This window comes from Agrobacterium albertimagni AOL15 (assembly GCF_000300855.1).
Taxonomy (GTDB): Bacteria; Pseudomonadota; Alphaproteobacteria; order Rhizobiales; family Rhizobiaceae; genus Allorhizobium; species Allorhizobium albertimagni.
This window is the reverse complement of the sequence record NZ_ALJF01000006.1, coordinates 168,511-223,226: the sequence shown is the minus strand read 5'-3', so window position 1 is coordinate 223,226 and position 54,716 is coordinate 168,511. Positions and strand designations below refer to the sequence as shown.

The following is a 54,716-nucleotide window of genomic DNA, read 5'->3' as shown; positions in this document are numbered from 1 at the left end:
GGGCTGCAGCTATTCGGAAATACCCCATTTTTAGCGCTATCAAAGGTTGTCTACAATCTAAGTAAAATATTCATTGTTTACATTCTAGAACGGTTTCATCCCGACCTATCCGGACGATGTCTTGTCCTCACACCTGGCGACCTCCCACGCCCGGTTGGGAATGTATTTTTCCTCCCCTGGAGACCATTCATGTCCAATCTCAAGATCAAAGTGGTGCTGCCGCTGCTTTTCGCAGTTGTACTCACCTTCGGCATCGGCCAGGGCATTCTGGCGATTAACTTCATCGGCGACGTCAAGGAGCAGGTGAACGTCATCGGGCGTGAACGCCTGCCCAGAACACTTGCTGTCGCACGGATGAATGCGACTTTCGCCGAGGTCCGCCGCGACTATGCCATGCTGTTGAATGCGGAACCGGCAGAGCTGGATGCGATCGTATCTGCCACTCAGACCGCTGTGGCGGAACGTGATGCAGCTTTTGCCGCCTACGAGCCGATGATCACCATGCCGGCGACGCGGGCCCGATTCGACAGCATGAAGGCCGCGCTTGCGGAATACGACCGTCTGGCCATGCAGATGGTCGAATTGAAGCGCACGGGCAGTCAGGCTGCGGCCAAGGCCGTATTCAACGGTGCCATGGCGACCAATGCTCGCTCCCTTGTTCAGCTCATGGACGAAATGATCCAGTCCAATGTGCAACTCAGCGACGCCGCAATCGTCAAAGCGGACGACGTCTCCAACACTGCGGTCAACACGACGATCATTGCCGTCCTGATCAGCGCGCTGATTGCCGCCGGTGCCGCCTTCTTCAGCTTTGCGCGGATCGTTCGTCCGATCTCGGCGATCACCGGTTCTATGCGTACCCTTGCTTCCGGCGACACGCAGACCGAGATCCCGTTTGCCGGTCGTCAGGATGAAATCGGCGAGATGGCAGCTGCCGTCAGCGTGTTCCGCGACAATGCCATCGAGCGTGCAGCGCTCGAGCGTCAGGCGGAAGAGAACCGGTCGCTCAGCGAAACCGAGCGTCAGGCCCGCGAAGCCCAGAAGGCACGGGAAGCGGCCGAAGTGCAGTTTGCCGTCGACCAGCTTGCTTCGGGTCTGCAGCGTCTGTCGGATGGCGATCTCGTCGCGCAGATCAGCGAACGCTTCGCCGATCATCTCGATCCGCTGCGCCTCAACTTCAACCAGTCGGTCGCACGCCTGAAGGACGCCATGCGCGCCGTGAGCGAAAATGCCCGGTCGATCGATGCCGGTGCCAACGAGATGCTGGCCGCGGCCGACGACCTGTCGAAGCGGACCGAGCAGCAGGCGGCTTCCGTCGAAGAGACGGCGGCAGCGCTCGAACAGGTGACGACTGCGGTCAAGGACAGCGCCATTCGCGCCGACGAGGCCGGCCAGCTGGTCAGCCGCACGCGGGAAGGGGCCGAGCATTCGGGCGAGGTCGTCCGCCGTGCGGTCGCTGCCATGCAGCAGATCGAGAAATCCTCCTCGGAAATTTCGAACATCATCGGCGTGATCGACGACATCGCATTCCAGACGAACCTTCTGGCGCTCAATGCCGGCGTTGAAGCGGCTCGCGCCGGTGAAGCCGGCAAGGGCTTCGCGGTCGTTGCCCAGGAAGTGCGTGAACTCGCACAGCGTTCGGCCAATGCGGCAAAGGAGATCAAGGCCCTGATCACCACCTCGGGCGAACAGGTCCGTAATGGTGTCAACCTGGTCGACGAAACCGGTCGGGCGCTGGAGACCATCGTGCGCGAGGTGCAGGAGATCAACCAGAATGTTCTGGCGATCGTCACCTCGACCCGCGAGCAGTCGACCGGCCTCCAGGAAATCAATATGGCCGTCAACCAGATGGACCAGGGCACGCAGAAGAACGCGGCCATGGTGGAGCAGTCCACGGCTGCAAGCCATGGTCTGGCCCAGCAGGCCGGTCAGCTGATGCAGCTGATGGCGCAGTTCAAGACGGACGAGAGCAGCTATCAGGCATCGCCACGGGTCGCCCCGGCAACGCCGGCCGCCCAGCCGCAGCCTTCGCCCGCACGGGCACTGGGCCGCAAGATAGCCAATGCCTTCAAGGGTAACACGGCTGTCGCGGCCGAGTGGTCGGAGTTCTAAGCACTGCGTTCCAGAGGATGCGAAGAAGAGGGGCAGAAATGCCTCTCTTTTTTTGTCGATGCTTGCGCACGGGATTGTGGATGAGGCGAGAACTGCCCTTCGGCGCGTAAGGCTTTGTTAGAATTCGGATTGGCATGGAAGTCTGCCGGCATTTTTTTCCGGCCGTCTCATTCCGTTTCAATCCAGGATTTCAGTCGTGAAAAATCTCAAGATCAAACTTCTGCTGCCGCTTCTATTCGGTCTGATGGTGATCGTGTCGCTCGGGCAGGGTGCAATTGCCGTCCGCTCCGTGACCGACATGAGTGGTCAGATGGAAGCACTGGGCGGCCGTCTCGATCGGTCCATGATGATTGCCGAGATCGATTCCGTTCTCGCCGACGTTCGCCGTCTCAACCTGATGATCCTGACGGCTGCCACCTCGGCCGAGAAGAAGACGCTGGTCGAGGATCTCGAGGCCGCGCGTGCGCAACTGGATGCCGCGATCGCCGAGTTTGACGCCTCGATCGTGCTTCCCGATGTCCGCCAGCGTTTCGACAGTTTCAAGGCGACCGTCGTCGAGTTCAACGGCCTTGGCCAGAGCTTCGTCGAACAGGCCATGGCATCAAAGCTTTATCAGGCGAAAGATACGCTCGCCCAGATGGTGCCGCTCGGCAGCGCCGCGGAACAGAGCCTGGGGGACATCAAGGAGATGAACCGGGCTGCCGGCGTGCAGGTTCGTCATGATGCGGACGCCTCTGCGACGCTTGCCATGCGCCTGTCGCTGGCGGCCTTCGTTCTCGCCGCGCTGATGGCGCTCGGTGCTGCGGTCGTATCGATCGTGCGGGTTGCGCGTCCCATCTCCGCGATCACCGGTTCGATGCGGACGCTTGCCGGTGGCGACACCGAAACGGAGGTTCCGTTTGCGAACCGTCGGGACGAGATCGGCGAAATGGCGGCAGCCGTTTCCGTCTTCCGCAACAATGCGATCGAACGGGCGGCGCTGGAGCGTCAGGCCGAAGAGAACCGGTCGCTGAGCGAGACGGAGCGTCTGGCGCGCGAAGCACATAAGGCGCGTGAAGCGGCCGAAGTACAGTTTGCCGTCGACCGTCTGGCCGGTGGTTTGCAGAAGCTTTCCGATGGTGATCTTGCCGTCGAAATCGGCGAACGCTTCGCCGAGCACCTTGATCCGCTGCGTGTCAACTTCAACCACTCCGTCGAGCGGCTGCGTGATGCCATGCGCGCCGTTGGCGAAAATGCGCGCGCCATCGACGCAGGTGCGAGCGAAATGCTCTCTGCAGCCGACGACCTATCCAAGCGCACCGAGCAGCAGGCAGCCTCTGTCGAGGAAACGGCAGCAGCGCTCGAGCAGGTGACGACCGCGGTCAAGGACAGCGCTGTGCGGGCGGAGGAAGCCGGGGCGCTCGTCTCGCGGACCCGGGTCGGTGCAGAACGGTCGGGCGACGTGGTTCGTCGCGCGGTCAATGCCATGCATGCGATCGAAAAGTCGTCGAGCGAAATCTCCAACATCATCGGCGTGATCGATGAGATCGCGTTCCAGACCAATCTTCTGGCGCTGAACGCGGGTGTTGAAGCTGCGCGTGCCGGAGACGCCGGCAAGGGTTTTGCCGTCGTTGCCCAGGAAGTGCGTGAACTCGCCCAGCGTTCGGCCCATGCGGCGAAGGAAATCAAGGGTCTGATCACGGCCTCCGGCGAGCAGGTGAGGAACGGGGTCACTCTGGTCGGTGAGACGGGGCAGGCGCTCGAAGCCATCGTGCGGGAAGTGCAGGAGATCAACCAGAACGTTTCTGCGATCGTCACCTCTGCACGCGAGCAGTCGACGGGCTTGGCCGAGATCAACGCGGCTGTGAACCAGATGGACCAGGGCACGCAGAAGAATGCGTCCATGGTCGAGCAGTCGACTTCCGCCTGCCATGGCCTGGCGCAGCAGGCGACATCGCTGACGCAGTTGCTCGGCCAGTTCCGCCTCGGGGAAGAGGCTCCTCGCATGGCTGCACCGCGGCTTGCCCCGGCGCGGGGCGAAAGCCAGCCGCAAGCGTCGCCGGCGCGTGCTCTCGGCCGCAAGATCGCCAATGCCTTCAATGGCAATGCGGCTGTTGCAGCGGAGTGGTCGGAATTCTGAGATCCGGCATACCGGATCCGGAGAGGACGAAACGGGGCAGGGATGCCCCGTTTCGCGTTTGTGGCGGTCGGTAGCGCCCAGGCATTCACGCGACTGATCGGTTCATTTGCCGAATTGGCTTGTCGGCGGGATGGCGGGGCCGCTATGCGGTGGCCTCAAACAGACGGGGCCGACTTTTACGCGCCCTCGCGTTCCGTTCAGGAGTGACATGCTGAAACATATCGACTGGCTCTGGGCGGTCCTCGCCGGGGCGCTGCTCGCCGTCATGGTGACCATCAATAGCGGGCTTGCCGCTCTGACGACGCCGTTTACCGCATCCTGGGTGGTACATGGCGTCGGTGGCGTCGTCGCCTTTATCCTGCTGGTCGCCAATGGCGCCGTCGCACGACGGGCGGGGCGAATTCCGGCCAAGGGCAAAGCGCCGCTCTGGTCCTATCTCGGGGGTGTGCCTGGGGCCTTTGCGGTGGCCTTGAGTTCGATTGCCGTCAATTCGGAACTGGCGCTGGCCGGTGGCCTGTCGTTGTTGCTTGTCGGTCAGATCCTGTTCGGGCTCCTTTCCGATCAGTTCGGGCTGTTCGGCACACCGCAACGGAGACTGAACCGCTTCGATCTTCTGGCAACGATCTGCGTGATCTCTGGCAGCGCGCTGCTCATCTTCGCAAAGGGGACCTGAATGCTGGGCGCTGTTCTCATCGCACTCGCCGGTGGTGCTGCCGTCGGCATGAGCCGGTCGATCAACGGCCGGCTGACCATGGACCGCGGAGCGTTTACGGCGTCGGCCTGGAACCACTGGATCGGTTTCCTGCTGTTAACTGTCTATGTGCTTCTCTTCCACCGCGTCGGCATGCCGATGATCGCGGACGTCCCGGTCTTCTACCTGACGGGCGGTGTGATCGGGGCCTGTTTCGTGGTGATCAGCTCTTACGTCTTTCCGCGCATCGGGGCCGCCCGCTCGGGGCTGCTGATCATCGGCGGGCAGATGATCACCGGCCTGATCATAGATTTGGCGCGTGGTACGGCAGAGTTCCACATCGGCCAGCCGGTCGGCGTGGCACTGATCCTTCTCGGCATCTATCTCACCCGCTACACGCGTTAGACGTCAGCCATTCCACAGGCACGTTGGGAGGCCCGGCGCATTTTAGTGTTTGGCGAAAGGATCGGTTTTTGTTTGGCGCGTAGCCTGACGGGATAGGAACACCCATCGGAGGTGCCTCGCATGCCCCCGCCGCCCCATCGCCTCTTGCCCCATTCCAGGGAAGCCGACATTCTTGGCCGCAAGGCTTTCGAATTCCTCAGCAAGAACCATCTCGAGCTCAGCCCTGACAACTTCGAGCTCGTTCACGCGGTGATGACGGGTCGGGACAAGGCGCTTCGCGACGCTTTTCTTGCGCTGCCGAAGCCAGTCGGGCAGGCGGCTCTCTCCATCCTCGCGCAGCGTTTCCTCCCCCGGCGCCCGATGGTCTCAGCGTTCAAAACGACAAGCGAGCAGGCGGTGGGTGCACTGGAGGATCTGCGGAGGTTGCTGGAGAGTGGGGCCGTGACAGTCGCCGGATCGTCGGATGATGGCGAGGACCCGATGGCCGCCCTGGATGCCCAGCTCCAGACCTGTCTCGATGCGCTGCAGGCCGTTTGCAAGCTCGTCACGGCCGAACCGATCGAAGTGGCGGGGCAGGACCATCTGACCGCGCAACTGAGCTTTGGATTACCGGGTTATCCGGCCCTCGTGCAGCGTCTGGACGAGGTCTTCAAGCAGGGCATGCCGGAGGAGGGGCTGAGCCTGATGCTCTGCCGGGTCGGTGGCCTGGAACCCTTGAGCCGTAGCGGCCTTGCCAAGGTCAGCGATTACATGAAGAACACGCTGGCCCGCTTTACCCATCGCCTGATCGACAAAAGCGATGCGGCCTACTGGACGGCACCCGACGAACTGGGTTTGCTGATCGGGGCAAGCAGCGAAGCCTATCTGTCCCAGCTCGGGGCGAAGGTCGCCCGAGTGGTCGCCGATGCCGAGAGCGTCGCGCGCAAGTCCATCAAATCGATGCCGAAGCTTACATGCCGGTTCGGTTGCGCACGCACATACAGGCCGGTTCCGGTCTCTCAGCTCTATGGGGCGGCGCGACAATCCCTTCAGCGTGCCGATCTCACCGAGAGCCTGGTGCCCGTCTTTACCGAGGTCTCTTCGGATGCCTCGACGCTCAGGCGCTATGAGGCGCTTTACGGGCGCCGTCAGCGGAGCTGACGTGACGGCGCGTCGGACGGGGCTTTGGTCTCTGACCAAAATGTAATGGTCGAGATCATGTTTGAGGCTTTGCCCTCCCGGGCAATCGGCCTATATCGGCTCTCATGTTTCAAGCTATCGCCCGCTTCTTCGAAAACTGGCTCGATCCCTTCGCTCGATCGGACAATCTGCGTCCGCCGGAAAAGACCTGGGCCTTCGTCTGGTTCTATGTCAGCCAGGCGAAGATGGCCTTTTTCCTCATGGCGATCTTCGGCGGTGCCGTGGCCATGCTTGAAGCCGGACTTTTCTGGTTCGTCGGCCGTCTCGTGGATCTCCTGGACACAGTCCCGAAGGATGCCGGCTGGGACGGGCTGATCGCAGCGCATGGCGGCGAGTTGCTGGCGATGGCGCTGATCGTATTGATCGGGCGCTTCATCGTCGTGACGGTCGGCGCGTTGGTCGAAGAACAGGTGATCGTCCTCAACTTCTTCAACCTGGTGCGCTGGCAGGCGCATGCGCATGTGGCGCGGCAATCTCTCTCGTTTTTCCAGAATGATTTTGCCGGCCGCATCGTCACCAAGGTCTGGTCCGCCGGGCAATCGACTGGGGATCTCTTAACCTCGCTGCTGCAGGTCGTCTGGTTCATGGTCATCTATACCATTTCGACCATGGCGCTGGTTGCGCAACTCGACTGGCGGCTGGCCGCGATCATCGGCGCCTGGGTGGCGATCTTCCTGGTGTTGGCCCGGTATTTCGTGCCGAAGATCCGCCACCATGCACGCGAAACGGCGGAGGCGTCGTCGATGCTGAATGGTCGTCTGGTCGACAGCTATTCGAACATCCAGACGCTCAAGCTCTTTGCCCGCGAGCGGCAGAACGACCATTATATTCGCGCCGGTTTCGACCGGTTCCAGGACACGCTGCGCCCCTTCGCGCGGCTGTTGACCGGCGTGCGAGCTTCACTCGCCATCCTCTCCGGTTTCATGATCCTGATGGTGGCGCTTCTGTCCGTCGATCTCTGGTTTGCCGGGGCGGTGACCGCGGGTGGCGTCGCCTTCACACTCGGCCTCGTGCTGCGCCTCAACATGCTGCTTGGCCGGATGATGACGCAGCTCAACGGCATCATGCGCAATATCGGCACGATTCAGAATTCTGCCGAACTGGTGGCAAAGCCGATCGGGCTCACCGACAAGCCCGACGCCGCGAAGCTCGAGGTCAAATCACCGGAGATCCGCTTCGAGGATGTGACCTTCCATTACGGACGCAAGAAGGGCGCGATCGATCACCTGACGCTGACCATCGAGCCGGGCGAGAAGGTCGGCATCGTCGGGCGTTCCGGGGCGGGCAAGTCGACGCTCGTCAATCTGCTGCTGCGCTTCTACGATCTCGAAGGCGGCAGGATACTGATCGACGGGCAGGACATTTCCACCGTGACCCAGGAGAGCCTGCGCTCGCAGATCGGCATGGTGACCCAGGATACGGCGCTTCTGCACCGCTCCATCCGCGACAACATCCTCTTCGGTCGCGAGGATGCAAGCGACGAGATGCTGTTGAAGGCCGCCGAACGGGCCGAAGCACTCGACTTTATCCAACGGCTGGAAGACCAGCGGGGTCGCAAGGGCTTCGACGCCCATGTCGGCGAACGCGGAGTGAAGCTTTCCGGCGGCCAGCGACAGCGCATCGCGATTGCGCGCGTGATGCTGAAAGATGCACCGATCCTGGTGCTGGATGAGGCGACATCTGCGCTGGACTCGGAAGTGGAGGCGGCGATCCAGTCCAATCTCGACCGACTGATGCAGGGGAAGACCGTGTTGGCGATCGCCCACCGTCTGTCGACGATCGCGGCGCTCGATCGTCTCGTGGTTATGGACAAGGGGCGGATCATCGAGCAGGGAACGCATCAGGAGCTAGTGGACCTCGGGGGGCTCTATTCCGAGCTCTGGGCACGGCAATCGGGCGGCTTCCTTGATACGCGCGACCAGCTGGTCACGGCTTGATGCCCGCGAGCTCACTTATCTCAGCGTTCAACTCGCTGCATTGCTTGATAAACTGCCTGTCACTCTTGCGTTAAATCAAGCTTTTGGGGATGGTGTCTGCGAAATCCGCGACAACGTGGCTCCTTGTCCGACGAAGACTGGACAGAATAGATTATCGGGCTTAGAACGCGCCAATCTGGCGGGGAATCTGTGGCTGCACAGTGGCTGAATTGTGATTCCCGCTGCGGGGGCAAATGCGGTGTGTCGCAGGATTGCGAGAGGAAAAAGTGACCGTGAGCGAACACGAGACAACGACAGAACATGCGGGCGAGCCTACGCGCCGCGACTTTCTCTACATGGTGACCGGCATGGCCGGCGCGGTTGGTGCGGCTTCGTTCGCCTGGCCCTTCATCGACCAGATGCGTCCGGACGCATCGACGCTCGCGCTCGCTTCGATCGAAGTGGACGTGTCGGCGCTCGAGCCGGGCATGTCGCTGACGGTGAAGTGGCGCGGCAAGCCGGTCTTCATCCGCAACCGTACGGACAAGGAAGTCGAGGAAGCCAACGCTGTTGCGCTTGCTGAGCTGAAGGATCCGGTTGCCCGCAACGAAAACGTTGATGCATCCGCCGAAGCGACCGACCTCGCGCGCTCGGCCGGTGAAGGCAAGGAAAACTGGATCGTCATGATCGGCTCCTGCACCCATCTGGGCTGCGTGCCGCTCGGCCAGGCCGGCGATTTCGGCGGCTGGTTCTGTCCCTGCCACGGCTCGCACTACGATACGGCGGGCCGTATCCGCAAGGGTCCTGCGCCGACGAACCTGCCAGTGCCGACCTTTGCATTCACATCCGACACTGTCATCAAGATCGGCTGAGGGGATAAGACACAATGAGTGGCCATTCGAGTTACCAGCCGTCCACCGGCGTCGAGAAGTGGATTGATGCGCGCCTGCCGCTGCCGCGTCTGATGTATGACAGCTTTGTCGCCTATCCGGTTCCCCGCAACCTGAACTATGCCTATACCTTCGGTGGCATGCTGACGGTCATGCTGATCGTGCAGATCCTGACCGGTGTCGTGCTCGCCATGCACTATGCCGCTGAAACGACCGTCGCCTTCAACTCGGTCGAGAAGATCATGCGCGACGTCAACAACGGTTGGCTGCTGCGCTACATGCATGCCAACGGCGCGTCGTTCTTCTTCATTGCCGTCTATCTGCACATCGCCCGTGGTCTCTACTACGGTTCCTACAAGGCGCCGCGCGAAATCCTCTGGATCCTCGGCGTGGTGATCTTCCTTCTGATGATGGCAACTGCCTTTATGGGCTATGTTCTGCCCTGGGGTCAGATGTCCTTCTGGGGTGCGACCGTCATCACCGGCTTCTTCACCGCCTTCCCGTTTGTCGGTGAAACCATCCAGCAGTTCCTGCTCGGCGGCTTTGCGGTCGACAATCCGACGCTGAACCGCTTCTTCGCGCTGCATTACCTGCTGCCGTTCATGATCGCCGGCGTCGTCATCCTGCACGTCTGGGCGCTGCATGTCACCGGTCAGACCAACCCGACAGGCGTCGAAGTCAAGTCGAAGACCGATACCGTTCCCTTCACGCCCTATGCGACGCTGAAGGATGCGCTCGGCCTCTCGGTCTTCCTGCTGGTCTTCGCCTACTTCATCTTCTACATGCCGAACTATCTCGGTCACCCGGACAACTACATCCCGGCAGACTCGCTGAAGACCCCGGCCCACATCGTTCCGGAATGGTACTTCCTGCCCTTCTACGCGATGCTGCGCGCGATTACCTTCAACGTCGGCCCGATCGACTCGAAGCTCGGCGGCGTTCTGGTGATGTTCGGCGCGATCATCGTCCTGTTCTTCCTGCCCTGGCTGGACACGTCGAAGGTTCGTTCGGCCGTCTACCGTCCGTGGTACAAGCTGTTCTTCTGGATCTTCGCGGCCAATGCCCTGCTGCTCGGTTGGCTCGGCGCCATGCCGGCGGAAGGCATCTACGTCATCCTGTCGCAGGCCGGTACCGCCTACTACTTCGGCTTCTTCCTCGTGATCATGCCGCTGCTCGGACTGTTCGAGACGCCACGGCGCATCCCGAACTCGATCACCGAAGCGGTTCTCGAAAAGAGCGGCAAGTCCGCCGCCGCACAAGCCTGAGCACGTGAGAGGACGATAACAATGAAAAAGCTTGTCACGAGCATCGCTCTGATCGCAGCCATGGCCGGTTTTTCCGGCCAGGCGATTGCGGCAGAAGGCGGCGATCTGGCCGAAATGACCCATCATGCCGCGCAGACGGGTCACTATCCGATCCTGAAGCCCGAGCAGATGGACTGGTCCTTTGCCGGCCCCTTCGGCAAGTATGACAAGGGCCAGCTTCAGCGCGGCCTAAAGGTCTACACCGAAGTCTGCGCCGCCTGTCACTCGATGAGCCTGGTTGCCTTCCGCACGCTGGAAGACCTTGGCTACTCGGAAGCCCAGGTGAAGGCATTTGCGGCGAATTACGAAGTCGAAGACGGTCCGAATGCAGACGGTGATATGTTCACCCGCACGGCGGTCGCCTCCGACCACTTCCCGTCGCCCTTCCCGAACAAGGAAGCGGCTGCGGCTGCAAACGGTGGTGCTGCTCCGCCGGACTTCTCGCTGATCGCGAAGGCGCGCGGCGTGACCCGCGGCTTCCCGACCTTCGTCTTCGACATCTTCACCCAGTATCAGCAGGGTGGCCCTGACTACATCCACGCTCTGCTGACGGGCTACCAGGATCCGCCGGAAGGTGTTGAGGTTGCCGAAGGCACCTACTTCAACCCCTACTTCATCGCCGGCCAGTCGCTTGCGATGGCGCCGCCGATCTCCGACGGCCAGGTGACCTATGACGACGGTGCGCCGGAAACGATGGAGCAGTATTCGCTCGACGTCTCCGCCTTCCTGATGTGGGCCGCCGAGCCGCATCTCGAAGACCGCAAGCGCATGGGCTTCATGGTCATGATCTTCCTCGCGATCTTCACCGCGCTGATCTACCTGACGAAGAAGTCGGTCTACGCGAACAAGGAACATTGATCCTTCCGGGATCACGTTTCACGGAAAAGGCGGTCTTCGGACCGCCTTTTTTATTGGGGGGCAATGCCAATCTTGGTAAGGTCCCGCGCAAATCCCTCCCGTCACTCTCCGGATGCCATATGACCAAGATCGCCCACGAACTCGCCGCAGCCATCCGCTCCATTCCAGACTATCCCAAGCCCGGGATCATCTTCCGCGACATCACCACGCTGCTCGGCGACGCCCGGGCGTTTCGGCGGGCGGTGGACGAGTTGGTGCAGCCTTATGTCGGGCTCAAGGTCGACAAGATTGCCGGCATGGAGGCTCGCGGCTTCATCCTGGGCGGTGCTGTCGCCCACCAGCTCTCGGCCGGCTTCGTGCCGATCCGCAAGAAGGGCAAGCTGCCGCACGAGACGGTGCGCATCGCCTACAGCCTGGAATACGGCGTCGACGAGATGGAAATCCATATGGATGCGGTGAAACCGGGCGAGAAGGTCATCCTGGTGGACGATCTCATCGCGACCGGCGGCACGGCCGTCGGTGCGGTGCAACTGCTGCGCCAGATCGGCGCCGATGTCGTGTCGGCCTGTTTCGTCATCGACCTGCCGGAGCTTGGTGGCCGCAAGAAGCTCGAGGCGCTCGGCGTCGAGGTGCGGACACTAGTAGAATTCGAGGGGCACTGAGCCCATCGCTGGTGCCTCAAGCGGCCAGCGCTTTGGCGATATCGCCGGCAAGCTCCGACGGGGCCGTGCGCGGCGAATAGCGGGCGATCGGCTTGCCGTCACGCCCGACGAGGAATTTGGCGAAGTTCCAGCCGATGTCCTGGCCCTGTTCGGCACCGGGTGTCGCTTCCTTGAGATAGGCGTAAAGCGGGTGGGTGCCCTCGCCATTCACCTCGATCTTTGAGAACAGCGGGAAGGTGACGGCGAACTGGGTTTCGCAGAAGAGGGCGATTTCCTTCTCCGTGCCTGGCTCCTGGCCGGCGAACTGGTTGCAGGGGAAGCCGAGGACCACTAGGTCGGGATGGACCTTGTAGAGGGCTTCCAGGCCCTCGTATTGCGGGGTCAGGCCGCAGGCGCTCGCCGTGTTGACGATCAAGAGCACCTTGCCGGCATAGTCGGCCAGATTTCGCTCGCTGCCGTCGATGGCGGTCATGGTGAAATCGTGGACGGTCATTCGGCTTGCTCCTCATCGGGGAAGAATTCGATCAGATTGCTCTTGAAGCGCAGCACTGTTTCGCCGTGCTGATTGACGCCTTCGGAGAGGGCGGAGTTCAGCATATAGCGGCGCTTGCCGTTGACCGTGCGACTGTCGATCGGCGTCATGAAGAAGGTGATGGTGTCGCCCACATAGACGGGCTTCAACCATTGCAGTTCGGAAAAGCCGGGCGAGGGGCCGATCCTTGGGGGCTCCAGTCCCTCGGCCTTCAGCCGTTTCATCTCGCGGCCGATAAAGCCGATGAAGCTCTTCATCCAGTTGGCGCAGGTGTGCCAGCCGGAGGCGCAGAGCGCGCCGAAGACGTAATCCTTCGCCGCCTCCGGATCGACGTGGAAGGGCTGCGGGTCAAATTTTTGGGCGAAACGGATGATGTCCTCGGCGGTGAAGGTGACCGAGCCGAGTTCGAGCCGGGTGCCGGCGGGATAGAGATCGAACATCTTCATGTGGGGACCTCCGCGCTCTCGCGCCGGCGGACCATGACCGCATTGCGCGCCTTCAACACCAGTTCGCCGCGCTGGTTGTGGAGCTCATGGCCGAAGGTGACGATGCCGAGATGCGGGCGGGAGCGCATGAGCCTTGCTTCCTCCACGACCGATTCCCCCGACAAGGTGTCACCGGCGAGCACGGGCTTGCGCCATTGCATGAACTCGATGCCGGGAGCGCCTTCGGAGGCGGCTTTCAGGACATAGGCATCAATCATCAGGCGCATGAAGAGGCTGGACGTGTGCCAGCCGGAGGCGGAGAGGCCCCCGAGAATGCTTGCCTTGCCGGCTTCTTCCGAGAGATGCATGGGCTGCGGGTCAAATTCGCGGGCGAATTCGATGATCTCCTCAGCGGTCACGAGACGCGGCCCGAGCGCAAAGCTTCGGCCCTCCGTGAAGTCCTCGTAGTGAAGCCTTTCATCCTGCATGCGGTCTGTTCTCCAATGCCTTCCCAGTCGCTATGGTCATATGCGGGAATCGTGAGGTGGTCCATGGCAGGTTGGGCAGATCAGGCCGGCTTTCTGGGTGGCATTGATGCCGAAGCGCGGCGAGAGCTCGAGGCGCTGAAGCCGGTGCATGTGCCCGTTCGCAGCACGCTGTTTCGCCCGGGCGATTCGGCGCAGAGCTTCGTCATCCTCTTGTCCGGCCGGATCGGCGTTTATCTGACGGGTCGCAACGGACGGGAACTGCTGCTCTATTCGGTGACGCCCGGCGAGACCTGCGTGCAGACGACGCTCGGTGTGCTCGGCGGTGCGCCCTATTCGGGCGAGGCGGTGGCCGAGAGCGACCTCGTGGCGGTCATGGTGCCGCCTGCCATCTTCGAGACCCTGATGGCGGAGTCGACCGCTTTTCGCAGTTTTGTCTTCAAGGCCTTTGCCGACCGGCTGGGCGATCTGATGTTCGTACTGGAGCAGGTGGCCTTCGTGAAGGTCGAGCAGCGGCTGGCGCATGCGCTTCTCGCGCGGGCAGACCAGGAGGAGCATGTCGCCCTCACGCACCACGACCTCTCAGTCATCATAGGGACAGCGCGCGAGGTGGTGTCGCGGCGGCTCGAGGCTCTTGCCTCCAAGGGCGTGGTGGCCAATGAGCGCGGGCAGATCCGCATCATCAATCGCGCCGAGCTTGCCCGCATGGCGCGCGCTGCAGAGGGTTAAGACTTTGCAAAGCCCGTGACTAAGTCACCGACGCTGAGGCAATGGCGCGCTAGTCTCATTCCATCGTCAAACCAAACGGAGGGAAAATCATGTTTGCCAAGAATGTCGGCGGTCTCGACCGCATCCTCAGGATCGTTGCCGGTCTCGTGCTGCTCTCGCTCTTCTTCCTCTATCCGGATGCCTCGTGGCGCTACTTCACGCTGATCGGCGTCGTGCCGCTTCTGACGGGCCTCATGTCGAGCTGCCCGCTCTATTCGATCATGGGTCTGTCAACCTGCCCGGTGAAGCGGGCCTGACGCTTCCTACCTCCCTGAAACAACAAAAAAGGCCGCGAGGGGATCGCGGCCTTTCGTTGTTCTGATCGTCGCGCTTCAAGTGTTGAAGCGGAAGTGGATGACGTCGCCGTCCTGGACGACATATTCCTTGCCTTCATCGCGGCCCTTGCCGGCTTCCTTGGCGCCGACTTCGCCCTTGTAGGCGATGTAGTCGTCATAGGAGATGGTGAAAGCGCGGATGAAGCCGCGTTCGAAATCGGTGTGGATGACGCCGGCGGCAGCAGGCGCCTTGGTGCCGCGGACGATGGTCCAGGCACGGCATTCCTTCGGACCGACGGTGAAATAGGTGATGAGATCCAGCAGCTGGTAACCTGCACGGATCAGGCGATCGAGACCCGCTTCGTCGAGGCCAAGCGCCGACAAGAATTCGGTCGCTTCCTCTTCCGGCAGCTGGGCGACTTCGGCTTCGATCGCAGCCGAGATGACGACGCATTCGGCGCCCTGTTCGGCAGCCATCTTGGCAACAGCTTCGGTATGCTTGTTGCCGGTCGCAGCGTCGCCCTCGGTGACGTTGCAAACGTAAAGTACCGGATGCGAAGTGAGGAGGTTGAGGCCCTTGAGGACTTCGATCTCGTCGGCCGGCATTGTTTTCAGGAGGACGCGGGCCGGCTTGCCTTCGTTCAGAAGCTTGATGACGGCTTCCATCACCGGCAGCTGGGCTGCGGCTTCCTTGTCCTTGCCGGTGGCGCGCTTGCGGGCCTGTTCGACGCGGCGCTCGAGGCTTTCGAGGTCGGCGAGCATCAGCTCGGTCTCGATCGTGTCGGCGTCACCCACCGGATCGATCTTGCCTTCGACATGGGTGATGTCGTCGTCTTCGAAGCAGCGCAGCACGTGAACCACGGCGTCGACTTCGCGGATGTTGGCGAGGAACTTGTTGCCGAGGCCTTCGCCCTTCGAGGCGCCGCGCACGAGGCCAGCGATGTCAACGAAGGAGATGCGGGTCGGGATGATTTCCTTGGAGCCGGCGATGTCGGCCAGCTTCTTCATGCGCGGATCGGGAACGGCCACTTCACCGGTATTCGGCTCGATCGTGCAGAAGGGATAATTGGCTGCCTGGGCGGCCGCCGTCTTGGTCAGCGCGTTGAAGAGTGTGGACTTGCCGACATTCGGCAGCCCGACGATACCGCATTTGAAGCCCATGGCTCTATATACCTGCTCGGGATGGATTTTCGTTGCCCACGCCTATGGGGTATAGGAGGGGCATGGTCAAGTGTTGCGGGCCTTTGAGGCCTGAAGTTGCCGGAGGAATGATGGCGAAGGATACGGTACTGACGCCGAAGACGGTGACCAAGCCAAAGGTGGAGAAGCCGAGGCTCTATAAGGTGCTTCTGCACAATGACGACTATACGCCGCGCGAATTCGTGACGATCGTCTTGAAGGTCGTGTTCCGGATGAGCGAGGAGACGGGTTACCGCGTGATGATGACAGCGCACAAGTTCGGGTCGGCAGTCGTCGTGGTCTGCACGCGCGAGATTGCCGAGACGAAGGTGACGGAAGCGATGGACCTTGCCAAGGAGGCGGGCATGCCGCTGTTGTTTACGGCAGAACCGGAGGAGTGAGGCGGATGGCAGATCAGCATCTGAAGGCAACCGACTGGATGATGGTTCGGCAGATGATGAATGCAGCCATCGACTTCTGCGAGAAGGTCGAGGCCTCCGGTTGCCGCGAGAGTGATCGTGCGGCGACGACTATCGCCAATGGCCAGGCCGTCAGCGTTCAGGATGTGCTGACGAGCGCATGGACTTATCCGGAAGCCATGCGCTACGCCATCATTCGCCAGCGTCATGAAAGCGATGACGATCTCGCCTTTGTCCGGGACACCGCCAGAATTCTGACCGCGATGGCAGCGGCCTGCGCAGAACTCTGCGGCTCAAAGGCGGGGACTGCCGAAGCGGCTGGTGTGGCTAAGATGCTCCGTTGGTTTGAGGCGCATGCCGGCGAGACCCTCACTGCCGCGTTGGCAACGCGGTCGCAAAAACAATGAGCAATACGCTGATCAGATTGCCTGTTCCTCAGGGATCCGCGCGATCACCTTGATCTCGAAATCGAAGCCAGCGAGCCAGTTGACGCCGATAGCCGTCCAGTTCGGATAGGGCGGGGCGGGGAAGATCTCGGCCTTGACCGCCATGATCGTCGCGAACTGATTTTCAGGGTCGGTGTGGAAGCTGGTGACGTCAACAAGGTCAGCGAAGCTGCAGCCGGCGGCGGCCAGTATGGCTTCGAGATTGGCGAAGGCGCGGCGCACCTGGGCCTCGAAGTCCGGTTCGGGCGTGCCATCCTCGCGGCTTCCGACCTGGCCGGAGACGAAGAGGAGGTCACCGGAGCGGATGGCAGCGGAATAGCCATGCGCCTCGTAAAGGGCGTGGCGGTTTGCGGGGAAGACGGGTTCTGGCTTGGTCATGGGTATCTTTCGGGCATGCGGCATCGTTCCGCCCGAGAGGTCGGTCGGTGAAATGCCGCTTGGCTGCAGGCTGAAGATTTCATATACGTTGCGTATGTAGGGTTACTCGCATACGAGACGTATGTCAAATTCATATACGCAATGTATGTGAAATCAGGATAGTGGTGTGAAGCGCACACGATCAGAAAGCATGGCGGAAAATCGCGGCAAGTTGATTGCCGCGGCACGCAAGGCCTTTGCCGACAAGGGCTATGCGGATGCCTCCATGGATGCGCTCACCGCAGAGGCCGGGCTGACGCGGGGCGCTCTTTACCACAATTTCGGCGACAAGCGGGGCCTGTTCGCCGCCGTGGTCGATCAGATCGATACGGAAATGGCAGGGAGGGCGAAGCGGCATGCCGCGGCGGCCGGCGAGGGGTGGGATGCGCTGCTCGCTGAGGGGGCCGCCTATATCGAGATGGCGCTTGATCCGGAGGTGCAGCGGATCGTGCTGCTCGATGGGCCGGCCGTGCTCGGAGACCCCTCGCAATGGCCGAGCCAGAATTCCTGTCTGCAGGTGACGCGCGAGGCGATCGAAGCGCTGATGGGGCAGGGTGTATTGAAGCCAGTCGACGCCGAAGCGGCCGCCCGGCTGATCAGCGGCGCAGCACTCAATGCCGCCATGTGGATTGCCGCGAGCGCAGAGCCCGAAAGTGTCTTGCCAAAAGCGCAGGAGGCGTTTCGGGCATTGGTCGAAGGGCTTCTGGCGCGGTGATGGGCAGCGTGAAAGACAGGTGAGGCGGCTACCTTACTTGCCCTTGGGCGACTTTACGCCGAGCGCTTCGGCGCTGATCCAGAATACCGCGTCTTCCTCTTCCGTCGTCTCGACCCAGAGGAAGTCCAGATCCGGAAACTCGGCTTCGAGGATATCCCGGCCACGGCCGATTTCGCAGAGCATGCCACCGCCCGGGTTCAAATGCTTCGGGGCTTCTGTGAGCAGCGTGCGGACGAGGTCGAGGCCGTCTTCGCCGCCGTCATGGGCCATGGCGGGTTCGGCGCGGTATTCGGCCGGGAAGGCGTCCATCGCCTCGTGGTCGACATAGGGCGGGTTGGTGATGATGAGGTCGAACTTGCGGCCTCCGAGCGGCGTGAAGAGGTCGCCCTGGTGCAGCGTCAGTTGGTCCTCGAGGCCATAGGCCTGGCGGTTCTTTTCGGCGACCTCAAGCGCATCGGCAGAGAGGTCGACTGCATCGACTGATGCCAGCGGGAAGAAACGCGTGGCGAGGATCGCCAGGCAGCCGGAGCCGGTGCAGATGTCGACCACGCTTTCGACCGCGAAGGGATCGGGCAGGAAGGTCGAGCCGAATTCACCGCCATATTCGTTGAACAGGATCTCGCCGATATGCGAGCGCGGCACGATTACGCGCTCATCGACGAAAAAGCGCAGGCCCTGGATATAGGAACGGCCGGTGAGATAGGCAGACGGCTTGCGGGTGGTGACACGCGTTTCGATGCGTTCGGCCAGCAGGCGGCGTTCTGCGGGCAGGAGCTTCGCATCGAGGAAGGGGTCGAGCGTGTCGATCGGCAGGTCGAGGCTGTCGAGCACGAGGAAGGCGGCGTCGTCGACGGCTGTGTGCGTGCCGTGGCCGTAGCTGAGTTCTGCGGCGTTGAAGCGGGAGATGGCATAACGCCAGTAGTCGCGCAGGGTGACGAGGTCGGTGGTGATGTCGTGGCTCATGGCGTTATCCGGTCGTTTGCGCGGCTATCGGTTAAGGGCGAGGCGGGGCGCCCGGGATGGTGCGGTCAGTCGCCCTTGGGGCCGAACAGCTTCTTCAGCATCTCGGCCATGGGGCCGCTCTCGGGAAGCTTCTTCGGCTGGTTGAAATTGCGGGCCTGGTGGATGTGGGACTGGGCGGGTTTGGGTGCTTTGGGGGCCTTGGCCGGTTTTTCGTCCTCGGCCTTAGCCCCGGTTGCGAGCGCCAGCTTGTTCATCAGCTGCGAATCTTCGCCACGCACCAGCATCTCGGCATTGTCGGCGAGCGCCTCGAGCAGCGGATCGAGCCATTCGGCGTCCACCTTGGCGAAGTCGCCGAGCACGTGGTTGTGAACCTTGGACTTGTCGCCGGGATGGCCGATTCCGAGACGCAGACGGCGGTAGTTCAGACCGCAATGGGCATCGAGCGACTTGATGCCGTTGTGGCCGCCATGGCCGCCGCCGGTCTTGATGCGGGCCTTGCCGGGCAGGAGGTCGAGCTCGTCATAGATGGCGACAATGTCTTCGGGGCCGAGCTTGTAAAAGCGCATGGCCTCGCCGACGCTTTCGCCCGAGAGGTTCATGAAGGTCTGCGGCTTGATCAGCATGACCTTTTCGCCGGCGAGCGTGCCTTCCGAAATCTCGGCCTTGAACTTCTTCGCCCATGGCGAAAAGCCATGGCGGCGCTGGATCGCGTCAACCGCCATGAAGCCGATATTGTGCCGGTTCTTCTGGTACTGCGCACCGGGATTGCCGAGGCCGGCCAGGATGATCATCGCCGAGGCTCCGTCTTGAATTCCTTTGCCTTTCCCGACAGCGAAACGGCGCGAAAGTCAAGACTGATGTCGGCCGGCTCAGGGTTTGGCGGCGACCTGACCGAAACTCGAATAGCGCAGATCGTAGGTCTCGAAGATCTCCGCCTGGGTACCGTCGGCGATCAACTTGTCGAGTGCGCCCTGCATGCGGGCAAGCAGATCGGCGGGAAAGTTGACGTTGCAGGCGATGGCGAATTTCTGTTCGGAGAAGACGAACTGGGCTTCGAGGTCGATGCCCTTCTCCAGCAATTCGATGTAATGCTGCTCGGAGATTGGCATCAGGTCGATGCGTTTGCTCTCCAGCTTCTTCAGGGTGAGCTTCAGGTCGGTGGCGAGATCGATCTTCGGGAAGCCCTCGTTTTCCAGCAAGGTCTGGGTGTAATCGTTGCGCTGCGTGCCGACGATGTGGCGCTTGGCCTCTTCGATGTCGGCGACCTTGATGCCCGAATTCTTGTGGGAGACCATGAAGTTGCGGCCGACCGCGACCGGCTCCACCCATTTGAAGCGCGTGTCGCGCTCCGGGATATGGGCGGTGGTGAAGACGCAATGCATCGGCTCGCTTTCGGCCAGCGCAATGGCGCGTGCCCAGGGCATCATCTCGATGCTGTACGGATGGTTGATGTCCTTCATCATCAGAAGGACCTGATCGTAACCGGCCCCGCGGATCTCGCTTCCGACCCTGAAATTGTAGGGCGGGTAGTCTTCCGTGGTGAAATGGATGACGTCTGCGGCGGCGACCGGGGCCGCCGCAAGTGAAAGCATGATGGCAAAGACTTTCATTGCGGTTCCCTCTTTCAGTTGATGTCAGCCTGCGGACACCTTCGGCAGATTGGCCGGGGCGGACAGGGCGAGTTCGATCAGCTTCGGCAGCGGCTGCGGACGGGCGAAGTGGTAGCCCTGGCCGTAGTCGACGCCGAACTCTTCCAGGATGCGGCGCTGTTCATCCGTCTCGATGCCTTCTGCGACGACGGTGCATTCCATCTTGTGGGAGATGGCGGTGATGCCTTCGACGAGCATGCGGCTCTTGTGGCGCAGTTCTGGTTCGTCCTCGGTCAGCGATCGGATGAAGGACTGGTCGATCTTCACGATGTCGACGGGGAAGCGGTTGAGATAGCTCAGAGATGAATAGCCGGTGCCGAAATCGTCGAGCGCGAGACGATAGCCGTAGCGGCTGAATTCATCGAGGATGGTGCGGATCTGCGGATTGTCATGCAGCAGCGTCGCTTCGGTGATCTCGATGACGATCCGGCGCGGCGCGATGTCGAAATGGGCGGTGAGGGCTGCCAGCCGTACCGGCAGGGAGGCGTCGAACTGCAGCGGCGAGAAGTTGACGGCGAGATAGGCGTCGTGGTTGCCGGTGGCCGCGCTCAGGCGGGCGAGATTGGAAAGCGCCTTCTCAAGCACATGGCCGCCTAGGCGGCTGATCGCGCCGGTTTCTTCCGCGACGCAGATCATTTCGGCCGGAGGCACGATCCCGCGCTGGGGGTGAACGAGACGCATCAGTGCCTCATAGCCAACTGTCCGGCCACTCTCGACCTCGACGATCGGCTGGAAGAAGGCATCGAACCAGTCTTCCTTCAGACCTTCCTCGATATCGCGCTCGATCTCCGCCCGGCGGCGGGTGTGATCCTGGATCTGCGGGTCGTAGAGCTGTGCGCCGTTCTTGCCGTCGCGTTTCTTGCTGTACATGGCCATGTCGGACTTCTGCAGCAACTCGGCGGCATTGGCCGCATGGCGCGGATAAAGGGCGATGCCGATGCTGGCGCTCAAGCGCACGGTCGAGCCCTCGATCGACATGGGGTCGACAAAGATGTCGCAGAGCGCACGGCTGATCCCGGTCGCCACGTCTTCGATCGCGACACCGCGCAACAGGATGGCAAACTCGTCGCCACCAAGCCTTGCTGCGATCGCACCCTTCGGAAGCTGTTCCTGCATGCGCTCGACGAAGCGGCACAGTACGAGGTCGCCGGCCTGGTGGCCGAGATTGTCGTTGATCCACTTGAAGCGATCGAGATCGACGAAGATGCAGGCGAGCTCTTCGCCCGCAGCGTCGGTGGCCGCGATTTCGCTGTCGAGGGCGGTTTCAAAGCCCTGGCGATTGCGAAGACCGGTCAGATGGTCGGTAATGGCCTGGCGGTGGTTGCGCTCTTCGGACTGCTTGAGCGCGGTGACGTCGGTCATGACCGAAAGGGAGAGGTCTTCCTCGGCGCCCTCGATCTTGCGGTTCGCTTCGGCAATCAGCACGTCCATCACGATGCCGTCGGCGCAGACGAATTGGGTCGTCGCTTCCAGCACGTCGGCGATCGAGCGTGTTTTCTTGCGCTCCAGATAGGCGGCGCGCGCTTCCGGGGGCACCAGTTCGATGAAGCGGCGGCCAACGATCTGCTGGCGCTGGTAGCCGGTGGCGAGTAGCCAGTAGTCGCTGACGCCGGTGATGCGATCTTCTTCATCGAGCGAAAACAGCATGGCCGGAGTGGTGTTGTAGATATCGGTCGCGCGGCGGTGAGCGAGCCGCAACTCGCCTTCTTCCTGCTCGAGCTTGATCTGCATGGCGTTGAAGCTGCGGGCGAGCCGGCCAATCTCGTCATTGGACTGCCAGTCGACATGGTGGCGGGAGCCCAGACGGCGGGTCGCCTCGATGGCGGCGGTGAGCTTGAGAAGCGGCTTCATCACCATCAGACGGTTGCCGATGATGGCCGCGCCGACGACGCCGATGACTGCCAGCATGAAGATGCCGATCAGCATCACCTCTGCCTGGCGCAGCGAGGAGAAGATGTCGATCCGGCTGTAATAGATGGTGATGGTGCCGACCAGCTTGGGACCTTCGACCGCACGGTAGAAGATCTCACGGGTGATCGATTCCAGGCCGTTTTTCGGCCATTTCGGCAGAGCCGGCATGGAGACGGCAATGCCGCCCGAGACGTCCTTGACGTTGACGCGGCTGACGGGGCCGTTCGAGACGATGGTCGCGGTGATCTGTTCGACGCTTTCCTGGTCGAAGTCCCAGAGCGGCTTGGCCAGCGCCTGGGCATTAGCGGCGAGCAGGATGTCGAGGTTCTGCTGCAATTCGTTGGAGGCGCGCTCCGTCGCAAGCGACAGGAACAACGCGAAGAGCGGTACGACGAGGATAAAAATCGTCGTGCCCACGATCGCCAGGAAGCGGCTCTCCACCGAACGGGTCATCAGCGGTCCGCCTCAAGCGGCGCGGGATGATGCGGCATGCTGCTCAATGCTCCCTCACGCAGTAATTGAGAGGGAGCGTTTCACGAAATACTTTAAACTTGCCTAAAGACAAATAGTAGGATTCGAGTCTCTGCTACTGCTGCGCGAAAGCAACAAAAAAGCCCACCCCGCAAAGGGTGGGCTCCATCCATCAAATGGATCTTGAAGATCAGGCTTCAGCCGAACCTTCTTCTTCTTCGGCAACGCCAGCCGCCGGAGCGACGATCGTTGCGATCGTGAAGTCGCGGTCAGCGATGACCGGGGTCACGCCCTTCGGCAGCTTGACGGCCGAAATGTGGATCGCGTCGCCAACCTTCAGGCCGGCGAGGTCAACCGTGATCGCTTCCGGAATGTCGGAAGCCGGGCAGTGCAGTTCAACTTCGTGACGAACGATGTTGAGAACGGCGCCGGTCTTGATGGCGGACTTCTCTTCGTTGACGAAGTGAACCGGAACCTGAACCGAGACCTGGCTGTTTGCCGAGACGCGCAGGAAGTCGACATGCATCGTGAAGTCACGAACGCGGTCGAGCTGGTAGTCCTTCGGCAGAACGCTGATCTTCTTGCCATCGAGTTCGATGGTGGCGACCGTGGTCATGAAACCGCCGGCATGGATGCGCTTGGTGATCTCGTTCGTATTGATCGAGATTGCAATCGGGGCCTGCTTGTCACCATAGATGACAGCGGGGATGAGACCGTTGCGGCGAAGTTCGCGGGAGGACCCCTTACCTACCCGTTCGCGTGCTACGGCCTTGAGCTCGTAAGAAGCGTGGCTCATGGCTTTACCTTTCAAGTTACTGGAGAGCCCTGGCAGCTGTTATGCAATGCCAGAACCGGAGACCGTTGCCGGTCCCATCCACATTGCCTCCAAGGGTGTCTGTGCGGATCGGGCGCCTATAGACCAGATGCGTTGGAATAGCAAGGTTGTGTGCGAGACGCCGCCGCATAACACGCTTGTGATCCGGTTTCTCGCGAACAGCACGAGAAATGGACTTTGGTAACCATGCGCAGTGAGCATTTGGAAATTGACCATTGCTAGGTTTGGCCGTCACATCCAACTGGTCTCAGCCCATGCTCGCCGTTCTATCCTGCATCGCCGTCGATCACGACCCGGTTTCACTGGTTGCTGCCGTCCTGATCTGCGTGCTTGGGTCCCTTCTCACCATGCGGCTGTTCGGTCGTGTTCGCAGCACGCGCGGCGCGGCGCGGGCGAGCTGGATCGCGCTGACCTCCATCATCGGCGGGTCGTCGATCTGGACGACGCATTTCGTCGCGATGATGGGCTATGAGGCAGACGCGCTTGCCGGATACGAGCCAACCGCGACGCTTCTTTCTCTGGTGTTGGCCGTCGTGGTCACGGGGCTCGGGCTCTTCATCGCCGCCGCGACCCAACGCAGCCTTCTGATCGAGGCCGGTGGCGCGATTGTCGGCGCGGGCATCGCTTCGATGCATTATGTCGGCATGTCCGGCTATCAGGTTCAGGCGGATCTGCATTGGAACATGAACTATGTGGGCGCGTCGCTCGTGGCTGCCGGCCTGTTCGGCGCGCTGGCGACGAGCCGGGTCGCGCGTCCGGTCACGAGGTTCTGCCGTTATGGCGGTGGTGTCGCGCTGGTGCTTGCGATCGCGTCGACGCATTTCATCGGCATGACGGCACTGACCGTCGAGCCCAATCTCGGCGCTTCGCTGCCGGTCAACATGCTGCCCGAAAGCGTCATGACCGTGGTCCTGATGTTCGTCACCCTGATGATCCTGTCGATCGGTGCTATGACCTATGTGATCGATCGGCAGTCGAACCGGTCGGCGGTCGAGCGCTATCGGCAACTCTCCCTGCATGATGCGCTGACCGGTCTGCCGAATCGCGCAGCCTTTCTCGAGCGCATGGGGCACCTGATGGATTCCCCCATGGGCCACAACGAGCGCATCTACATGTTCTCCTTCGATCTCGACCGCTTCAAAGAGATCAACGACGTGCACGGGCATGCCGCAGGCGACCACGTGCTGCGGGTCGCGGCCGAGCGGATGACGCGACATCTGCGCCCGGGCGAATTTGTGGCGCGCATCGGTGGCGACGAGTTCCTCGCCGTCAGCACGCGCATGCTCACGGCCGGGGATGCGGAAAACTTCGCCCGGGGGATCGTTTCCGAGCTCAATGCGCCGATGGAGTGGCAGGGGCTGACGCTCTCGGTCGGCACGAGCATCGGTGTGACCGTCTATCCCGATGCTGCGCGTGAGATCGACGATCTTCTGGCGCAGGCCGACATCGCCATGTACAGGGCAAAGTCCGCCGGCTCCAACAACATCTGCTTCTACGACCAGTCCATGGACCAGGCTGCACGGGAGCGGAGTGCGCTCGCAATGGACATGCGAGCCGGTTTTCAGCGCAATGAATTCCAGCTCTATTTCCAGAAGCAGAACGACACGCAGACGGGCGAAGTCGTCGGCTTTGAAGTGCTGTTGCGCTGGGCTCACCCGACACGGGGAATGGTCTCTCCGTCAGAGTTTATTCCGATTGCGGAGCGAACCGGTTTCATCAGCGAACTCGGGGACTGGGTTCTGCTTCAGGCCTGCCTCGAGGCCGTAAAATGGCGCAATCCGCTCAAGATCGCCGTGAATGTCGCGCCAAAGCAGCTGGCCAATTCAGCGCTGCCCGAGCGGGTGCGCGAAATTCTCGATGTATCGGGTCTCGATCCGGCCCGTCTTGAACTGGAGATCACCGAGTCCGGGATCATCGCCGACCAACAACATGCGCTCTTGATCATCCGTCAGCTCAAGGCCGTCGGCGTGAAGATTGCGATGGATGACTACGGCACGGGGTATTCTTCGCTCTCGACGCTGCAGCTCTTCCCGTTCGACAAGATCAAGATCGACCGGGGTTTCATCGACAGTGTCGTGGAGAACCGCCAGTCTGCCGCCATCGTCCGCTCCACGCTCATCCTGGCCCAGAGCCTCGACATCCCCGTGCTGGCAGAAGGCGTCGAGAATGTGGAGCATCTGCGTTTTCTGCAGGAGGAGGGGTGTCAGCAAGTTCAGGGGTTCCTGTATGGCAAGCCGCAGCCGCTTTCGGAACTGCAGGACATCGTCAATCCCCGGATGACGTCGCCGTCGAATGCAGATGCATTGAAATCCGACGGGGCTGCCGATCTGGCGGCCTGAGCGCCGGAAGATAGAGGTGGCGCAAGTGTCGCAGATTTGCGTCATTCCTGACGACGAAATCTTGTGTGGTCATTTGCCGCTTAGATGAGCGATTGCCTCCGGTGTCGGAAAGCGCATACTGCCACCCGTGCTTTGGGAGGAGCCGATGCGTCAGGACACCAGACATTCCGAACTCGTCTACTTGACGGCACAGAAGGCATCGGCCGCTGTGACCTCTCCGGTCGCGGCTTCCTGGAGCCGCTGCCTCAACCTTTATAACCTGCAACCCGAAGAGGCGCGCAAGCCTGTGCAGGTCGACGCGGCGATGTACCGCGAAGCGCGCGAGCGCATGGAGCGGCTGATCGGCAGCTCCACCGACGAGGTGGACCGGCTTTATCAGCTGGTCGGGAAATCCGGTTGTTGCATCATTCTCGCCGACCAAAACGGCATCGTGGTCGACCGGCGTGGTGCGCCCGGTGACGATGTCGAGTTCCGGGCGCTGGGGCTCTGGCAGCAGACGCTGTGGAGCGAGGCAAGCGTCGGCACCAACGGCATCGGCACGGCGCTTGCCGACGAACGTGCCGTCGTCATTCACCGCGACCAGCACTTCATGAGCGCCAATATCGGTTTGTCTTGCGCGACCGCACCCATTCGCGACCATCTGGGTCGGCTGACGGCGGCGCTCGATGTTTCCACCTGCCGCAACGATGTTTCGGACATGACGCTTGCGGTGCTGTCTCAGGCCGTGCGGGATGCGGCAGCCCGAGTCGAAAGCAATCTCTTCCGCCAGGCGTTTGCCGGCGCGCGGATCGTCGTCGTGCCTCAGGCGAATTCCATGTCTGCATTGATCGCGGTCGACGGCGACGACCTGATCCTTGGTGCGACCAAGGCGGCGCGTCTGGCCCTCAAGATCGATGATGGTCTGATTGCTCAGGGCATGCCGGCCGCAGATGCGCTGCGCGAGACGCGCGGCGAGGCGACCAGCGATCTCGACGATGCCGAGCGGGCTGCATTGCGCCGCGTGCTGTCGCGCACCAATGGCAATGTCTCACAAGCCGCCCAGATGCTCGGCATCAGCCGCGCGACACTGCATCGGAAGATGAAGCGCTTCCAGCTGCACTGACCGGGCGTTATGTGTCGCATTCCTGAAACACTGTGCGCTGCAGCACTGTTTCGCGCCACTATCTACTGACCCGGAACGCAGCAATCATCCTGCCATCGGGACCCGAGGAGGGGTCCTTTCACAGGGAGGATGACAGATGAACATTCAGGTCCAGACCATTGCGGCTTCGCCGTTCAAACTGAAATACGGCAATTTCATCGGTGGCGAGTTCCGCGAGCCGGTCAATGGTCGCTACTTCGAGAACACCACGCCGGTGACCGGAGGCAAGCTCTGCGACGTCGCGCGCTCCGACGAGCATGACATCAATCTCGCACTCGATGCGGCCCATGCCGCCAAGGACAAATGGGGCCGGACGTCAACGACGGAGCGTTCCAACATCCTGATGAAGATCGCGCAGCGGATGGAGGACAATCTCGAACTGCTCGCCCGGGCCGAGACCTGGGACAATGGCAAGCCGCTGCGCGAGACCATGGCGGCCGACATTCCGCTCGCGATCGACCATTTCCGCTATTTCGCGTCATGCATCCGCGCTCAGGAAGGCACGATCGGCGAAGTCGATCACGACACGATCGCCTATCACTTCCATGAGCCGCTCGGGGTCGTCGGGCAGATCATTCCCTGGAACTTCCCAATCCTGATGGCGGCCTGGAAGATGGCGCCGGCGCTGGCTGCCGGCAACTGCGTGGTCCTGAAGCCGGCCGAGCAGACTCCAGCTTCGATCCTCGTGTGGATCGAACTCGTCGGCGATCTTCTGCCGCCGGGCGTGCTCAACATCGTCAACGGTTTTGGTCTGGAGGCCGGCAAGCCGCTCGCGACCAGCCCGCGCATTGCCAAGATCGCTTTCACCGGCGAGACCTCGACCGGTCGCCTCATCATGCAATATGCCAGCCAGAACCTGATCCCGGTGACGCTGGAGCTCGGCGGCAAGTCGCCGAACATCTTCTTCGAAGACGTGATGCGCGAGGACGACGACTATCTCGACAAGGCGCTCGAAGGCTTTGCGATGTTCGCACTCAATCAGGGCGAGGTCTGCACATGCCCGAGCCGTGCGCTGGTGCATGAGAAGATCTACGATCGTTTCATGGAAAAGGCACTGAAGCGCGTGGGCGCCATCCGTCAGGGTGACCCGCTCGACATGTCGACGATGATCGGGGCACAGGCGTCCTCCGAGCAGCTGGAAAAGATCCTGTCCTATATGGATATCGGTCGCCAGGAAGGCGCCGAGGTGCTGATCGGCGGCGAGCGCAACACTCTCTCGGGTGAACTTGCCGGCGGTTACTACGTCAAGCCGACGGTGTTCAAGGGCCATAACAAGATGCGCGTCTTCCAAGAGGAGATCTTCGGGCCTGTCGTTTCGGTCACGACCTTCAAGGACGAGGCGGAAGCGCTCGAAATCGCCAACGACACGCTTTATGGCCTCGGTGCCGGCGTATGGAGCCGCGATGCGAATACCTGCTACAACTTCGGCCGTAACATCCAGGCCGGTCGTGTGTGGACCAATTGCTACCATGCCTATCCGGCGCATGCGGCATTCGGCGGCTACAAACAGTCGGGCATCGGTCGCGAGACGCACAAGATGATGCTCGACCACTACCAGCAGACCAAGAACATGCTGGTGAGCTACAGCCCGAAGGCCCTCGGCTTCTTCTAAATCCGCCGATCTTCGTGTCTGGAGGGGCTGCAAACGCTCATGGTCTGCGCTTCCGGTGCTCACGTACTTGAAGTACGCTCCGCTCCGGTTCTCGAACATGACCGTTTTCGCCTCCTCCAGCCAAGAACCTCGACAGATTTAGCGGGCCTGCTGGAGGAATTTTGATGAATACAGACACCGGCCAACTCCGCGTGGTCGCAACCGACGCCGCGCTGGCGTTTCTTGCCGAAATCCAGAGGGATTATCCCGACATCCTCTTTCACCAGTCCGGAGGCTGTTGCGACGGGTCTTCGCCGATGTGTTATCCGGCGAGCGACTACCGGGTGGGCGAAACGGATGTGAAGCTCGGCGAAATCAGCGGCGTGCCATTCTATATCAGCGGCAGCCAGCATGCGGTCTGGGCGCATACCCAACTGATCATCGACGTGGTGCCTGGCAGGGGCGGCATGTTCTCGCTCGACAACGGACGCGAGCGGCGTTTTCTCACGCGCTCGCGGCTGTTTGGGGGTGGCGAAGCCTGCCCGCTGCCGGAGATGACGCGTCCTTCCGGCAGCACTTGATCAGCGCAGGCCGACGGCCTCGCAGGCGGCATCGATGACTGCAAGCTTGACGGCCTGCGTGGCGAGGTATTCCTGCAGGAAGTCGCGGGAAATCCACATGGTCGAGCGACCGCGATTGCCTTCCCAGCCGACACTGCCGATCGCTTCTGCTTCGCGCAGCTTACGCGTCAGATGGGTGCGGGAGAGCCGGAAATTTTCCGCAAGCTCCGGCACGGAGCGCACCTGCGTGGGCACGCGTTCGACTGCCGGATCGACCGGGTCGACCCCGACCATCAGCCAGTCCATGACGATGCCGCCATTGTTCAGCCAGGTGAACAGCGACCAGGTCTTGGGCGGTGTGCGGATTTCCTGCGAGACCATGGCGCGGCGGGTGATCTCGGGATGCAGCCGGGCGAGGATCGTTTCGTCCGCCTCGAAGGCATCCAGCCTGTTGCCGCCGTCCAGCCGGTCGAGGCTGGTCAGATGAATGAAGACCCAGTGGCGGGTCGCCGCGATCGTGATCGGTGCAGGTACGAAGGGGCGGTTGCGGCGGTCGGGCGTCTGGCCGTGCCGGGCGATGCCGTAGACCAGCATCTCCTTGATGAAGGCGTCCGCGGTGTTGACCGAAGATATGCCCAGTGTCTTTACCTGTTCCAGGAAGCGGGCCATCAGAATGACGGGTTCCGGATTGCCGCGGGCGACCTCCTGGAAATAGTGGCTCATCGCCAGATGACCCAGCAGCCAGCGTTGCTGAGTCCCGAACACCGCAGCGAGCCTCGGGCTTTCCTCGTTGACGCGCAGCAAGGCCCTGGACTGGTCCTGGACCGTTTCATGCAGATCTGGATTGGCCAGAAGTCGTTCAACCGAGAGAGCCATCAACTCACGCGCAAAAGCCGGGGGTGCCGGGTCCGAAAGGAAGTATTGCGGGCGAAGCTGTATGCAAAGCAAAGACCGCGTGCAAGTGGCTGTGACACCGCTCACATCGCTTTGTCGGTCTTAATCTTAACTGTTAAGGATCGGTCTCAGTCGAACAGACTGGAGACCGACTCTTCCTGGCTCGTACGGTTGATTGCTTCGCCGAGTAGCGTCGCCGTCGAGAGCACGCGAATGTTGTGCGCCGACTGGACGGCCGTAGTTGGCTGGATCGAGTCGGTGATCACGAGCTCGCGCAGCTTGGAGGAGGCGACACGTGTCACGGCACCACCGGAGAGCACGCCATGGGTGATATAGGCGGTCACGCTGGTCGCGCCGTTCTTCAGAAGCGCTTCGGCCGCATTGCAAAGCGTGCCGCCGGAATCGACGATATCGTCGATCAGGATGCAGTCCTTGCCGGCGACCTCACCAATGACGTTCATCACTTCGGATTCACCCGGACGATCACGGCGCTTGTCGACGATTGCCAGCAGACAGTCGAGGCGCTTGGCAAGCGAACGGGCACGCACCACGCCGCCGACGTCAGGCGAAACGACCATGACGTTGTTGGTGTCGTACTTTTCCTTGATGTCGCGCGCCAGGAGCGGCACGGCATAAAGATTGTCCGTCGGAATGTCGAAGAAGCCCTGGATCTGACCGGCATGCAGGTCGAGCGTCAGAACGCGGTCGGCACCAGCCTCGGTGATCAGGTTTGCGACCAGCTTTGCCGAGATCGGCGTGCGAGGACCGGGTTTTCGGTCCTGGCGGGCATAGCCGAAATAGGGAAGAACGGCCGTGATGCGGCGTGCCGAGGATCGACGGAAGGCGTCGATCATGATCAGCAGTTCCATCAAGTGGTCGTTCGTCGGGAAGGACGTCGATTGAACGACGAACACGTCCTCGCCACGCACGTTTTCCTGGATCTCTACGAAGATTTCCTGGTCTGCGAAACGGCGGACGCTGGCCTTGCCGAGTGGTACGTTGAGATAGGAGCAGATCGTTTCGGCCAGTTGCCGGTTCGAATTACCTGCGAAAACCTTCATCTTGGCCCGCCTGTTACCATGCTGAGATGCGGGCTTTTTAGCGCCCTTCCCCCTGAATGCAAGAGGTTTGGACGGCAAGGCCCATATTTTCGGTTGATGCGCCAAATGGGGCGCATGATTTGCGGTTTTACAGGGCGGATGTCACTTGGGCGTCAACCCGCGCGAGTGTTCCGCCATGATACATATTCGGCCATGCTCTTGGTCGCGATCTGCTGCATGACGGAGGCCGGCACGCCAGCCCAGGGGTCCTGCGCACCCGATGGCACGACCTCCTGGCCCTGGATGCGATGCAGCCGTCCGCCGCTGCCATCGAGGACATCCCAGACATAGGTGACCGTGACATTCCCGCCATCGGAGAAGGCGGAGAAGTAGCCCTTGAGGATGTGCTCGCTCGAAGCGTCGCTGGCACTCTTGATGGTGAGGCCACGGGCACGCGCCTCGGCGCCGAGCTGGCGGGAGAGTGGCGTGACCGCCTGAACCGGTGCGCCGATGATCGGCAGGAAGCGGATGCTGCCCGTCGATTGTGCGGCCGGGGGCAGGGCTGCCTGCTGGGACTGTGTCGCCTGTGGAGCAGGCTGAGCGGGTTGCGTTGCCTGTAGGGTGGTGGCCTGCTGCTGTGGGGCACTGGGGAACGTCTGTTCAGGCGCGCCATCAAGCGGTGCGGAGGCCACGGGATTGCGGCCGCCCTGTGCCAGAGCTGCCGCCTGGGCCTCCAGTGAATTCTGCGGGCCGCGCACTGGCTCGGTATAAACGCCGGGCTGGCCGAGCGGTGCACTTTGAACCGGCTGAGTGCCGCCTGCCGGGGCTGCAAGCTCCTGGGAATAGGTCTGCGGCAGACTGCCATTGCCGACATCGGCCGGGGGCGTCAGCACATCCGTGCTGTTGCAGCCCGAGATCAGCGCCAGCAGGCAGAGGATGCCGGCGAGCTTCGTGGTCATCCTGCGAGAACATCTCACCACGGCGGGTCCTTCCGCTTCGATCCTGTCACAATTAATGTGACTAGCATGGTTAGCCTGTCAATTCCCTGAACAGACAGGCAAAACCGTGCCATCCCCTCGACAAAGGCTTACCGCGAGCTCCGTCAGACGCTGATCAGGTCGAGCGGATGGCGCGAGAGGGCGCGCGGGCCGGCTTCCGTCGTCAGGTAGGTATGCCCGATGGTCATCGCCGCTTCCTTGTCACTGTCCATGATGATCATGTGCACGAAGACGGTCATGTCGGCTGCGATCTCCAGCGGGTTGCCGGCGTGGAACATCTGGTGCTCCATCCAGGACGGCGCGAAACGGGCGCCGACCGAATAGCCGCAGGCATTGAAGCGATGCCGGGTCAGGCCACGGTCGTCCATCACCTTGGCATGGGCGTCGAAGACTTCGCCGAAGGTGTGACCGGGGCGCAGTACCTGTTCGATTGCCCGCATGCCCTCGGTTGCCGCTGTGAACAGTTCGCGGTGCCGCGAAGTGGCTTCGCCGATCAGGACGGTGCGCAGCATCGGGGCATGATAATGGGAGGCGACGCCGGCCCATTCGAGCGTCAACTGGTCGTTGGCGGACAGCTTTCGGCGACCGGATTTGTAGCGGCAGAGAAGCGCATCGGCGGCCGATCCGATGACGAAGGGATTGGCCGGATAATCGCCGCCGCCCGCCAACACCGCCGACTGCATGGCGGCGAGGATCTCCGCTTCGTCGGCACCAGGCCCGATCAGGGGCAGTGCGGCGTCGAAGGCGAGGTCGGCCAGTTCAGCAGCCTCGGTCACCTTGGCGATCTCGGCCGGCGACTTTACCAGGCGGAGATTGCTGACGAGGTAGGAGGCATCCACAGCTTCGCAGAAATTGTTGAGCTGGTTGTCGACGAGCCGTGCGACGCGACCGGTCATCCCATGGGTGTCGTATTCGACGCCGACGCGCATGCCGAGAAGATCGAGATCGCTCAAGAGGTTGCGCAGATCGACGGCAGGGTCGGCATTCATCCGATCGACCCAGACGACGATGTTTTCGATCGTCGAGGTCTGCTTGGCCTGACGCAGGTCGGGGGTCCGGGTGAGCAGCGTCAGGCTGCCGTCTGCCTTGACGACCAAGGTCTGGAAGAAGCAGTAGCCGAAGGTGTCGTAGCCGGTCAGCCAATACATGCTCTCTTGCGCGAAGAGCAGCAGAGCGTCGAGCTTTTCCTCGGCCATACGGGCCATCAGGCGGGTGCGACGAGCGGAGAATTCGCTTTCGGTGAAGTGCAGGGCCATCTTATTTCTCCATGATCGCGATCGCGGATATCTGCCGCCCATAGTCGGGTTCGCCCGCATGGGTCGTCCGGCGATAGGAATAGAACGTCTCAGGCGCCGCATAGGTGCAGTGGCCGGTGCTGTCGGCGATGACGCCAGCTTGGCTTAGGCGCATGATGGTCAGGCCGGGCAGGTCGAACATCGCGTGGCCGGGCTTGGACGAGGGGGTGAAGAAGGCCTCGAATTCCGGATTGGCGGCGAGGAAGCGGTCGACGAATTCCGGACCGACTTCGTAATTGTTCTGGGAGATCGAAGGGCCGAGGGTCGCCCGGATCGCCTCGCGGCGAGCGCCGAGCGCGATCATAGCGTCCACGGTGTTTTCAAGAACCCCAGCCAGTGCGCCCTTCCAGCCTGCATGGGCCGCACCGATCACCCGGTTCTCAGGGTCGGCAAACAGGATCGGGCCGCAATCGGCGGTCAAGACGCCGAGCACCACGCCCGGGCTTGCCGTGACTTGGGCATCAGCCTCTGGCCGGCTGCCGTCATAATTGTCGCCGACCACCACGACGTCGGGCGAATGGACTTGATGGGCGGTGGCAAGCCGTTCAAGCGGCAGGCCGAACCAGGCGCTGACGCGGCGGCGGTTCTCGCGCACCCGGTCAGGGTCGTCATTCGAGCCGATGCCGACATTGAGGCCGCGATAGATGCCTTCCGAAACGCCGCCGTCACGGGTGAAGAAGCCGTGGCGGATGCCGGCTGCAGTCGTGGCGTCGAGGCTTTCTGCGGTGATGGGGCGTGGCTGGTTGGCTGTGCTCATGATCGGTCTCCTGAGCCTTGGCAAATCACGCGTATGCAATGCGGATACTGCGAAACGATTGGATTCAATCGGCTTTCTTCAAAATCAAGCCGTCTGGAACGGGCGCGATCGTGCAGATCGCACCCCGTCCTGTCAATGCTTGGACTTGAATGGCAACAAGTGGACGACAGGCATGGAGACCGCCATGACCTTGAACAGCTCGCCCATGTAGCCGTTGCCGGCGCCGGCGAGGCGATGCACGGCCTCGACGATTTCGGCTTGCATCTTCTCGTCCTTGTCGCGACCGAGCGAGGCTGCGCGCTGCTCGATGCCGAGCCCGACGAGGAAGTCACCCTGATGCATGCAGCCGTTCAGATGCACGCCGGCGGCAAGGGCAGTGCGGGCGAGGTTTTCGAAGTCGACATGGCTGGTGAGATCGGCGAGCCCCGGATGGGCGAGCGGCGGATCGTACTCATGGGCGCGCACCGCCTGGAGTGTGTCGCCGAAATTGGTGACCATGTGGCCATAGTCGATGATCAGCGCGGTGCCGTGACTGTTCTTCAGGCGCTCGCAGATCGTCAGCATCACCGACTGGCGGGCAGGGGCCACCTCGAAGATTTCGCCATCGGCAGCCGCATCGGCACCCTGCGGCAGCATGGACGGGTCGAGCGTCGCGACGCCGAGCGTGAAGCACAGTTCGTCACCGTCGTCGATACCGACCATGCGTTCGCGAAAACCCTCTGCGGTCTTGACGAACTGGCGGATGGGGATCGCATCGAAGAGTTCGTTGGCTGCGAGCAGGGTGAACCCCTCAGGTACGCCGTCGAAGCTTTCATGCCAGGAGACCTTGTCGCCGTGGCTGGAGAGCGTTTCCATCTGGGTGAGTTTCAGGAGCGCGCTTGTTTCGACGAGGTGGACGGTGGCCGTTTCGTAAAGTTCCGGCGCTGTGCGGGATATCACCCTCAGCATGTCGGCCATCATCGTGCCGCGGCCAGGGCCGATTTCGACGAGGCGCACGTCGCGCGGTTCGCCGTGGCGCTGCCAGGTGTTGACCATGAAGATGCCGAGCATCTCGCCGAACAGCTGGCTGATCTCGGGTGCCGTGACGAAATCGCCGGCACGGCCGAACGGATGGCGGGTGCGATAATAGCCGTGTTCGGGGTCGGCGAGGCAGAGGGCGAAATAGTCCGTGATGCTGATCGGGCCATTGGCTGAGATCAGAGACTTGATCTTTTCGGCGAGCGGTGTGGCCATCTTGGCTCCTCAGCCTTGGGTCGCGGGGGTCTGACGCCCCGACCGCACGAAAATCCAGATCCCGATCAGCACCATCGGCAGCGACAGCACCATGCCCATGGTCAGCCAGCCGCCATAGAGATAGCCGAGCTGGACGTCGGGCTCGCGGAAGAATTCGACGAAGATGCGGGCCGAGGCGTAGCCGGCAACGAAAATGCCGGTGATGCGACCGGGCGCGCGCAGGGCGCCGAATGCGCGGGCAAGGATCTGCAGCACGATGAGCAGGACCAGACCCTCGAGTGCTGCTTCATAGAGTTGGCTCGGATGGCGGGGGAAGGGGCCTCCGGTTGGAAAGGCCATCGCCCACGGCACATCGGCCGGCCGGCCCCAAAGTTCGCCGTTGATGAAGTTTGCGATGCGCCCGAACAGCAGACCGAGCGGCACGACGCTGGCGACCAGATCGAAGAGGCTCCACAGGCGGATCTGATGTTTCCGGGCGAAGTAGACCATGGCGAGCGTCGCGCCGATGAAGCCGCCATGGAAGGACATGCCGCCGTTCCAGACTTCGATCGCCCGCATCGGATTGGCGGCAACCGAGGCGAAGTCATAGAAGAAGATATAGCCGAGACGGCCGCCGGCGACGACGCCGATCGCGACCCACAGGATGAAGTCGTCGATCTGTTGCAAGGTGGCGGGCGCCTGGCCGTTCGGCCACAGATGCGGGCGCTTCAGGAGATCGCGGGCGATCAACCAGCCGAGGAGGATGCCGGCAACATAGGCGAGGCCATACCAATGGACCGCCAGCGGGCCGATCGAAAAGGCGACCGGGTCGATCGCGGGAAAGGATACGGCGGCGAAAAGGTCCAGAACTGACAACAATGGAGTACTTTCGTTAATGCTGCTGGAAAATGGCGTTGCGAATTGGCACGGTCAAGATGGAATCGAGGCGGCTGCGACACCGTCAACCACCTTTATCTGTCCTTCGCGTCTTGCGTGCCGGCCTGTCTGGTCCTACCTCATCTGCAGTTACCGATTTTCCAGTCCGCAGTCTGCTTGAGAGGAGTTTTCCATGTCGACCGGCCCCAACCGTATTCTCGATGATTTCGCCAAGTTGATGACGGACGCCGCCGGCGCCGCCCAGGGCGTGCGCAAGGAGCTCGAAACGGCGTTCCACGCCCAGGCCGAGCGCTGGCTGAACAATATGGATCTCGTTAAACGCGAAGAGTTCGACGTCGTGCGCGAGATGGCGCTGAAGGCGCGCGAGGAGAACGACGCGCTGCAGAAGCGCATCGAGGCTCTCGAGGCTCAGCTCTCGACCCAGCCGAAGTAACGGCTCTCCCGTTTCGATCTAGCTTCGCGAGACGCCGCAAGGCTTAGGAAGACCCATTGCCTGTGGCTTTGGGTCTTTTTGCATTTTCAGCACCTTGACGGGTGTTGCGTGGACCGGAACCCACGAAAAAATTGCAGCTTGTGGACAGCTGCGAAAAAGCCAATCGGCAGAGTCGCTTATGGGGTGATGCAAAGGCGATTCTGAAAGCGCCATCCACAGGTCACACAGTCAAATATGGCGAAGGGGGCTGGTGCTGGCCCCTCACGATTATACACTGATTTTCAACGATGATTCTGAGCGGGGGCCGCGTAAGTTTCGGACAGGGTGCGTGTTCTACCCTGGGGTCCTTCGGAATCGTTTTCAGTAGTTTCCGGTTCAGGTGTCCGAGTGGCCCGGCGGTTCGCCGGGTGCCCGTATTCATTCCGGTCAAGAAGGTGATGCATGAGCCTCATGGAAATCGAAGTCGAACGCCAATCCAACCCGGTCGACATGATCGAGTTTGTCGCGGCGACCAATGACTGGTCGTTCGAGCGTTCGGGCGAAGACGAAATCGCAATGACTGTCGAGGGGCGCTGGGCCGATTACCATGTCTCCTTCTCCTGGATGGAGGAGTTCGAGGCGCTGCATCTGGCTTCCGCCTTCGACCTGAAGATCCCTGAAAACCGCCTCAACGAAGTCATCAAGCTTCTTTCCTACGTCAATGGCCAGGTCCTGATGGGCCATTTTGACCTGTGGCGGAACGAGGACGTGGTGATCTTCCGCCAGTCTCTGCTGCTCGCCGGTGGTGCCGAGCCGACCAATCGCCAGGTCGAGGTGCTGCTTTCCTCCGCCGTCGATGCCTGCGAAGCCTACTACCAGGCCTTCCAGTTCGTCGTCTGGTCCGGCATGGACGCCAAGAGCGCCATGGATGCCGTCCTGTTCGAGACGGTCGGAGAAGCCTGAGAATGACGGATGCCGCATTCGGACAGATTGTCCTCGTCGGAGCCGGCAACATGGGCGGCGCGATGCTGGCCGGCTGGCTGAAGAGCGGTGTGCAGGGCAGTGCCGTGACGGTGCTCGATCCCGGTCCATCCGACAAGATGATGGCGGCGATCAACGAGGCCGGTGCCCGCTACTCGGCCACGCCGCCGGAAGGTCTGATCGCGGATATTCTGTTTCTCGCCTTAAAGCCGCAAGTGATGGACGCCGTCCTGCCCGGCCTCAAGTCTCTTGTCGGGCCGCAGACGACTGTCGTTTCCGTTGCCGCCGGCAAGACCATCGCCTCGATGGAAGGTCATCTCGGCCAGGCAGCCATGGTGCGCGCCATGCCCAATACGCCTGCTATGGTCGGCCGTGGCGTCACCGGCGCCTTTGCCAATGCTGCCGTTTCCGAAACTCAGCGCGATATCGTTCATCGTCTTCTTCAGGTGTCCGGCCCGGTCGAATGGGTCTCGAGCGAAGCCGACATCAATGCCGTGACCGCCCTTTCTGGTAGCGGACCGGCCTATGTCTTTTACCTCGTCGAGTGCATGGCAGAGGCAGGCCGGAAAGCGGGCCTGCCGGCGGACCTCGCCATGCGTCTCGCACGAGAAACGGTCGCGGGGGCTGGTGAATTGTTGCACCAGTCCCCCGACCCGGCTGCCCAGTTGCGAAAGAATGTGACCTCCCCGGGCGGGACCACAGCGGCGGCGCTTTCGGTGCTGATGGCTGAGGACGGCATGCAGCCGCTGTTCGATCAGGCGATCGAAGCGGCACGCAAGCGGGCCGAGGAACTCGCCCAGTGAGCGGCTCCGAGATCACCTTTGCCGATTTCGAGAAGGTCGACATTCGTGTCGGCACGATCGTAGAGGTCGAGAGCTTTCCGGGAGCGCGCAAGCCGGCCTTCAAGCTGAAGATCGATTTCGGTCCCGAGATCGGCATCAAGAAGTCTTCTGCGCAGATCACCGTGCATTACACACCGGAAACGCTGATGGGACGACAGGTGCTCGGGGTGGTCAATTTTCCGCCCCGCCAGATCGGGCCGTTTCGCTCGGAGGTTCTGACGCTCGGATTCGAGGACGAGAATGGCGCCATTGTGCTCGCGGCTGTCGAGCAGCCGGTACCGAACGGCAAGAAGATGATGTGACCAGGGGCCCTCGGGCCCCTTTTTACTGGCCGAAATGATCTCAGACCGGTACGCGGATGATGGCGCGCAGGCCGCCGAGCGGGCTGTCTTCGAGTGTAACGTTGCCGCCGTGGCTGCGGGCGATGTCGCGGGCGATGGCAAGGCCGAGCCCGGTGCCGGAAGCATCGAGATTGCGGGCTTCATCGAGGCGATAGAAGGGTTTGAAGACATCGTCGCGCGATTCCTTCGGAATGCCCGGGCCGTCGTCGTCGAAAACGATGATCAGCCATTTCGCCGTGTGGCGGGCGTCGATGTCGAGCCTGTGTGCGTAGCGTCGCGCATTGGAGGCGAGGTTGGTCACCAGGCGCGTGAAGGCGTTGGGGCGCACATGGACCAGAGGCTCGCCCTCCAGCGTCCAGGAGAAAGCGCGGTTGTGCAGGCTGAAGTCGGCTGCGACCCGCTCGAAGAGGTCGCCAAGATCGAGCGTGCCGACATCTTCCTCGACCTCTCCCTTGGCGAAATCGAGATAGCCTTCGAGCATGCTCTGCATGTCGTCGATGTCCTGATTGAGGCTGTCGATCTCCGGCCCATCACCGGCGAGCGCCAGCTGCAGACGAAAACGCGTGAGGATGGTGCGAAGGTCATGACTGACGCCCGCGAGCATGGCGGTACGCTGTTCCATCTGCCGTTCGATACGCTCACGCATCAGGATGAAGGCGAGGCCGACGTGTCGCACTTCGTCGGCTCCGCGCGGCGAGAAGTCTTCCGGCGGACGTTGCCCCTTGCCAAAGCTTTCGGCGGCGTTGGCCAAGGCCATGATCGGGCGGATCTGACCGCGCAGGAAGAGGATGGAAATGGCGATCAGCACGAGCGCGGTCGAAACCATCCAGACCAGGAAGATATGGGTGTTGGAAGCATAGGCGGAATTGCGCGGGGCGAAGATCCGCAAGGTCCTGCCGTCGATGACGATGCGGATCTCGACGAGGCGCGAGGTTCCGACCGTGTCGATCCAGAAGGGGCGACGGATCTGCTCGGCGATCTCGTCGGACAGGATCTGGTCGAGGATTGAGAAGAAGGGCCGCGGTCTCGGGGAGGGCAGTTCGGTGCCGGGTTCGATCGAGACCATCAGGCTCAACTTGCTGGCGGCGACATCGGCGATGGTGGCGAAGTCATCGTCGTCAGGATAGCGCTGCAGAAGTTCGATGACGGCTGCGATGTCTCGTGTCACGGCTTCCGACAGTCGCTCCGTGACGAGTTGCCAGTGACGCTCCATGAAAACGAAGGCGACGACGGTCTGCAGGATCAGCATCGGCAGGATGATGATCAGCAGGGATCGGGCGTAGATGCCAGTCGGCAGCCGATGACGCAGCCAGCGGAGGAAGCCTTTCAGGCCGGTCGCCGGGCTACGGTCGTGATCCCGCCGGATCTGATCGAACAGCGTCATGTGCTTACACTTCCTCGGCGCATCGCGCGCCCTTGCCGCAGCCTCAATCCATGCTGAGGCGATAACCGATGCCGCGCACTGTCTGCAGCCAGACGGGGTTGGCGGGATCATCCTCGATCTTGCGCCGCAGGCGATTGATCTGGACGTCGATCGTGCGCTCGCCGACCTCCGCGTCGTTGCCGACGAGTTCGTGGCGCGGGATCGTGTCGCCGGCTCGCGTGGCGAAGAGATACATGATTTCCTGTTCGCGGTCGGTCAGACGGATGACTTCCGCGCCTTTGCGCAATTCCTTGCGCAGCACCGAGAAGGTGTAAGGACCGAACATCACCTGCTCGATCTTCGGCGCGTCGGGATTCATGTTGCGCTTGAGGATATTGTTGATCCTGAGCACCAGTTCGCGCGGATCGAAAGGTTTGGCGAGATAGTCGTCAGCGCCGGCTTCGAGGCCTGCAATGCGGCTGTCGGCCTCGGATCGGGCGGTTAGCAGAATGACCGGCACGCGCTTCTCGTCGGACAGGCTCTGGGTGAGAGAAAGGCCGGATTCGCCGGGCATCATGACGTCGAGGACGAGAAGATCGAAGCTCAGGCCTTCAAGCTTGCGGCGTGCCTCTGCGGCGTCGGCGGCGACGGAGACGCGGAAGCCTTTTTCCGTGAGGAACCGATGCAAGAGGTCGCGAATACGCGTGTCGTCGTCAACCACCAGGAGATGCGGGGCGTCGTCGGTCAGCTCGATCTTCTTCGACACGTCAGTCGGCTCCGTCCGTTTCAAGGGGCTGGGTCACGGTCTGTCTCTGCATGCCGTCCAGGAACCGGCGCACGGTCGCGCGCTCGTCGGCGCTCATGCCGTGCATGGCATGGGCAATGCGGCGCGACTGTGGTTCGGAGAGCGCCAGCGACAGTTCACGTCCGGCAAGCGTCGGGTAAAGACGGCGTTGGCGGCGGTCGGCGGGGCCGGCCATTTGCCGGATATAGCCGCTGTCGATCAGTTCCTTCAGAACCCGGGCAAGGCTCTGCTTGGTAATCTGCAGGATGCCGAGGAGGTCGGCGACCGTCATGCCGGGGCGGCGGCTGACGAAATGCACGACGCGGTGATGAGCGCGTCCGTAACCGAGCTTGGCAAGGATGGCATCCGGATCGGACACGAAATCACGATAGGCGAAAAACAGGCTTTCGATGGTTTCGAAGTCGATCGACTTGTCATCGACCACCGGCAGGTCCGGCAGGATCTTCTTGGCAGTCTTCGTCGCAGACTGTCGGGCCACGCTTCTCATTCCTTTCCTCCGGCGCAGACGCGAGTGCCACCGCCGGTTATTGCCTCATCGCCGAAGGCGACGCTTTTTCGAACGTCGGACATCACAATGTGATCGAGCGTTCATCCTCGTCTCCTTGACGGGGATTGCCGGCAAAACTATGCGCAAGTGTAGCAAATTTCCAACAAATTTACGCTGATCGCACAGGTTAGAGATCGATCTGGAAACCTATGGCCGGCATGCTCGTTACCACTGCACTGATCAATCACAAGTTCCGGACAAGCCGCTTCGGCGAGGCTTTGCCGAAGGAGAGAGGATTCGCGCCATGATGAACCGTGACCGCACTGCCCAGATTTCCGCAAGCTCCAGCCTGCGCCCCGTTGCGATCCTCGTGTTCACGGCCAAGTTGGTGGTAGCCAGCTTCCTCGTCGCCCAGGCATCCCTGCTTCCGGCATCTCCCGTCTCGCAGGTTTACGGCCTGTCCCGTTAAGTCGGTTTCGTTGAAACTCGCCGTGGTTTCTCTCGTTGGTCTGGCATGGTAAGGCCCATGTCGATCACGATCAGAAGGACAGCGAGCCCATGGGACAGATACAGGCGGGAATCATCCCGGTAACCCCCTTTCAGCAGAACTGCACGATCCTGTTCGACGATGAAACGCGCGAGGGCGTGATCGTCGATCCGGGCGGGGATGTTGATGTCATCATGCAGGTGATCGCTGAGAATGGCCTGACGCTCAAGGCGATCTGGCTCACGCACGGGCATCTGGATCACGCAGGCGGTGCTGCGGAGCTTAAGGAAAAAACCGGGCTTACCATCATCGGGCCGCACAAGGACGATCTGCCGCTTTTGCAGCGCATCGAGACCCAGGCGGCGAGCTACGGCATTTCGGGACTGCGCAGCGTGCTTCCCGACCAGTGGCTCGAAGACGGTGACAAGGTGAGCTTCGGTGATCATGTGTTCGAGGTCTATCACTGCCCGGGCCATGCACCGGGGCACGTCATCTACTTCAACCGCGACCAGAAGTTTGCCCATCTCGGCGACGTCTTGTTCAGCGGCTCGGTCGGACGAACCGATCTGCCGGGTGGGGATCACCAGACCCTCATGAACTCGATCCGCGACAAGGTGCTGCCACTTGGAGACGATGTCGGTTTCATCTGCGGTCACGGGCCTGGTGGCCGGATCGGCGACGAACGTCGCTCCAATCTCTATCTTCAGGGTCTCTGAACGACAAAAGCGCCGGGTAACCGGCGCTTTTTCGATTCTGCGGTGCGGATACGGTCCGGTCAGCGGGCCGTGCAGAAATGGGTTCTGCCGTCATAGCCGACGAAAGTGCCGGTGCGCGGGTTGAAGCTGCGATAGCGCTGCGCACAGTAGTCATACCAGGCGCCGGTCCAGGGCTCGACAGCATAAGACTGAACCACCGGGCGCGGCTGCTGATAGACCGGGCGTGGGCGATAGGCATGGCGCGGGGGCGGCGGGTAGTCATCGACATAATAGTCGGGCTCGTCATAAACCGAGACGGGGCGGTCGATGTAGACGCGGCGCTGTGGCGGGGGGCTTGCGATCGCCGAGCCGACGATCATGCCGGTAGCAAGACCGATGACACCCAGTGCAAGGGCGTCGTCACTGCGGTGGCGGTAGTGACGGTCGCCGGCTTCGGCCTGGCTTGCCGCAGCAATCGGCGTCAGGGTGACTGCAGCCGCAAGAAGTGCATTTTGCGCGAATTTCATCATGACGTCGTTCCTCGACCTTCGGAAACTATCTGGCCGATGTGGCTGTTCGGGCCATCGGCGATGATCGCAATCTATGAGGCCTTGCCTGAACGGAGGCTGAACGAAAAAACCCGGCATAAATGCCGGGCCGCAATTCGTAGAAAACCGGGTGAAATCAGCCGGAGATCTGCAGGTTTACGGCCTTAGGGCCCTTGCCACGGCGATCGGGTTCGGTGTCGAAGCTGACCTTCTGGTTTTCGGTCAGGCCCGACAGGCCCGATGCCTGAACGGCGGAGATGTGGACGAAGATGTCCGCGCCGCCATTGTCGGGCTTGATGAAGCCAAAGCCCTTGTCGGTGTTAAAAAACTTTACAGTGCCAGTCTCGGCCATGCGTCAGGTCCTTTTCTCTCTGCCCATATTCGGCGGGGCAGCATTGCAATGTACCCGCAAGCGGGTGAGCGACAGGCATTTGTCGAAATTAGAGGAAAGGGGCCCTGTTACCGCAGTCTAACTCCCGACGATGTTTCCATCTCCGCAAGTTAGGCTGCCCGGGGTTGTTATAGCGTCCCCGGCGCACACTCATTTATAGGTCTTCCCATGCTCGCAAAATTGCCCGAACGACCGAAGAGTGCTTGGTTTGTCGAAAATTGGCAAGCGAAAGTTTTAACCTTCCTGGCGGCGAGACTCCTTTGTTTTCAGTGCAATCGGAGTGATTCGTTCCCCTCGCAAGCCCTCTTGGCGTCATTTTGGCGAAAATTTGCATCGCTTGCGATGGAGATTGAGACAAAACCCCTCTCAGACACGGAAATTTGCGGGTGAAAATTTTCCGTGTTCGGTCGGTCGGGTTTCCCACGGATCCCGCGTTTGTGAGGGGAATTGGAACCATCTCTGGGTCAAATGCTCGGCGGATGGCGGGGAGACGGCGCTTCTCAGCTCTCGCCAGCGCGAGTGATGCGCAGAAGCTGTCCATCCTCTTCGTCGGTCACCAGCAGAATGGAGCCGTCCGGTGCGACCTTGACGTCGCGGATGCGGCCATATTCGCCTTGCAGAATGCGCTCCTCGCTGCCAATCGAGCCGTCATCGTTGCGTTCGATCCGCGCAATCAGCTGATACTTCAACGCGGCCACCAGGAAATCGCCTTCCCATTCCGGGAACATGGCGCCTCGGTAGATCGCAAGCGAGCCCGGCGCGATCGACGGATCCCAGTAGTGAAGCGGCTGCTCGTAGCCGTCGGCGGACTGCCCGATGCCGATCTCGGCGCCGGAATAGTGCTTGCCATAGGAGATCACCGGCCAGCCGTAATTGTTGCCCGCCTCCGGCGCGTTGATTTCATCGCCACCGCGTGCGCCATGCTCCACCGTGAACAGCCGGTCGTCCGCTGGGTCGATGACGATGCCCTGCGGGTTGCGATGGCCGCTGGACCAGACTTCCGGCAGGGCCTGGCCCGCCGGATTGGCAGAGGATGGCGTGCCGTCTGCATTGATGCGGAGGATCTTGCCGGCGTGATCCGCCGGGTTCTGCGCGCGATCCGGATCGCCGCGGTCGCCGATGCCCAAAAACAGGCTGCCATCGGCGGCAATCGCGATGCGGGAGCCGAAATGCTGGCCGGCGCCGGTCGGTTTGTTCATCAGGAATATGCGGCGCACATCCTCCAGGCGGCTTTCATCCCTGCTCAATCGCGCCGAGAAGACGCCTGTGCCCTGTCTGCTCTCACTGGGCGTGGCTGCGGTGAAGAAAAGCTGGCGGGACTGGCTGAAATCGGCAGCGAGTGCGACATCGAGAAGGCCGCCCTGACCGACGGCGGCAATTGGAGGCAGGCCGCTCAAGGGTCGCCCGACTTCACCATTCCTGACAATGCGCATGCGGCCAGGCCGTTCGGTGACGATGAAGGCGCTATCCGGCAGCACTTCAACCGACCAGGGATGTTCGAGGCCGCCTGCGACAGTGGCGACTTCGATGGTGACGTCGCCGGCCCGGAACTCCCGGGGCTCTTCGGCCGATGCGGATGTTGCAACCGACAAGGCTACAACGGATACGCACAGCCGTGCGATCTTGTCGAAGGGGTTCGGCATCTTCATCTCCTCGTCGCGACCGATTGCTCGCTGAAGAGATGGGGACTGAAATGCCGGTGGCAAGGCGCCTTACTGGCGGCGCGCGCTTCATGACGGAGTTTTGAAGGCGAAGCGTGCGACCGCCACCGTCAGTGTCCCGGATTCGATCTACACTTAACGCTGATCGCTGTTTTCGCCTTGAACGATCTCCCGCCATCCCCGCCTCCAAAGGGCGAAGCCTCCGACCGCCATGACACTGAAGCATGCAAAGAGGAGGACGATCAGCACATGACGCTCCTTTTGCGGAATCGGCAGGTGCTTCATCGCTGAGGCCGGGACATCGACCAGTCGGACGGGGGAGGCCGGGACGATGCTTCCGGTGGTCAGGCGATCTGCCGAGATGTTGGAGGTCTGCGGTGCCACAATGAGCTTGTCCCCGCTGGGTGGCGAGGCGGCACCCGGGCTTCCGAACATGAAGAGAGCCAAAGCCAGGCCGCTGGCGGCGGCAAGCCAGGCCAGTGAACGGCTTCGCCGGGACGGGGGCGTACATGTTTCCAATTCATAATCCATGACAGGCACCTTCATTCTTGTCCTGACCGCATGAAACCGTGCGATCGCGTCGCCATGGCGACGAAATTGTGGCGTTTCCCATGTCGAATTGTGATTTCGGCGGTGTACGAGAAATCGCGTCCAAAGGCGCATTGGCTCGGTGACGCAAATCTCTTGCGCAATCGGTGCTTTTGGCTTGAAAGGCCGGGACTCTTTCGCCATAGAGCTTGGACCTGAGGCCCCGGGGAGCGGGGTCGATGTTCAATCAGCTCAGGACCTGCACAATGGCTTTCCTTGCCGACGCCCTTTCCCGCATCAAGCCTTCCGCGACCATCGCCGTCACGCAGATGGCCCGGGAACTCAAAGCGCAGGGGAAAGACGTCATTTCGCTCTCCGTCGGCGAGCCCGACTTCGACACGCCGCAGAATATCAAGGACGCAGCCGTTGCCGCCATCGCCCGTGGCGAGACGAAGTACACGCCGGTCGCCGGCATTCCTGAGCTGCGCAAGGCGATCGCCGACAAGTTCAAGCGCGAGAACGGTCTCGACTACAAGCCCGAACAGGTCATCGTCGGCACCGGCGGAAAGCAGATTCTTTTCAACGCCTTCATGGCGACAATCAATCCGGGCGATGAAGTCGTCATCCCGGCGCCGTTCTGGGTGTCCTATCCGGAAATGATCGCGCTGTGCGGCGGCACGCCTGTTTATGTCGAGACCACGCTCGAGAACAATTTCAAGCTGACCGCCGAACAGCTGGACAAGGCGATCACGCCGAAGACCAAGTGGTTCATGTTCAATTCGCCGTCGAACCCGTCGGGTGCCGCCTATAGCAAGGACGAGCTGAAGGCGCTGACCGACGTGCTGATGAAGCATCCGCATGTATGGGTCCTGACCGACGACATGTACGAGCATCTCGTCTTCGGCGACTTCGTCTACTACACGCCGGCCCAGGTGGAACCCGCGCTCTATGAGCGTACGCTGACGATGAACGGAGTGTCGAAGGCCTATGCCATGACCGGCTGGCGTATCGGCTATGCCGCCGGCCCGCTGCCGCTGATCAAGGCCATGGACATGATCCAGGGCCAACAGACGTCCGGTGCCTGCTCGGTTGCCCAGTGGGCCGCCGTCGAGGCGCTGAATGGTCCGCAGGATTTCATCACGGAATCGAAGAAGGCCTTTGAAGAGCGCCGTGACCTCGTTGTTTCGATGCTCAACCAGGCCTCCGGTATCGTTTGCCCGAAGCCGGAAGGCGCCTTCTACGTATACCCGTCCTGTGCCGCGCTCATCGGCAAGACCTCGCCGTCGGGCAAGGTCATTGAGACGGACGAAGACTTCGTCATGGAACTGCTTGCGACCGAAGGTGTTGCGACCGTGCACGGCTCGTCCTTCGGCCTTGGCCCGAACTTCCGCGTCTCCTACGCGACCTCGAATGCCAAGCTGGAAGAGGCCTGCAGCCGCATCCAGCGCTTCTGCGCTTCGCTGAAGTAAGTGTAAGCTACATGTGTCTTGAAAGGGCTCGCCGGGAGGCGGGCCCTTTTCGCATTTTCTGGTGTTTGTTGAGAGGGCAGAGTGCTTGTGATACTATCGCTTGCATGAAGACGGTCAGCCTGCAGGAAGCCACACGTGATCTGGAAGCGCTCGCCGACGCGGTCGAGCGCGGCGAAGTCGTGACCGTGACGCGCGACGGAAAGCCGGTGCTGGATCTGGTGCCGCATGTGGGGGGGCGGTAAAGACGCAGCCGAAGAAGAGGGGAATCGATTGGGAGGCAATGCAGGCGCATCTGCGTTCGATAGGCGTCGAGAATGCCGTTCCCTATATCGCCGAGGACTTTGATGATCCGCTTCCAGAAGAGTTTCTCCTGAGGCCGCTTCCCTAGTGCGGCGCTTGTTGCTGGATACCCATATTCTCCTCGGCCTTCTGAGGCGGGATTTCGATCTGCAATTTCCGGCTATCAGCAAGTACTTCGGTGTGGGGGACACTATAGGCTTCGTCAGCGTTGCCACTCTTTGGGAAATCGCTATCAAAAGCAGGCTCGGCAAGTTGGATGTCGGCATGGCGCTGGCGGACGTCCCGGCAAACGTCAAATCGGGTGGCCTGCAGATCCTCGATATAGAAGTCGCTCACGTCCTCCACGCTGTCGACCCCGAGTCGCCCACCCGCGACCCTTTCGACCGGCTGCTGCTCGCGCAATGTCACGTTGAAGGGCTGAAACTCGTCACGGTCGACCGTGCACTTGTCGATCACCCTCTGGCATTCCGCCCCTGACTGCGAGAGCCAGAGGCGGAATGGGTTGATCAGCCCTTGGTCAGCTTGACGATGGTCGAGTTGCCTCCGCCGCGCTGTTCGGTGACGGCGTAGACGGCGCCGTCGGGACCGACTCGGACGTCGCGAATGCGGGCGCCGAGATCGACGCGTTCCTCATGCTTCACCCGGTCGTTCTCCATGTGGAGGATGACCACGCCCTGGCTTACCAGGCCGCCGACGAGGAAGGCTCCCTTCCATTCGGGGATGGCATCGGCATCGTAGTACGCCATGCCCGAGGGCGCGATGACGGGATCCCAATAGTAGACCGGCTGCTCCGTGTCGGCCATCTGGGTGATGCCGTCGCCTACTTCACCACCACTGTATTCCACGCCATAGGTCACTTCCGGCCAGCCATAGTTCTTGCCGGCTTCGGGCAGGTTCAGTTCGTCGCCACCCTTGGGGCCGTGTTCGACGGTCCACAGGCGGCCCTGACCGTCAATCGTGGCGGACTGCAGGTTGCGGTGGCCGAGCGACCAGATTTCCGGCTGGGCGCCGTCCTGGCCGATGAATGGGTTGCCTTCCAGAGCTTCACCCGTCTGGCTGATGCGGAAGATCTTGCCGAGGCCGCTCTGCAGATCCTGGGCCTGAACGCGTGGCTCGGCGTCGGAGCGCTCGCCGACCGTCACGTAAAGCTCACCTTCCGGACCGAAAGCGAGGCGCGAGCCGAAGTGCTTGTTGCCGTCATAGCCGGGGGTCTGGCGGAAGATCACATTGACGTCTTCCAGAGCGCCGCCGCCCTGGTCGTCAGCGACGAGGCGTGCGGAAGCAACCGATGTGCCGTTGCCGTCGTCATCCCGAAGTTCGGCGAAGGAGAAGAAGATCATGCCCGAGCTTTCAAAGTCGGGTGCCAGGGCAACGTCGAGCAAGCCGCCCTGACCGTCGGCGAGGACTTCCGGAACGTTTGCAATCTCGGGGCCGGCCGTACCGTCGGTGCCGATGATGTGCATGGCGCCCTGCTTGGCGGTGACAAGCATGCGGCCATCGGGGAGGAATTCCATCGCCCAGAGATGCGGCAAGCCTTCGGCCACGACTTCGGTCTGGATGCTGACGGCTTCCGGAGGCTGCGGCGCTCTCGTCTGACCGGAAAAGGCCGGCTGCTGGTCGGGCGCGTTGGGTGCCTGGGTCTCGACGGGCGTGCCGGCCTGCTGGGCAAGAGCGGGCGCGGAGACAAGGCTGACGCTCAGCATGGTTCCGGCGAGAATGTGGGGTAGACGCTTCATCAATTCCTCCTGGTCGAATGATTGGACCGGTTCAACGCCTAAGTGGTCTGAAAGCTCCAGCTCGGTAGAGCACGCCAGATCAAGTTCGCTTTATCGGTTGGTGAGTGAGGAGGGGACTGATCTCAAAGAAAGAGCAGGCCCCGGGGGCCTGCTCTGATGGTTTCTCCTCATGCTGGAGTTTTGATCCAGCTGCCGACGTAAGGCGCATTGGCGAAAATCTTTTCGCGGTCTCGCCACAAGGCCGGTAGGGCGAGGAAGGCGAGCGCGCCGACCGTGATCGCCGTCTTGGTCAGCTGCGACAGTTCCGGCGTACGGGCGTCGATATAGTAGACCGCATAGACGATCAGTACGTGCCAGACATAGATCTGAAGCGAATGGCGGCCGAGCAGCTGCAGGAAGTTGAGTGTGAAGAGGCTCGTGAGCGTCGAGGCGATCTTGCGGATCACTGTATTCTCGTGACGCGGGCCGGCCACCAGAATCCAGGCCATGCCATAGGCCACAGCTGCGAAGTTGATGAGATAGACTGGACCAAAGTCGGCGCGGATTTCCATCAGGCCGAATTTTTCGAGGACGAAGCCCGGCATGAACCCATGCGCCGTCGCAAGGCGAAGCGGCAGGAAGAAGAGGGTGATCGCAAGAGCCGTCCAGGCAAGCGTGGTGCGCTTCGGGTCGAAGACCTTCTGCCACTCGATCTTCTTCATCGAGGTCAGGGTACCGGCGATGATGCCGGCGAAGAACACGATCTGCCAGCCGAGAAGGTTGAAAGATACACGCAGGCCCTGCTGGTCTGGTGCACCGGCGAGCCAGGCATCGAGCGGATAGGTGACGATGCGGTGCAGGCCGAGCTGGGCGGCCAGCCAGACCAAGAGCGAGCCGATGGCAACGCCGAGCCAGTGGCCGCGCAGGCAAAGCCAGATCACGACGGGCGCAAAGATCATGTAGACGATGTATTGCGGCAGGATGTCCATAAAGGTCGGCTGGACGAGGAAGGTCGCGATCGGCGCGAGCGAGCTCGGGTCGAGCAGGCTTGCGTCGCCGAGCCAGTTTTTCCAGGCCGAGACAGCACCGGGCAGGACCAGTTGCAGCGCGAGTACGATCAGCACGATCGCCATGGCGTAGCGATAGAGCTCCAATGCGCGGGACCAGATCTTGTCACGGCCGACGGCATATCCGTCCTTCATCATCTTGCGGCTGTAGACCATGCCGGTCAGCAGGCCCGAGAGGAAGACGAAGCCCTGTGCATCCTCGACGAAGGCAAGGTTGCGGTGGTTAACTTGAACGAGCCAAAGGCCCCCCGTGAACACCAGGTGGTTGATCAGCATGAAGACGAGGAAATAGCCCCGCATGCCGTCTATCACATCCAATCTCTTCACGTTCGACTCCCGAGTTGGCCCCCCGGTCACCCGCGGCGGCGATCATCATCCGCATCGTGTTGAGAATGCGGCGGGAGGCCCAACTGGGCCGATCCGTGCGGAGGGAACGGCGGTTTTCAACAAAAGTTCCGAGCAGGTTTGCTCACGGAATCGTGGGCGGATGCGTGAATTCGAGCGAATCATACAGACTCAAAGGCCGAGGAAAGCGAGCATGATGAAGGTGGCGAAGAGGACAAAATGGGTCATGCCCTCGATCGCATTCGTCTCGCCATCGTTGAGGTTGATCGCGGCTGCGACCAGGGTAATGGCGACCATGGTGGTCTGTACCGGCGTCATCGCCATGACGAAGGGCTGGCCGGTGTAAAGCGCAATCGCCTCCATCACCGGGACCGTCAGAATGACGGTGGAGAGCGAGGCACCCATGGCGATGTTCACGACCGCCTGCATGCGGTTGCGCAAGGCGGCGCGCAAGGCCGTCAGGATTTCCGGAGCAGCCGAAATGGAGGCGACGAGGATCGCCGTCAGGGCGACGGGAGCGCCCGTTCCCTCGAGGCCGGCACTCATCAGCACCGACATGACTTCCGCGAGGATGCCGATCAGCACCACGCCGGCGAGGATCACCATGATCGACCACAGGGTCGAATTGTCCTGCCGGGCCTCAACGGTCGGGTGATCTTCGGCCTTGCGAGGCGGCGTGTCGTCTGCGGCGGCATCTGGGTGGCCGCCGGGATAGCTGTAGGAAAAGAAGTAGCTGTGCGTGCCGACCTGCATGCGCAGAAACAGCGCGTAGAGCGCGATCATCGCGCCGATGGTGAAGACGGAGTAATACTGCCAGCGGTCACGGGGGACGAATTCCGGCACGATCATCGAGATGCCCATGGCCGTCAGGATCATGACGCCATAGGTCTTGCCGCTATCGTCATTGTAGGACTGTTCGCCATGCTTCAACCCGCCGAGCAGGGCAGCGAGGCCGAGGATGCCGTTGATGTCGAGCATGACGGCTGCATAGATCGTGTCGCGCACCAGGGTCGGTGAAGCGCCATTGTTCATCATGATGGCGAGGATCAGGACTTCGACAGCCACGGCCGAGAGCGTCAGGATCATCGTCCCGTAGGGATCGCCGACCTTGTGGGCGAGGCTTTCGGCATGATGGGCGACGCGCATCGAGCCGACGACGATCGCGGCGATCAGTGCTGCGGCACCGAGAAGGGAGGCGATCTGGCCTGCCTCGAGGACGGCATGTTCGAGAAACAGGGCGAGGACTGCTGCAATGACGGGGATCAGGAGAAGTCTTTCCTGCCGGATGCGCGACACCATGTTTTGTCTCTCCTGATTCCGCTGCCGTAACGGCAAGGGGCGCCTCGCTGTTCCCCGTGCTCGCGATCGTCCGTTTGCGCCGAGGCTGTTTTGATGGAATACTCCTTCTTAGCCTAGGAGGAGAAGGCGATGGTGAAGATCATCTACGAGATCGTTCCTCATGATGGCGGTTGGGCCTATCGGCTCGGTGGCGCCTATTCGGAGGCGTTCCCGACCCATGACCAGGCCCTCGAAGCCGCACGCATCGTCATGCTGGAGCAACAGGTCGGCGACGAGCCGGTCACGATCAGCTATCAGGACGAAGCGGGGCGATGGCGCGAGGAATACAGCGATGGAGGCGACCGTCCCGAGGTTGAGATCGTCGACACCTTTGTCGACGAACAGCGACCGCCGGCCTGATTGCCTGTCTCCCGGCGTGAGTCTTTTCAACCGCTTGAGGTCATTCGTTCACGTCTCGATTGCGCTTGTCCGGGCGCCGTCCGAAGCGTCGCGGCAAAGCCGCTTACAGTCGTTGAGGCCGGAAACGAGCGCGTCGAAGGTGGCGCGGTAGCGCGGCACGGCCTTCAAGTTTTCATGCATCACGACGAAGGTTTCGAGTGACAGGTCAAGTGCTCCGGGCAGGACTTCCACGAGGTCCGGTTCGCGGGCTGCGATGGCGTGCTGGCACATGCCGATGCCGAGCCCGGCACGGATGGCGGCGAGCTGCACCAGATTGCTGTCGGCGCGGAAGTCGAAGCAAATGTTGGCCAAATCCTGCCGCTCCTTCAGGATGTCCCTGATATAGGCGAGCTGCCTGTCGAAGCCGATCAGGCGGTGGTTGGCAAAGTCGCTCAAGGCGGTCGGCATACCATGGCGATCCAGATAACGTCGGTGGGCGTGAAAGCCGAGCGAGAGCCTGCCGATGCGCTGGCTGAGCAATGCGGCTTGTCGGGGCTGGACCATGCGGATGGCAATGTCTGCTTCCTGCTGAAGCAGATCCTCGACGGCATCGGAGGCTGAAAGTTCAATCTCGAGGCCCGCATGGTTTTCCTGCAACCGGGCGAGGATCGGCGGCAGGGTTTCGACTGCGATGATCTCGCTGGCGCTGACGCGCACCGTACCGCGCACCGCCTCCATGTCGCCGGAGGCGATGCGGGCGAGCGCCGAGGACATTGCGGCCATGCCGTGCGCATGTCCCTGCATTGCGCGTGCCTTTTCCGTCGGCAGAAGCCCCTGTGGACTGCGCAGGAAGAGGGGGGCGCCGAAGGCCTGTTCCAGCGCCTCGATATGTCGGCCGGCGGTCGGTTGGGTCAAACCCAGTCTACGGGCGGCGGCCGAGAGGGAGCCGGTCTCGACGACGGCAAGAAAGGTTCGGTAGTGATCCCAGCTGATCTGATCAATGGTCATTCATTTTTGTATGTCAATTCAACATACTTTGGCAATTCTGAATATCATCGGCCGCTGTCACACTCACTCCAGTTTCAAAGACAGGAGATAACCATGACAGAAAAAACGGAAATGACATCGCTGGAGCGCCCGCTTGCCCTGGTGCTCGGGGCAACGGGTGGTATCGGTGGGGCGCTGGCCGCTGCTCTTCTGCAGCGCGGTTACCGCGTTCGTGCCATGCACCGCGCGCCGGAGCGCCAGGCAACCGCCCGACCGCACTACGAATGGGTGAGGGGGGACGCGATGCAGGCCGAGGATGTCTTGCGCGCAGCGGAAGGCGCAAGTGTCATCGTGCATGGCGTCAATCCGCCCGGCTATCAGAACTGGGCCGAGCTCGTGCTGCCGATGATCGACAACACGATCGCTGCCGCCCGGGCAGTCGGGGCGCGCATCCTGATGCCCGGTACGATCTACAATTTCGGCGCTGACACCTTTCCGCTCATCGCCGAGGACAATCGTCAGGCGCCGGAAACGGTCAAGGGGCGCATCCGCGTGGAGCTCGAGCGGCGACTGGGAGGGGCGGCCGAGCAGGGGCTGCCGGTTCTGATCCTGCGCGCCGGAGACTTCTTCGGACCCGATGCCGGCAACAACTGGTTTGCACATGGGCTCGTGCAGCCCGGTAAGCCGGTCCGCTTCGTCGTCAATCCCGGGCGCAAAGGTGTGGGGCATGCCTGGGCATATCTGCCGGATGTTGCCGAGACCTTCATGCGGCTGCTCGATCGGGCAGACGAGCTTCCGACTTTTGCCCGGTTTCACATGGACGGCTTCTATGATCCGGATGGCACGCAGATGGTGGCGGCGATCGGTCGGGTCGTTGGCCGGCCCCGGGTCTTCTCTATAGGCTTTCCCTGGCGTCTGGCGGGTCTGGTCCGGCGTTTCGTTCCCCTGATCCGGGAGCTGCATGAGATGCGCTATCTTTGGCGCGAAACGATCAGGCTCGATAATACCCGCCTGTTGGATTTCCTCGGGGAGGAGCCACAGACCCCCATCGATGTCGCCGTCAAGGCGACATTGCAGAGCCTTGGCTGCCTGGCCGAGCCCGATAAATTGGCCATGCGCGATCGGGTGCTCTCCGTGGCGGGAGGCGAACAATGAGCGCGGCGGTCACTCGCACGCCGTTTCCAGTGTTTGTCTTCAGAGGGCTGGCGATCGTGGTGCTGGCCGGTGTCGCCGGACAATTCCTGCTCGCCGGGATGACTGTGTTC

General features: G+C 61.8%; 59 protein-coding genes (1 of these 59 running past the window's edge). 31 read left to right on the top strand and 28 right to left on the bottom strand.

The genetic code is table 11. The features are described from left to right. The first annotated feature begins 189 nt into the window (after positions 1-189). From QWE_RS08110 to QWE_RS08065, 10 genes are all read left to right on the top strand, one after another. Positions 190-2,112, top strand: coding sequence for a HAMP domain-containing methyl-accepting chemotaxis protein (locus QWE_RS08110; protein ID WP_006725622.1), 1,923 nt, complete (start codon positions 190-192; stop codon positions 2,110-2,112). Positions 2,113-2,308: 196 nt separating this feature from the next. Beyond that, the gene (locus tag QWE_RS08105; protein WP_006725621.1) at positions 2,309-4,231 is read left to right on the top strand and encodes a methyl-accepting chemotaxis protein; all 1,923 of its coding nucleotides are present in this window, start codon (positions 2,309-2,311) and stop codon (positions 4,229-4,231) included. Between the two features lie 208 nt (positions 4,232-4,439). Further along, a complete protein-coding gene (locus tag QWE_RS08100; protein ID WP_006725620.1) occupies positions 4,440-4,904 on the top strand; it encodes a DMT family transporter in 465 nt (154 codons plus the stop codon). Further along, positions 4,905-5,327 carry a DMT family transporter gene (locus tag QWE_RS08095; protein WP_006725619.1) on the top strand — a complete coding sequence of 141 codons (423 nt, stop codon included), beginning with the start codon at positions 4,905-4,907 and terminating at the stop codon, positions 5,325-5,327. It abuts the gene before it with no gap. 120 nt (positions 5,328-5,447) lie between these two features. Beyond that, a complete protein-coding gene (locus QWE_RS08090) occupies positions 5,448-6,467 on the top strand; it encodes a hypothetical protein (protein ID WP_006725618.1) in 1,020 nt (339 codons plus the stop codon). Positions 6,468-6,571: 104 nt separating this feature from the next. Next, a complete protein-coding gene (locus tag QWE_RS08085) occupies positions 6,572-8,443 on the top strand; it encodes an ABC transporter ATP-binding protein (RefSeq protein WP_006725617.1) in 1,872 nt (623 codons plus the stop codon). A 272-nt stretch (positions 8,444-8,715) separates the two neighbouring features. Further along, on the top strand, positions 8,716-9,294 hold the full coding sequence (gene petA / locus QWE_RS08080; protein ID WP_006725616.1) for a ubiquinol-cytochrome c reductase iron-sulfur subunit: 579 nt from the start codon (positions 8,716-8,718) through the stop codon (positions 9,292-9,294). Between the two features lie 14 nt (positions 9,295-9,308). Beyond that, positions 9,309-10,577 carry a cytochrome b gene (locus QWE_RS08075; protein WP_006725615.1) on the top strand — a complete coding sequence of 423 codons (1,269 nt, stop codon included), beginning with the start codon at positions 9,309-9,311 and terminating at the stop codon, positions 10,575-10,577. Positions 10,578-10,598: 21 nt separating this feature from the next. Further along, positions 10,599-11,474 carry a cytochrome c1 gene (locus tag QWE_RS08070; RefSeq protein WP_006725614.1) on the top strand — a complete coding sequence of 292 codons (876 nt, stop codon included), beginning with the start codon at positions 10,599-10,601 and terminating at the stop codon, positions 11,472-11,474. 119 nt (positions 11,475-11,593) lie between these two features. Further along, complete coding sequence (locus QWE_RS08065; protein ID WP_006725613.1) at positions 11,594-12,136, top strand: adenine phosphoribosyltransferase; 543 nt, start codon at positions 11,594-11,596, stop codon at positions 12,134-12,136. Positions 12,137-12,152: 16 nt separating this feature from the next. Here QWE_RS08065 and QWE_RS08060 read toward each other — a convergent pair whose 3' ends face one another. The 3 genes from QWE_RS08060 to QWE_RS08050 are packed head-to-tail and all read right to left on the bottom strand — an operon-like array spanning position 12,153 to position 13,581. Further along, a complete protein-coding gene (locus tag QWE_RS08060) occupies positions 12,153-12,629 on the bottom strand; it encodes a glutathione peroxidase (RefSeq protein WP_006725612.1) in 477 nt (158 codons plus the stop codon). Beyond that, positions 12,626-13,114, bottom strand: coding sequence for a MaoC family dehydratase (locus QWE_RS08055; RefSeq protein ID WP_006725611.1), 489 nt, complete (start codon positions 13,112-13,114; stop codon positions 12,626-12,628). The genes QWE_RS08060 and QWE_RS08055 overlap by 4 nt, the downstream gene beginning before the upstream one ends. Next, the gene (locus QWE_RS08050; RefSeq protein WP_006725610.1) at positions 13,111-13,581 is read right to left on the bottom strand and encodes a MaoC family dehydratase; all 471 of its coding nucleotides are present in this window, start codon (positions 13,579-13,581) and stop codon (positions 13,111-13,113) included. The genes QWE_RS08055 and QWE_RS08050 overlap by 4 nt, the downstream gene beginning before the upstream one ends. 63 nt (positions 13,582-13,644) lie before the next feature. Between QWE_RS08050 and QWE_RS08045 the strand changes: the two genes are divergently transcribed. Both QWE_RS08045 and QWE_RS08040 read left to right on the top strand, forming a co-directional pair. After that, positions 13,645-14,307, top strand: a complete 663-nt coding sequence (locus QWE_RS08045; RefSeq protein ID WP_006725609.1) for a Crp/Fnr family transcriptional regulator — start codon at positions 13,645-13,647, stop codon at positions 14,305-14,307. Positions 14,308-14,396: 89 nt separating this feature from the next. After that, complete coding sequence (locus QWE_RS08040) at positions 14,397-14,603, top strand: YgaP family membrane protein (protein ID WP_006725608.1); 207 nt, start codon at positions 14,397-14,399, stop codon at positions 14,601-14,603. Positions 14,604-14,678: 75 nt separating this feature from the next. On the opposite strand, the gene ychF is transcribed toward QWE_RS08040, so the two are convergent. Continuing rightward, positions 14,679-15,782 carry a redox-regulated ATPase YchF gene (ychF, locus tag QWE_RS08035; RefSeq protein ID WP_006725607.1) on the bottom strand — a complete coding sequence of 368 codons (1,104 nt, stop codon included), beginning with the start codon at positions 15,780-15,782 and terminating at the stop codon, positions 14,679-14,681. Between the two features lie 110 nt (positions 15,783-15,892). Here ychF and clpS point away from each other — a divergent pair, with 110 nt between their 5' ends. Together clpS and QWE_RS08025 are read left to right on the top strand one after the other, a co-directional pair. Then, positions 15,893-16,201, top strand: a complete 309-nt coding sequence (clpS, locus tag QWE_RS08030) for an ATP-dependent Clp protease adapter ClpS (RefSeq protein ID WP_006725606.1) — start codon at positions 15,893-15,895, stop codon at positions 16,199-16,201. A 5-nt stretch (positions 16,202-16,206) separates the two neighbouring features. After that, positions 16,207-16,626, top strand: coding sequence for a hypothetical protein (locus QWE_RS08025; protein WP_006725605.1), 420 nt, complete (start codon positions 16,207-16,209; stop codon positions 16,624-16,626). Between the two features lie 12 nt (positions 16,627-16,638). Here QWE_RS08025 and QWE_RS08020 read toward each other — a convergent pair whose 3' ends face one another. Further along, positions 16,639-17,043 carry a RidA family protein gene (locus QWE_RS08020; RefSeq protein ID WP_006725604.1) on the bottom strand — a complete coding sequence of 135 codons (405 nt, stop codon included), beginning with the start codon at positions 17,041-17,043 and terminating at the stop codon, positions 16,639-16,641. Positions 17,044-17,233: 190 nt separating this feature from the next. Between QWE_RS08020 and QWE_RS08015 the strand changes: the two genes are divergently transcribed. Next, on the top strand, positions 17,234-17,797 hold the full coding sequence (locus QWE_RS08015; RefSeq protein ID WP_006725603.1) for a TetR/AcrR family transcriptional regulator: 564 nt from the start codon (positions 17,234-17,236) through the stop codon (positions 17,795-17,797). 33 nt (positions 17,798-17,830) lie between these two features. Here QWE_RS08015 and prmB read toward each other — a convergent pair whose 3' ends face one another. From prmB to QWE_RS07990, 5 genes are all read right to left on the bottom strand, one after another. After that, positions 17,831-18,760 (bottom strand): 50S ribosomal protein L3 N(5)-glutamine methyltransferase, encoded by a 930-nt coding sequence (gene prmB, locus QWE_RS08010; RefSeq protein ID WP_006725602.1) that lies wholly within the window; start codon positions 18,758-18,760, stop codon positions 17,831-17,833. Between the two features lie 65 nt (positions 18,761-18,825). Beyond that, positions 18,826-19,551 (bottom strand): aminoacyl-tRNA hydrolase, encoded by a 726-nt coding sequence (gene pth, locus QWE_RS08005; RefSeq protein ID WP_006725601.1) that lies wholly within the window; start codon positions 19,549-19,551, stop codon positions 18,826-18,828. Positions 19,552-19,629: 78 nt separating this feature from the next. After that, the gene (locus QWE_RS08000) at positions 19,630-20,370 is read right to left on the bottom strand and encodes a substrate-binding periplasmic protein (RefSeq protein ID WP_006725600.1); all 741 of its coding nucleotides are present in this window, start codon (positions 20,368-20,370) and stop codon (positions 19,630-19,632) included. A 24-nt stretch (positions 20,371-20,394) separates the two neighbouring features. Then, complete coding sequence (locus QWE_RS07995) at positions 20,395-22,773, bottom strand: EAL domain-containing protein (RefSeq protein WP_006725599.1); 2,379 nt, start codon at positions 22,771-22,773, stop codon at positions 20,395-20,397. 208 nt (positions 22,774-22,981) lie between these two features. Further along, the gene (locus QWE_RS07990; protein WP_006725598.1) at positions 22,982-23,587 is read right to left on the bottom strand and encodes a 50S ribosomal protein L25/general stress protein Ctc; all 606 of its coding nucleotides are present in this window, start codon (positions 23,585-23,587) and stop codon (positions 22,982-22,984) included. 293 nt (positions 23,588-23,880) lie between these two features. Here QWE_RS07990 and QWE_RS07985 point away from each other — a divergent pair, with 293 nt between their 5' ends. The 4 genes from QWE_RS07985 to QWE_RS07970 all read left to right on the top strand — a co-directional run bounded on the left by QWE_RS07985 (position 23,881) and on the right by QWE_RS07970 (position 29,278). Continuing rightward, on the top strand, positions 23,881-25,965 hold the full coding sequence (locus QWE_RS07985; protein ID WP_006725597.1) for a putative bifunctional diguanylate cyclase/phosphodiesterase: 2,085 nt from the start codon (positions 23,881-23,883) through the stop codon (positions 25,963-25,965). A 145-nt stretch (positions 25,966-26,110) separates the two neighbouring features. Continuing rightward, positions 26,111-27,067, top strand: a complete 957-nt coding sequence (locus QWE_RS07980; protein ID WP_006725596.1) for a helix-turn-helix domain-containing protein — start codon at positions 26,111-26,113, stop codon at positions 27,065-27,067. Positions 27,068-27,203: 136 nt separating this feature from the next. Beyond that, positions 27,204-28,718: an aldehyde dehydrogenase gene (gene adh / locus QWE_RS07975; protein ID WP_006725595.1), complete on the top strand. Its 1,515-nt coding sequence runs from the start codon at positions 27,204-27,206 to the stop codon at positions 28,716-28,718. Positions 28,719-28,882: 164 nt separating this feature from the next. Next, a complete protein-coding gene (locus QWE_RS07970) occupies positions 28,883-29,278 on the top strand; it encodes a DUF779 domain-containing protein (RefSeq protein ID WP_006725594.1) in 396 nt (131 codons plus the stop codon). Here the strand turns inward: QWE_RS07970 and QWE_RS07965 are convergent, their stop codons facing one another. The 7 genes from QWE_RS07965 to lgt form a co-directional block, all read right to left on the bottom strand. Beyond that, complete coding sequence (locus tag QWE_RS07965) at positions 29,279-30,133, bottom strand: hypothetical protein (protein ID WP_006725593.1); 855 nt, start codon at positions 30,131-30,133, stop codon at positions 29,279-29,281. It lies immediately after the preceding gene. Positions 30,134-30,279: 146 nt separating this feature from the next. After that, on the bottom strand, positions 30,280-31,212 hold the full coding sequence (locus tag QWE_RS07960) for a ribose-phosphate pyrophosphokinase (RefSeq protein ID WP_006725592.1): 933 nt from the start codon (positions 31,210-31,212) through the stop codon (positions 30,280-30,282). Between the two features lie 152 nt (positions 31,213-31,364). Then, on the bottom strand, positions 31,365-32,150 hold the full coding sequence (locus tag QWE_RS07955) for a hypothetical protein (protein ID WP_006725591.1): 786 nt from the start codon (positions 32,148-32,150) through the stop codon (positions 31,365-31,367). Positions 32,151-32,293: 143 nt separating this feature from the next. Then, positions 32,294-33,445 (bottom strand): M24 family metallopeptidase, encoded by a 1,152-nt coding sequence (locus QWE_RS07950; RefSeq protein ID WP_006725590.1) that lies wholly within the window; start codon positions 33,443-33,445, stop codon positions 32,294-32,296. A 1-nt stretch (position 33,446) separates the two neighbouring features. Continuing rightward, positions 33,447-34,241, bottom strand: a complete 795-nt coding sequence (pgeF, locus tag QWE_RS07945) for a peptidoglycan editing factor PgeF (RefSeq protein WP_006725589.1) — start codon at positions 34,239-34,241, stop codon at positions 33,447-33,449. Between the two features lie 132 nt (positions 34,242-34,373). Continuing rightward, positions 34,374-35,474, bottom strand: a complete 1,101-nt coding sequence (locus tag QWE_RS07940) for a class I SAM-dependent methyltransferase (protein WP_006725588.1) — start codon at positions 35,472-35,474, stop codon at positions 34,374-34,376. A 9-nt stretch (positions 35,475-35,483) separates the two neighbouring features. Next, positions 35,484-36,332, bottom strand: coding sequence for a prolipoprotein diacylglyceryl transferase (gene lgt / locus QWE_RS07935; RefSeq protein ID WP_006725587.1), 849 nt, complete (start codon positions 36,330-36,332; stop codon positions 35,484-35,486). A 190-nt stretch (positions 36,333-36,522) separates the two neighbouring features. Here lgt and QWE_RS07930 point away from each other — a divergent pair, with 190 nt between their 5' ends. The 4 genes from QWE_RS07930 to QWE_RS07915 all read left to right on the top strand — a co-directional run bounded on the left by QWE_RS07930 (position 36,523) and on the right by QWE_RS07915 (position 38,887). Then, the gene (locus QWE_RS07930) at positions 36,523-36,783 is read left to right on the top strand and encodes an accessory factor UbiK family protein (protein WP_006725586.1); all 261 of its coding nucleotides are present in this window, start codon (positions 36,523-36,525) and stop codon (positions 36,781-36,783) included. A 441-nt stretch (positions 36,784-37,224) separates the two neighbouring features. Continuing rightward, positions 37,225-37,725, top strand: coding sequence for a type III secretion system chaperone family protein (locus tag QWE_RS07925; RefSeq protein ID WP_006725585.1), 501 nt, complete (start codon positions 37,225-37,227; stop codon positions 37,723-37,725). A gap of 2 nt (positions 37,726-37,727) precedes the next feature. Continuing rightward, positions 37,728-38,546: a pyrroline-5-carboxylate reductase gene (gene proC / locus QWE_RS07920; RefSeq protein ID WP_006725584.1), complete on the top strand. Its 819-nt coding sequence runs from the start codon at positions 37,728-37,730 to the stop codon at positions 38,544-38,546. Next, positions 38,543-38,887: a tRNA-binding protein gene (locus tag QWE_RS07915; protein ID WP_006725583.1), complete on the top strand. Its 345-nt coding sequence runs from the start codon at positions 38,543-38,545 to the stop codon at positions 38,885-38,887. The genes proC and QWE_RS07915 overlap by 4 nt, the downstream gene beginning before the upstream one ends. Before the next feature lie 40 nt (positions 38,888-38,927). Here the strand turns inward: QWE_RS07915 and QWE_RS07910 are convergent, their stop codons facing one another. The 3 genes from QWE_RS07910 to QWE_RS07900 are packed head-to-tail and all read right to left on the bottom strand — an operon-like array spanning position 38,928 to position 41,581. After that, the gene (locus QWE_RS07910; protein ID WP_006725582.1) at positions 38,928-40,310 is read right to left on the bottom strand and encodes an ATP-binding protein; all 1,383 of its coding nucleotides are present in this window, start codon (positions 40,308-40,310) and stop codon (positions 38,928-38,930) included. A 43-nt stretch (positions 40,311-40,353) separates the two neighbouring features. Continuing rightward, complete coding sequence (locus tag QWE_RS07905; RefSeq protein WP_006725581.1) at positions 40,354-41,055, bottom strand: response regulator; 702 nt, start codon at positions 41,053-41,055, stop codon at positions 40,354-40,356. Position 41,056: 1 nt separating this feature from the next. Continuing rightward, positions 41,057-41,581: a MarR family winged helix-turn-helix transcriptional regulator gene (locus tag QWE_RS07900; RefSeq protein ID WP_006725580.1), complete on the bottom strand. Its 525-nt coding sequence runs from the start codon at positions 41,579-41,581 to the stop codon at positions 41,057-41,059. A 304-nt stretch (positions 41,582-41,885) separates the two neighbouring features. On the opposite strand from QWE_RS07900, the gene QWE_RS25230 reads away from it, so the two are divergent. Continuing rightward, complete coding sequence (locus QWE_RS25230) at positions 41,886-42,050, top strand: hypothetical protein (RefSeq protein ID WP_157790687.1); 165 nt, start codon at positions 41,886-41,888, stop codon at positions 42,048-42,050. 89 nt (positions 42,051-42,139) lie between these two features. Further along, entirely contained in the window at positions 42,140-42,784 is a 645-nt protein-coding gene (locus QWE_RS07895; protein ID WP_006725579.1) for an MBL fold metallo-hydrolase, read from the top strand. A gap of 59 nt (positions 42,785-42,843) precedes the next feature. Here QWE_RS07895 and QWE_RS07890 read toward each other — a convergent pair whose 3' ends face one another. The 4 genes from QWE_RS07890 to QWE_RS07875 form a co-directional block, all read right to left on the bottom strand. Next, positions 42,844-43,293 (bottom strand): BA14K family protein, encoded by a 450-nt coding sequence (locus tag QWE_RS07890; protein WP_006725578.1) that lies wholly within the window; start codon positions 43,291-43,293, stop codon positions 42,844-42,846. A gap of 154 nt (positions 43,294-43,447) precedes the next feature. Continuing rightward, on the bottom strand, positions 43,448-43,663 hold the full coding sequence (locus QWE_RS07885; protein ID WP_006725577.1) for a cold-shock protein: 216 nt from the start codon (positions 43,661-43,663) through the stop codon (positions 43,448-43,450). A 539-nt stretch (positions 43,664-44,202) separates the two neighbouring features. Continuing rightward, complete coding sequence (locus QWE_RS07880) at positions 44,203-45,351, bottom strand: PQQ-dependent sugar dehydrogenase (protein WP_006725576.1); 1,149 nt, start codon at positions 45,349-45,351, stop codon at positions 44,203-44,205. Between the two features lie 147 nt (positions 45,352-45,498). Beyond that, the gene (locus tag QWE_RS07875) at positions 45,499-45,909 is read right to left on the bottom strand and encodes a hypothetical protein (protein ID WP_006725575.1); all 411 of its coding nucleotides are present in this window, start codon (positions 45,907-45,909) and stop codon (positions 45,499-45,501) included. A gap of 248 nt (positions 45,910-46,157) precedes the next feature. Here QWE_RS07875 and QWE_RS07870 point away from each other — a divergent pair, with 248 nt between their 5' ends. From QWE_RS07870 to QWE_RS24660, 3 genes are all read left to right on the top strand, one after another. Continuing rightward, complete coding sequence (locus QWE_RS07870; RefSeq protein ID WP_006725574.1) at positions 46,158-47,360, top strand: pyridoxal phosphate-dependent aminotransferase; 1,203 nt, start codon at positions 46,158-46,160, stop codon at positions 47,358-47,360. A gap of 104 nt (positions 47,361-47,464) precedes the next feature. Beyond that, on the top strand, positions 47,465-47,602 hold the full coding sequence (locus tag QWE_RS25980; protein ID WP_338058773.1) for a type II toxin-antitoxin system Phd/YefM family antitoxin: 138 nt from the start codon (positions 47,465-47,467) through the stop codon (positions 47,600-47,602). Between the two features lie 145 nt (positions 47,603-47,747). Continuing rightward, positions 47,748-48,137: a type II toxin-antitoxin system VapC family toxin gene (locus QWE_RS24660; RefSeq protein WP_006725573.1), complete on the top strand. Its 390-nt coding sequence runs from the start codon at positions 47,748-47,750 to the stop codon at positions 48,135-48,137. Positions 48,138-48,166: 29 nt separating this feature from the next. Here the strand turns inward: QWE_RS24660 and QWE_RS07855 are convergent, their stop codons facing one another. The 3 genes from QWE_RS07855 to QWE_RS07845 form a co-directional block, all read right to left on the bottom strand. Beyond that, entirely contained in the window at positions 48,167-49,396 is a 1,230-nt protein-coding gene (locus QWE_RS07855; RefSeq protein ID WP_006725572.1) for a PQQ-dependent sugar dehydrogenase, read from the bottom strand. A gap of 167 nt (positions 49,397-49,563) precedes the next feature. Beyond that, entirely contained in the window at positions 49,564-50,769 is a 1,206-nt protein-coding gene (locus QWE_RS07850) for an OpgC family protein (protein ID WP_040299733.1), read from the bottom strand. Between the two features lie 189 nt (positions 50,770-50,958). Continuing rightward, entirely contained in the window at positions 50,959-52,086 is a 1,128-nt protein-coding gene (locus tag QWE_RS07845; protein WP_006725570.1) for a calcium:cation antiporter, read from the bottom strand. Positions 52,087-52,215: 129 nt separating this feature from the next. On the opposite strand from QWE_RS07845, the gene QWE_RS07840 reads away from it, so the two are divergent. Continuing rightward, positions 52,216-52,485, top strand: coding sequence for a DUF2188 domain-containing protein (locus tag QWE_RS07840; protein WP_006725569.1), 270 nt, complete (start codon positions 52,216-52,218; stop codon positions 52,483-52,485). A 48-nt stretch (positions 52,486-52,533) separates the two neighbouring features. On the opposite strand, the gene QWE_RS07835 is transcribed toward QWE_RS07840, so the two are convergent. Beyond that, positions 52,534-53,472: a LysR family transcriptional regulator gene (locus QWE_RS07835; RefSeq protein WP_006725568.1), complete on the bottom strand. Its 939-nt coding sequence runs from the start codon at positions 53,470-53,472 to the stop codon at positions 52,534-52,536. Between the two features lie 93 nt (positions 53,473-53,565). Between QWE_RS07835 and QWE_RS07830 the strand changes: the two genes are divergently transcribed. Continuing rightward, positions 53,566-54,606 carry an NAD(P)H-binding protein gene (locus QWE_RS07830; RefSeq protein ID WP_006725567.1) on the top strand — a complete coding sequence of 347 codons (1,041 nt, stop codon included), beginning with the start codon at positions 53,566-53,568 and terminating at the stop codon, positions 54,604-54,606. After that, on the top strand, positions 54,603-54,716 hold the beginning of the coding sequence (locus QWE_RS07825) for a DUF6220 domain-containing protein (RefSeq protein WP_006725566.1). 261 nt of this gene lie beyond the right edge of the window; the window shows 114 of its 375 coding nt (coding positions 1-114); it begins with the start codon at positions 54,603-54,605; its stop codon lies off the right edge, out of view. The genes QWE_RS07830 and QWE_RS07825 overlap by 4 nt, the downstream gene beginning before the upstream one ends.

Bases quoted from the DNA above. Each gene is read 5' to 3' on its own strand.
- QWE_RS08110 (WP_006725622.1), top strand. From the start codon at position 190: ATGTCCAATCTCAAGATCAAAGTGGTGCTGCCGCTGCTTTTCGCAGTT.
- QWE_RS08100 (WP_006725620.1), top strand. From the start codon at position 4,440: ATGCTGAAACATATCGACTGGCTCTGGGCGGTCCTCGCCGGGGCGCTG.
- QWE_RS08095 (WP_006725619.1), top strand. From the start codon at position 4,905: ATGCTGGGCGCTGTTCTCATCGCACTCGCCGGTGGTGCTGCCGTCGGC.
- QWE_RS08090 (WP_006725618.1), top strand. From the start codon at position 5,448: ATGCCCCCGCCGCCCCATCGCCTCTTGCCCCATTCCAGGGAAGCCGAC.
- QWE_RS08085 (WP_006725617.1), top strand. From the start codon at position 6,572: ATGTTTCAAGCTATCGCCCGCTTCTTCGAAAACTGGCTCGATCCCTTC.
- QWE_RS08075 (WP_006725615.1), top strand. From the start codon at position 9,309: ATGAGTGGCCATTCGAGTTACCAGCCGTCCACCGGCGTCGAGAAGTGG.
- QWE_RS08070 (WP_006725614.1), top strand. From the start codon at position 10,599: ATGAAAAAGCTTGTCACGAGCATCGCTCTGATCGCAGCCATGGCCGGT.
- QWE_RS08065 (WP_006725613.1), top strand. From the start codon at position 11,594: ATGACCAAGATCGCCCACGAACTCGCCGCAGCCATCCGCTCCATTCCA.
- QWE_RS08060 (WP_006725612.1), bottom strand. From the start codon at position 12,629: ATGACCGTCCACGATTTCACCATGACCGCCATCGACGGCAGCGAGCGA.
- QWE_RS08055 (WP_006725611.1), bottom strand. From the start codon at position 13,114: ATGAAGATGTTCGATCTCTATCCCGCCGGCACCCGGCTCGAACTCGGC.
- QWE_RS08050 (WP_006725610.1), bottom strand. From the start codon at position 13,581: ATGCAGGATGAAAGGCTTCACTACGAGGACTTCACGGAGGGCCGAAGC.
- QWE_RS08045 (WP_006725609.1), top strand. From the start codon at position 13,645: ATGGCAGGTTGGGCAGATCAGGCCGGCTTTCTGGGTGGCATTGATGCC.
- QWE_RS08040 (WP_006725608.1), top strand. From the start codon at position 14,397: ATGTTTGCCAAGAATGTCGGCGGTCTCGACCGCATCCTCAGGATCGTT.
- ychF (WP_006725607.1), bottom strand. From the start codon at position 15,782: ATGGGCTTCAAATGCGGTATCGTCGGGCTGCCGAATGTCGGCAAGTCC.
- clpS (WP_006725606.1), top strand. From the start codon at position 15,893: ATGGCGAAGGATACGGTACTGACGCCGAAGACGGTGACCAAGCCAAAG.
- QWE_RS08025 (WP_006725605.1), top strand. From the start codon at position 16,207: ATGGCAGATCAGCATCTGAAGGCAACCGACTGGATGATGGTTCGGCAG.
- QWE_RS08020 (WP_006725604.1), bottom strand. From the start codon at position 17,043: ATGACCAAGCCAGAACCCGTCTTCCCCGCAAACCGCCACGCCCTTTAC.
- QWE_RS08015 (WP_006725603.1), top strand. From the start codon at position 17,234: ATGGCGGAAAATCGCGGCAAGTTGATTGCCGCGGCACGCAAGGCCTTT.
- prmB (WP_006725602.1), bottom strand. From the start codon at position 18,760: ATGAGCCACGACATCACCACCGACCTCGTCACCCTGCGCGACTACTGG.
- pth (WP_006725601.1), bottom strand. From the start codon at position 19,551: ATGATCATCCTGGCCGGCCTCGGCAATCCCGGTGCGCAGTACCAGAAG.
- QWE_RS08000 (WP_006725600.1), bottom strand. From the start codon at position 20,370: ATGAAAGTCTTTGCCATCATGCTTTCACTTGCGGCGGCCCCGGTCGCC.
- QWE_RS07995 (WP_006725599.1), bottom strand. From the start codon at position 22,773: ATGACCCGTTCGGTGGAGAGCCGCTTCCTGGCGATCGTGGGCACGACG.
- QWE_RS07990 (WP_006725598.1), bottom strand. From the start codon at position 23,587: ATGAGCCACGCTTCTTACGAGCTCAAGGCCGTAGCACGCGAACGGGTA.
- QWE_RS07985 (WP_006725597.1), top strand. From the start codon at position 23,881: ATGCTCGCCGTTCTATCCTGCATCGCCGTCGATCACGACCCGGTTTCA.
- QWE_RS07980 (WP_006725596.1), top strand. From the start codon at position 26,111: ATGCGTCAGGACACCAGACATTCCGAACTCGTCTACTTGACGGCACAG.
- adh (WP_006725595.1), top strand. From the start codon at position 27,204: ATGAACATTCAGGTCCAGACCATTGCGGCTTCGCCGTTCAAACTGAAA.
- QWE_RS07970 (WP_006725594.1), top strand. From the start codon at position 28,883: ATGAATACAGACACCGGCCAACTCCGCGTGGTCGCAACCGACGCCGCG.
- QWE_RS07965 (WP_006725593.1), bottom strand. From the start codon at position 30,133: ATGGCTCTCTCGGTTGAACGACTTCTGGCCAATCCAGATCTGCATGAA.
- QWE_RS07960 (WP_006725592.1), bottom strand. From the start codon at position 31,212: ATGAAGGTTTTCGCAGGTAATTCGAACCGGCAACTGGCCGAAACGATC.
- QWE_RS07955 (WP_006725591.1), bottom strand. From the start codon at position 32,150: ATGACCACGAAGCTCGCCGGCATCCTCTGCCTGCTGGCGCTGATCTCG.
- QWE_RS07950 (WP_006725590.1), bottom strand. From the start codon at position 33,445: ATGGCCCTGCACTTCACCGAAAGCGAATTCTCCGCTCGTCGCACCCGC.
- pgeF (WP_006725589.1), bottom strand. From the start codon at position 34,241: ATGAGCACAGCCAACCAGCCACGCCCCATCACCGCAGAAAGCCTCGAC.
- QWE_RS07940 (WP_006725588.1), bottom strand. From the start codon at position 35,474: ATGGCCACACCGCTCGCCGAAAAGATCAAGTCTCTGATCTCAGCCAAT.
- QWE_RS07930 (WP_006725586.1), top strand. From the start codon at position 36,523: ATGTCGACCGGCCCCAACCGTATTCTCGATGATTTCGCCAAGTTGATG.
- QWE_RS07925 (WP_006725585.1), top strand. From the start codon at position 37,225: ATGAGCCTCATGGAAATCGAAGTCGAACGCCAATCCAACCCGGTCGAC.
- proC (WP_006725584.1), top strand. From the start codon at position 37,728: ATGACGGATGCCGCATTCGGACAGATTGTCCTCGTCGGAGCCGGCAAC.
- QWE_RS07910 (WP_006725582.1), bottom strand. From the start codon at position 40,310: ATGACGCTGTTCGATCAGATCCGGCGGGATCACGACCGTAGCCCGGCG.
- QWE_RS07900 (WP_006725580.1), bottom strand. From the start codon at position 41,581: ATGAGAAGCGTGGCCCGACAGTCTGCGACGAAGACTGCCAAGAAGATC.
- QWE_RS25230 (WP_157790687.1), top strand. From the start codon at position 41,886: ATGATGAACCGTGACCGCACTGCCCAGATTTCCGCAAGCTCCAGCCTG.
- QWE_RS07895 (WP_006725579.1), top strand. From the start codon at position 42,140: ATGGGACAGATACAGGCGGGAATCATCCCGGTAACCCCCTTTCAGCAG.
- QWE_RS07890 (WP_006725578.1), bottom strand. From the start codon at position 43,293: ATGATGAAATTCGCGCAAAATGCACTTCTTGCGGCTGCAGTCACCCTG.
- QWE_RS07885 (WP_006725577.1), bottom strand. From the start codon at position 43,663: ATGGCCGAGACTGGCACTGTAAAGTTTTTTAACACCGACAAGGGCTTT.
- QWE_RS07880 (WP_006725576.1), bottom strand. From the start codon at position 45,351: ATGAAGATGCCGAACCCCTTCGACAAGATCGCACGGCTGTGCGTATCC.
- QWE_RS07875 (WP_006725575.1), bottom strand. From the start codon at position 45,909: ATGAAGGTGCCTGTCATGGATTATGAATTGGAAACATGTACGCCCCCG.
- QWE_RS07870 (WP_006725574.1), top strand. From the start codon at position 46,158: ATGGCTTTCCTTGCCGACGCCCTTTCCCGCATCAAGCCTTCCGCGACC.
- QWE_RS25980 (WP_338058773.1), top strand. From the start codon at position 47,465: ATGAAGACGGTCAGCCTGCAGGAAGCCACACGTGATCTGGAAGCGCTC.
- QWE_RS07855 (WP_006725572.1), bottom strand. From the start codon at position 49,396: ATGAAGCGTCTACCCCACATTCTCGCCGGAACCATGCTGAGCGTCAGC.
- QWE_RS07845 (WP_006725570.1), bottom strand. From the start codon at position 52,086: ATGGTGTCGCGCATCCGGCAGGAAAGACTTCTCCTGATCCCCGTCATT.
- QWE_RS07840 (WP_006725569.1), top strand. From the start codon at position 52,216: ATGGTGAAGATCATCTACGAGATCGTTCCTCATGATGGCGGTTGGGCC.
- QWE_RS07835 (WP_006725568.1), bottom strand. From the start codon at position 53,472: ATGACCATTGATCAGATCAGCTGGGATCACTACCGAACCTTTCTTGCC.
- QWE_RS07830 (WP_006725567.1), top strand. From the start codon at position 53,566: ATGACAGAAAAAACGGAAATGACATCGCTGGAGCGCCCGCTTGCCCTG.